This is a genomic window from Xanthomonas sp. WHRI 8932A, assembly GCF_035012785.1.
Taxonomy (GTDB): Bacteria; Pseudomonadota; Gammaproteobacteria; order Xanthomonadales; family Xanthomonadaceae; genus Xanthomonas.
In genome coordinates, this window is sequence record NZ_JAYGQQ010000014.1 from 114,258 (window position 1) to 170,457 (window position 56,200).

Genomic DNA, 56,200 nt, shown 5'->3' on the forward strand with positions numbered 1-56,200 from the left:
ACCGCAGCGCGCAAAAGTGGCCGTCATCACCGGCGCCAGCGTGGGCGGGCTGGGCTATGAGACCGCGCTGGCGTTGGCCGGTGCCGGCGCCAGCGTGGTGCTGACTGCGCGCAACGCCGACAAGGGCGAAGCCGCACGGCAGGCGCTGCTCGCCGTGCATCCGCACGCCACGGTGCGCGTGGAAACGCTGGACCTTGCACACTTGGCATCGGTGCGCGCGTTCGCCGAGCGACTTGGCGCGCGCCAGCAATGGGTGGACCTGCTGATCAACAACGCCGGCGTGATGGCGCCGCCGCAGCGCCAGACCACCGCCGACGGAATGGAGCTGCAGTTCGGCAGCAATTATCTGGGACATTTCGCGCTGACCGCGCAGCTGCTGCCGTTGCTGCGCGCGGCAGCGGCCCCGCGTGTGGTCAACCTGTCGAGTCTGGCGCATCGCAGTGCCCGCATCGATTTCGATGATCTGCAGACCGCACACCCGTACCGGCCGTGGAAGGCGTATGGCCAGTCCAAACTGGCGATGTTGATTTTCAGCATGGAACTGCAGCGGCGCAGCGACGCGCAGGGCTGGGGCCTGCGCGCCATCGCCGCGCATCCCGGTCTGGCGCGTACCGCCCTGATCGCCAACGGACCGGCGGCCGGTGGTCGCCGCACCGCGATCGGTGCAGCGACCGCGCTGCTGGGGCCTTACATCAGCCACTCCGCGGCCGCTGGCGCGCTCCCCACGTTGTATGCCGCCACCGACCCGCAGGCACAGGGCGGCGGATATTACGGCCCGGATGGCCTGTTCGAACTGAAGGGTGCCCCCGGCCCGGCCACCATCGCCCGCCAGGTCCACGACCGGCACGTGGCAACGCGCTTGTGGGAGACCTCGTGCACGCTGGCGGATGTGGCGTTCTGATCATGATCCGCTGCAGGCGGTTGCGCAGCGGCTGCGCGTGTTCGCCCGCAGGCCCGCACGCGCTGTGCAGGCACTGCCGCGCCAGTGCCTACAGCCGGTTCCACTCCAGGCCTTCGCCGCGCCGGTAATACACCGCCACCGCCTTGCCGTACACCGCCGAGGCATCGACAAAACCGAAATAGCGCCCATCCAGACTATCGCCGCGGTGGTCGCCCACCGCCAATACCTTGCCGGCCGGCACGCGGACATCGTGCAGATCCGGCCCACCGCCGGCATCCAGATTCAGGTGCGCAATGCGCGCACCGAAGCGCTCGCGCTCACCATCGTCATCGATCTGCAGCGGTTGGCCGTTGATGGATAAATGCCCATTGCGCAGATCCACACGGTCGCCTGCCATGGCCACCACGCGCTTGATCAACCGCGTGCCATCGCGCGGCGAATCGAACACTGCCACATCCCCACGCTGCGGTCGGTCGCCATCGATGACGATACGGTTGCTCAGCGGCAATCGCCAGCCGTAGGCGTGCATATCCACTACCACGCGATCGCCCGGCTGCAAGGTCGGCTGCATCGAGCCGCTGGGGACCTGGTAGTGATTGGCAAACGAGGAGCGCGCAGCGGTTAGCAAGACCAGCATGACCAGTAGCGGCAACAGTTCCTTGCGCGACCACTGTGCGGCGCGCTGAAGGCGGGAGGTGGGATGCGATGGGTGCATGGGAGATCTCTCGGGTGGTCGGCAGCCGGCTTGGCGCTTCGACGATGCGCCTGGGCGTCGGGACGTGGAAGTGACGAAAGACATGGCAAGGCCGTTGCTGCGTGTGGTGACGTGCGCGAGTAAGCAAGCGTGTGTCACCAGCCGGTGGCCAATCGAGCAACAACGAAACACGTCCTTAGCCCGTCGCGCTGCGACAGGTTCGCAATCCGCGGGATACATTTTTATCAGGGACGTGCGTGTTGCTTACAAAAAAACCTCGCGCATCCATGCACGCCGCCCTGCGGGTTGTCGCGACCGGACTTGCCGCTGCGGCATGGGGATTGGGAAGCCAATGGCGAAAACAACAGCGACAACAACCGTAGATTTACCGCACCTTCCCGATTGCGCCAACGCAAACGGGATGGCACAAGGGCCATCCCGTTTCGTCTACTGCAAGCGCTCGCCGGTGCAAACAAAGCCACCCAAACGCATCGCTTATTCCGTCAAACCACGATTTTCCAGAAATGCCTTGACGCTGGGATCCTTGCCGCGGAAATCGCGGTACAGCGTGGCCGAATCGACAGTGTTGCCGCGTGAGAGGATCTTGGCGCGGAAAATATCGCCGTTCTTGCGGTTCAAGCCACCATTTTCCTCGAACCATTCGAAGGCATCGTCGTCGAGCACTTCCGACCAGAGGTAGGCGTAATAGCTGGCGGCATAACCCATCTCCCAGATATGGTTGAAATAGCTGCTGTGATAGCGCGGCGGCACCTCAGCCATGTCCAGCTTGAAGCGCTTGAGCGCATCGGTCTCGAACCGGCCCACGTCCTGCAAGGGTGCATCGGCCGGCAGGGTGTGCCAGGCCAGATCGAGCAGCGATGCCGACAGGGTCTCGGTGATCGTGTAGCCGCTATTGAAGCTCTTGGCCTTCTTGATCTTTTCCACCAGCTCGGCCGGCATCACTGCGCCGGTTTGATAATGCTTGGCGTAGTTGGCGAAGACCTTCGGATCGGAGGCCCAGTGCTCGTTGAACTGCGAGGGAAATTCCTTGAAGTCGCGCGGCGTTTTGGTTCCGGAAATCCCCGCGTAGGTCACCTTGGAGAACATACCGTGTAGCGCGTGGCCGAACTCATGGAACATCGTGGTGACGTCGTCGAAACTCAGCAACGCCGGCTGGCCAGCAGCGGGCTTGGTGAAGTTGCAGACGTTGTAGACCACCGGCTTGGTGCCGGTCAGGCCGTCCTGTTCGACGAACACGTCCATCCACGCGCCACCGGACTTGCTGTCGCGTTTGAAATAGTCGATGTAGAACAGCGCCATCGAGGTGCCGTCTGCATCAAACACCTCGTATACCTTCACGTCCGGATGGTAGGTGGGAATGTCGGTGCGCTGCTTGAAGGTGATGCCGTAGAGCTGGTTGGCCGCATAGAAAACCCCGTTCTGCAGCACGTTATCCAGTTCGAAGTACGGCTTGATCTGCGACTCATCCAGATCGTACTTGGCCTTGCGTACCTGCTCGGCATAGAAGTCCCAGTCGGAAGCGGCCAACTTGAAACCGCCCTTCTGGGCATCGATGACTTTCTGAATCTCGGCTGCTTCGCGGCGCGTCTTGGCCGTGGCCGCCGGCACGGTGTCGGTCAGCAGCTTTAGCGCCGCAGCCGGGGTCTTGGCCATCTGGTCGTTCAGTACGTAAGCGGCATAGCTGTCGTAGCCCAACAACTTGGCGCGTTGAGCGCGCAACTGCGCCAGTCGCTGAACCACCTTGCGCGTGTCGTTGTCATCGCCCTGTTCGGTGCGCTTCTGCGAAGCCTGCATGATCTGCGCACGCAACGCACGATCCTTCAACGAGGCGAGAATGGGCTGCTGGGTGGTGTTCTGCAAGGTCAACAGATACTTGCCGTCGAGCTTGCGCTGCTTGGCGGCATCGGCGGCGGCGGCGATATCGCCCTCGCTCAAGCCAGCCAGCCGGGCCTTGTCGTCCACAACCACCGCAGCGGCGGCCGTGGCAGCCACCAGCTTCGCGTGGAATTGCGTGGACAGCGTGGTTTCCTCCACATTGAGCTTGCCCACGGTGATCTTGTCGGCATCGGACAACAGCGCGCCGGATGCGACGAACCCTTTGTATGTGATCTCGACGAGGCGCTTTTGCTCCGGATTGAGCTTCATCGCATCGGACTGGTCATGCACCGCCTTGATGCGCGCAAACAGCTTGGGATCCAGAAGAACTTCATTACTATGCGCCGCCAGCTTGGGCCCAATCTCCTCCTGGATTTTCTCGCGTGCCGAATTGGTATCGGCAGAGATCACCCCGAAGAAGATATCCGACACGCGCGCCAATACCTCGCCGCCGCGACCGAATGCTTCGATGGTGTTTTCGAAGGTCGCCGGTTCGGGGTTGGTGGTGATCTTGCGCACATCCGCAAGTTCCAGACGCATGCCTTCCTCGAAGGCAGGCAGATAATCGCTGTCCTGGATTTTATCGAATGGCGGCGCCTTGAACGGCAGCGTGCTGGCGGTCAACAACGGATTGGACCTGGCCACAGAAGACTGGCTGGTGGCGGTATTGCTGGTCGTGGTCGCGGGCTGCGTATCCGGCGCTTCTTTTCCGGAACAGGCAGCGAGCGCCAGGGTAATGGCAGCTGCCAGAATGAGGGTGCGCGACATGGAGTGTGGAATTCCTGAGTGATCACAGCAGCCGGCAACGTTAATAGGTTTTCCGGCATCGAGCATGTGCTGCCGAACTGATCGGCATGGCGGGGTTAAGGACAGCGCTTGCTGTTGCAGAAGATGCGATGACCTCATTGAAGGCGACAGGGCAGGGATAGTGCCCATGCGCAATGGCCGATGACTTGGCGAGAGCGAATGACTGGCGATAAAAACGAAACCGGATGGCACCGCTATCCCGTTTCGTTCACAGATTAAAGATTGCCGATCACTCCGCCAACCCGCGGTTTTCTAGCAGTGCCTTGACGCTTGGATCCTTGCCACGAAAATCGCGATACAGCTGACTCACATCCACCGAATTACCAGGCGCGAGAATCTTGGCGCGGAAGAGATCACCATTTTTCCGCGTCAAACCGCCGTTCTCGCTGATCCACTCGAACGCGTCATCGTCGATGACCTCCGACCAGAAGTACGCGTAGTAACTAGCCGCATAACCACGGCTCCAGATATGGTCGAAATAACTGGCGCCATAGCGTGGCGGAACCTCGGGCAGGTCAACCTTGTAACGCTTCAGCGTGTCGGCCTGCATGGCACTCACATCCTGCATCTCTGCGGTCGCTGGTTGGCCATGCAAGGCCAGGTCCACGATCTGCGCCGAGAGTGACTCGGTCATCAGATAGCCGCTGTTGAAGGTCTTTGCATTCTTCAGCTTCTTCACCAGCGCCTCCGGCATCGCCTCTCCGGTCTTGTAGTGCTTTGCGTAGTGCGCGAAAACAGATGGGTCGGTCGCCCAGTGCTCATTGAACTGCGAGGGGAATTCAGAAAAATCTCGCGGCGTAGCGGCGCTATCCAACGAGGAATACTTCACTGTCGACAACATGTAGTGCAGCGCATGGCCGAACTCGTGAAACATCGTGGTGACTTCTTCCATGCTTAGCAACGCAGCCTGCCCATCGGCCGGCTTGCTGAAGTTGCACACGTTATAGATCACCGACTTGGCGCCAGTGAGTCCGTTGCGCTGGACCAAGGAGCCTGCCCACGAACCACCGGACTTGCTCTCCCGCTGGAAATAGTCCGTGTAAAACAGCGCCAACGAGGTGCCGTCTACATCGAAGACTTCGTAGACCTTTACGTCTGGGTGATAGGTCGGGATGTCGGTGCGCTGCTTGAAGGTGATCCCGTACAGCTGTGTGGCCGCATAGAAGACGCCATCATTGAGCACGGTATCCAAGGCGAAATACGGCTTGATCTGCGATACGTCCAGATCGTACTTGGCCTTGCGCACCTGCTCGGCATAAAAATCCCAATCCGACGCAGCCAACGTAAAGCCGCCATGCTGCGCATCGATCAACGCCTGGATCTGTGCCGCTTCCCGGCGTGCCTTGGCCGTGGCGGCAGGCACCGTGTCGGTCAGCAATTTCAGTGCCACCTGCGGCGTTCTGGCCATCTGGTTGCGCAGGCTGTAGGCCGCATAGCTGTCGTACCCAAGCAGGCTGGCGCGCTGCGCACGCACCTGCAACAAGCGCTTGATAGTGTCACGCGTATCGTTGGCATCGCCCTGCTCGGCGCGTTTTTCCGAGGCCTGCAGTATCTGCGCACGCAATGCGCGATCCTTCAGCGAGGCCAGCACCGGTTGCTGCGTGGTGTTTTGCAGACTCAGAAGATATTTTCCCTCAAGTTTGCGCGCCTTGGCAGCAGCAGCAGCGGCGGCGATATCGCCCTCGCTCATGCCGTCGAGCTTTGTCTTGTCATCCACCACCACCGCAGCGGCCAAAGCTGCGGCCGTCAATTTATTGTGGTACTGGGTGGTGAGGTTGGTCTCTTCCAAGTTGAGCTTGCGCAAGGTGGCTTTGTCTGCATCGGAAAGCTGCGCTCCGGCCTTGATGAAGCTGTCATAGCCGTGCTCGAGCAGGCGCAGCTGTTCCGGCGTCAGTGCGAGCGTATCGCGCCGATCGTAAAGGGTCTTGAAGCGTGCAAACAGCTTCGCATCCAGTGCGATCTCATCGCCGAGGGTGGCCAGCTTGGGGCCGATGTCTTCATCGATTTTCTGCCGCGCAGCGTTGGTATCGGCAGTTGAAATGCCTAAGAAGATGTTGGAGACATAGGCGAGTGTTGCGCCGCTGCGTTCCAGCGCCTCTACCGTGTTCTCAAAGGTGGGTGGCTCCGGGTTTTCGGTAATGCCGTGCAACTCGTGCCGGACCTGGCGAATACCTTCTTCAAAGGCCGGCAGATAATCGCTGTCGCGAATCTTGTCGAATGGCGGCGCCTGAAATGGCAGCGTGCTGGGCACAAGCAGCGGATTGGATGCCAGATCCGCAGATGTGGTGGCCGGTGTCGCGGCACCTGCGGCGGCAGGTGTGGTGCGCGGGGAATTCTTTTCCGAACATGCGGCCAGCGCAAAGGTGACCGCAGCAGCCAGAATAAGTGAACGTCGCATGGTGTAGTGATCCTGCAGAACGTGTAACCGGACACAGGACGGATGCCTCGACGTCCGGCATCGGCCCTGAATGAGCAGAGCGCCACAGCTGCGCTACTGCGCGTTGGCGGTCGCCAAGTATCTGGGCGATGCCTGCATGACATCCGGCAGGAACGGAATCGGCGGCCTTGAAAACGAAACGGGATGGCACCGCCATCCCGTTTCGTTCACCGATTAAGGGTTGCCGGTCACTCGGTCAAACCGCGATTCTCCAACAGCGCCTTGACGCTGGGATCCTTGCCGCGGAAGTCGCGGTACAGCGTAGCAAGATCCACGGTGTTACCACGCGAGAGAATCTTGGCGCGGAAAATATCGCCGTTCTTGCGGTTCAACCCGCCGTTTTCCTTGAACCATTCGAAAGCGTCGTCGTCGAGCACTTCCGACCAGAAATACGCGTAATAGCCGGCCGAATAACCGCCGCCCCAGATGTGGTCGAAATAGCTGCTGCGGTAGCGCGGCGGCACTTCGGCCAGGTCCACCTTAAAGCGCTTGAGCGCATCGGCTTCGAACTTGCTCACGTCCTGCAGCGGCGCATCCGCCGGCTGGGTGTGCCAGGCCAGATCCAGTAGCGCTGCCGACAGATATTCGGTGGTGGCGTAGCCGCTATTGAAAGTCTTGGCCTTCTTGATCTTTTCCACCAGTTCGGCCGGCATCACTGCGCCGGTTTGATAATGCTTGGCGTAGTTGGCGAAGACCTTCGGATCGGACGCCCAGTGCTCGTTGAACTGCGAGGGGAATTCCACAAAATCGCGCGAGGTGCTGGTGCCGGCGATCGAGGGATACTTCACCTTGGAGAACATGCCGTGCAGTGCGTGGCCGAACTCATGGAACAGCGTGGTGACGTCATCGAAGCTCAGCAACGCCGGCTGGCCGGCAGCGGGCTTGGTGAAGTTGCAGACGTTGTAGACCACCGGCTTGGTGCCGGTCAGGCCGTCCTGTTCGACGAACACGTCCATCCACGCGCCACCGGACTTGCTGTCGCGCTTGAAGTAGTCGGTGTAGAACAACGCCATCGAGGTGCCGTCGGCATCGAAGACTTCGTACACCTTCATGTCGGGGTGGTAGGTCGGAATGTCGGTGCGCTGCTTGAAGGTGATGCCGTAGAGCTGGGTGGCCGCATAGAAAACGCCGTTCTGCAGCACGTTATCCAGCTCGAAATACGGCTTGATCTGCGACTCGTCCAGATCGTACTTGGCCTTGCGCACCTGCTCGGCGTAAAAGTCCCAATCGGAGGCGGCAAGCTTGAAATCGCCGGTCTTCGCATCGGCACGCTGCGCGTCGATGACCTTCTGCATCTCGCCCACTTCACGGCGCGCCTTGGCGGTGGCCGCCGGCACGGTGTCGGTCAGCAGCTTCAGCGCCGCCTCCGGAGTCTTTGCCATCTGGTTGCCCAGGCTATAAGCGGCGTAATTGTCGAAGCCGAGCAACTTGGCTTTTTGCGCACGCAGCTGCGCCAGACGCTGGATGGTCTGGCGGGTGTCGTTGGCATCGCCCTTTTCTGCACGGGTTTCGGAAGCCTTCAACACCTCGGCGCGCAGCGCGCGATCTTTCAACGACGCCAGTACCGGCTGCTGGGTGGTGTTCTGCAAGGTCAGAAGATACTTGCCATCGAGCTTGCGTGCCTTGGCGGCATCGGCGGCGGCGGCAATGTCGCCATCGCTCAGGCCGTCGAGTTTGGCCTTGTCATCGACCACCACTGCACCGGCAGCGGAGGCTGCAACCAGACGCGTATGGAACTGGGTGGACAGCGTGGTTTCTTCCACGTTGAGCTTGCGCAGGCTGTCCTTGTCGGCATCGGAGAGCTGCGCACCGGCGCGCACCAGGTCTTCATAATCGTGCTCGACCAGACGCTTTTGTTCCGGCTCCAGGTTCAGCGTGTCGCGCTGGTCGTACAGGGTTTTGACGCGTGCGAACAGTTTCGGGTCGAGGTTGATCTCGTCCTTGTGCGCGGCCAGCTTGGGCGCGATCTCTTCCTGGATTTTCTGGCGTGCGTCGCTGGTATCGGCCTGCACCAGCCCGAAGAAGATGCGCGACACGCGCGTCAGCGTTTCGCCGCTGCGCTCCATCGCTTCGATGGTGTTGTCGAAGGTGGGCGCTTCGGTGTTGTCGGCGATCTTGCGCACGTCGGCCAGATGCAGCCGCATGCCTTCTTCAAACGCGGGCAGGTAATCGCTGTCCTTGATCTTGTCGAACGGCGGCGCCTGGAACGGCAGGGTGCTGGCGCTCAACAACGGGTTCGCCGCAGCGTCGGCGGCCGGGGTGGTGGTCTTTTCGGGCACGGTGGTGGACTCCTTACCGGATGGCTCTTTTCCAGAACATGCGGCCAATGCCAGGGTGATGGCGGCGGCCAGAACGACGGTACGCGACATGGCGTGTGATTCCTGAGTGGGTACGGCAGCCGGTCACGCTAGCGGGTTTGCGTGATGCTGGCATGTGCCGTTGGATTGGATGGATGCAGCGGTTTGGGGATGGTGCAGGCAAGCACGCAGCCGCTGGCTCGGCACGCCTGGCCGGTGTGAGCGACATGGTGCAGCAGGGGGTTTTGCGGCTTTCCTGGGTTCGATCGCGAGACAACACTCAGTCGAAACGGTTAGCGGGTCCGGGACCCGGCCGACCCCGTCCGTCAGAGCGTCTCGTCCTTGAAGATCGCCACATGCGGGCTGCCGTCGGCGCCGATCCAGCCGCGGTACATGCCTTCGGTATTGAACGGGAAGGCGATGTTGCCTTGCGCATCCAGCGCGATGGCACCGCCATCGCCGCCGGCCTTGGGGATCTGCTGATCGATGACCGCGTCGGCCGCCTGTTGTAGCGACTGCCCGGCGTACTTCATGCGCGCACAGATGTCGTAGGCCGCCACCGCACGGATATAGAACTCGCCCCAGCCAGTGCCGGACACCGCGCACTGCGCATTGGCATAGGTGCCGGCGCCGATGATGGGCGCGTCGCCGACGCGGCCGTAACGCTTGTTGGTCATGCCGCCGGTGGACGTGCCGGCAGCCAGATGGCCGTCGCGATCCAACGCGAGCGCACCGACGGTGCCGAAGTGCTTGGCGGTTTCCAGGTCGAGCGCGGCCTGGGCCTGACGGTCGCCGCTTTCGGCCTTGAGCGCTTTTTGCAGCTGTTGCCAACGCTTGTCGGTACGGAAATAGCTGGGCTCGACCAAGGTGACACCCTGCTCGCGCGCAAACTGCTCGGCACCGTCGCCGACCAGCATCACGTGCTTGGAGCGGTCCATGACGCTGCGCGCCAGCAGGATCGGGTTCTTGACCGTGTGCACGCCGGCAATCGCGCCGGCCTTGCCGCTGGCGCCATCCATGATCGCCGCATCCAGCTCGTTCTTGCCGTCGTGAGTGAACACCGCACCGCGCCCGGCGTTGAACTGCGGCGCGTCCTCCAGCACGGTGATGGTGGCGGCCACCGCATCCACCGCGCTGCCGCCGCGCGTCAACACCGCATGGCCGGCACGCAGCGCGCGTTGCATCGCCTCACGTGCCTGCGCTTGTTCATCGGGCGAAAGACTGGATTTTTCCACGCCCGCACCCCCATGGATCACCAGCATCGGCGTAGCGGCCAGCGCCGGGCCGGTACAGAGCAGTAGCGAGAGACATAACGCGCGGGCGGACGAAGCGATCATGGTGTTTTCTCACTGCAAGTTGATTGAGTGACCCGGTGTTGCCGGGCAGGGGCGAACACGGCAGGTTCGCCGCAGGCAATGCACGAAGTCGGCTTCGTCCGCCACCATGCCGGGCACTGATCTACTGCTGCCCGCATCAGCCAAGCGTCGACAATATCCGGCGTGATGGTGTCAGGCATCATCGCGCGTTGCTTCGGCAAGACGACGCTGGAAGTCTGTTCCGAGCATCTGATCCACCACCCCAAGTCTGACGACAACGCTGTCAGGATCGAATACGCCGCCGCGCAGCACTGTCTCGGCCTCGTTGTGCATCGCGTACGCCAGGTGCGCAGCGGCACGGATGGAAAGAGACGACTCGTTCTGGCTTCCGAGGTGCCCCGCCAGCAGGCACCGAATCTCGTAGAGCGCGAAGGCGAACAGCTGCTCCTGCGTCGCGGTCATTCGGGCACTCCTCCCATGACGCCTAAGTCGAATCCACCGATGCGAGCCGCGGCATGCCTAAACAGCGCGGCACATCGTTAGGCTCACATGCGTGTTCAAGGCACGCGGTCGCAACCTACAACGTATCGCGATGCTTACCGCGCCACGGCCGGTACCAGGTACGGATGGCGGCGATGTCGGCGGCCATGTCGGTGCCGGTCCAGAACGGTTCGCCGATGCCCACGGTCTTGCTGGGGTAGTCGAAATACACCGGCAGGATCGGCACCTTGGCATCGGACGCGATCTTCCAGAAACCGGCCTTCCACTGCTCCACACGCTTGCGCGTGCCTTCGGGGGTGATCACGTACCACATCTGTTCGGAGTTGCGGATCAACCGCACCGCCTGGCCGATGGTGCCCTGCGGCGAGCTGCGATCCAGCGGGATGGCGCCCAGCTTGCGCAGCAGCGGCCCCAGCGGCCACCAGAACAGCTGCGCCTTGCCCAGCACGCGCACATCGAAGCCGAGCGCGAACTTGGCGGCAAAGCCCACAAAGCCATCCCAGTTGGACGAGTGCGGCGCCACGATCATCACCAACTTGGGCTCGTCGGGCAGCCGCCCAAGCAGCCGCCAGCCGGTCAGGCGCAGAGCGGTACGGCCCAGCCAGCGGCCGAAGCGACCGTGCGCACGCGGCATTCTGGGCGGGGTTGACTGCAGCAGGATGTTGGCCTGTGCGACCGGCGGCAACGACGGGTCGGTGTGACTCACGCTTACTCCCAGTGGGACGCAGAGCGTCCACGCTTGATATGGCTGCGCTCACGCTTGGCATCCAGCCGCCGCAGCTTGGCACCGTGACTCGGTTTGGTGGCGACCCGGCGCTTGGGCACCGACAGGCATGCACTGATGATCTCGGCCAGCCGCTCGCGCGCATCGTCGCGGTTACGGTCCTGGGTGCGAAAACGCTGCGCGTCGATCACCAGCACGCCCTCGGCGGTCATGCGGCGGTCGCGACGCGACAACAGCCGCTCGCGCAGCGGCTCGGGCAGCGAGGGCGACCCTGCCACGTCGAAACGCAGTTCCACCGCGGTAGACACCTTGTTGACGTTCTGCCCGCCCGCGCCGCTGGCGCGCACGAAGCGTTCGACGAGTTCGCTGGGCGGAATCGTCAGGCTGGGGGTGATCTGGATCGGGTCGCTGGCCATTAGCCTGCGATTGTATCGGCAGCGGCGTGGACGCGCGCGCGAACGCCTGCTTCCCGTATCCTGCGGCCGGTTCCCCGATCGCAGGATGCTCCGATGACACCTCATTCGTTCGCCGCCGCAGGCGCGCTTGCCCGCCGCCTGCTGCTGCTCGCCCTGCTGGCGGTGGCCGCCCCGGCCGCGCTGGCGCAGGCACCCACCGATGCCGACGTCAACCGTCTGCTGGCCGCCTCGCGCGCGCAGACCATGCTCGACACCATGCTGCCGCAGATCGAAGCGATGCAGCAGCAGCAATTCGCCCAGCTCACCGCGCAGCGCCAGTTCGACGCCGATCAGCAGGCGCAGCTGCAACGCATCCAGGAACGCACCCGCCAGACCGTGCGCAAGGCGCTGTCGTGGTCGGAGCTGCGCCCGATGTACGTGGACATCTACAAGCGCTCGTTCTCGCGCGAGGACGTGCTGGCGATGGCCGAGTTCTACGAGAGCTCGGCCGGCCAGAGCCTGCTGGACAAGACCCCGGCGCTGACCCAGAACCTGATGGGCGCCATCCAGCAGAAGATGCTGCCGCTGTTTGCCGATCTGCAGAAGGATTTGGAGAAAATCGTCAACGAGCCTGCGGCGGCCAAGAAGCCCTGAAGGACGGCAGCCGGGAATGAGGAGTGGGAATTCGTCGGTGCGCGATTCCTGCAACGGTTGCCGATGCGGGTTGCGTGCGTTGCCGGTGACGGGTGCGTCACCTTTTCAGCTGGCGGAAGACGACTGTCTTGCCGCTTCTGCCGCCGGAAGAGCTGCTGCCTTGAGCCCGCAGTGGCGAGCTTGCCCCCATCCGCCCTTCGGGCACATTCCCCCGCAAGCGAGGGAAGGAAGCAACTCGGAAGGCGACCAGCGAGGGCGGCAACGCGGGAAGGCGAACATTGCGCGTCGCGCTTGAGCCCCTCTGCCGCCTGCGGGAGAGGGGTTGGGGTGAGGGGATGCTTGCGCGGATGTCTAGCAGGCTGAGTGGACGTCTCGATCTCTGAACCAGGCACGCCACATCACGCTGTCTGCGCTACTCCCAAGTCCGCAATCTCCCACCCAAACAACGCACACGCCTTGGCAAATTCCACATCCAGCGGCGCGGTGATGCTGATGCGCCTGCCATCGGCCGGGTGCGGAAACTCCAGGCGTTCGGCGTGTAGCAGCATGCGGTGGATACCGAGCATGCGGAAACTGCGGTTGTGGCGTCCATCGCCATGGCTGGTGTCGCCGATCATGTGATGCGACAGATGCTTCATGTGCCGGCGAATCTGCCGAAAGCGCCCGGTCTGCGGTTGGCAGCGCAGCAGCGCATACCGCGACGTGGCAAAGCCGGTGGACGGGATTTCCAGTTCGCCGGTCGCCAGCCGCTGGAAGTGCGTCACCGCCGGCTTCTTGACCGGTTTGCCGGGGCCGCCATCCAGGTCGTGATCGACGATGAACCGATCTTCGGCCGGCCAGCCGCGGCACACGGTCAGATAATTTTTATCCACCTCGCCGGCCATCAAGGCCTTGCCCAGCGCGCTGGCGCTGTCGCGGTCGAACGCCAGCAGCAGGCAGCCGCTGGTCGCGCGGTCGAGCCGATGCACCAGGAAGATCGGTTTGCCCAGCTGCTCGCGCAGGCGGTCGGCGAGAAAGTCGTCCTCGCCGCGCGCCAGCTTGCTGTCGTGGACCATCAGGCCCGCGGGTTTGTCGACGACGGCCAGGACGTCGTCCTGGTAGAGAATCTGCAGATGCTTGGGGGATATGCTCACCGGCGGATTATCCGCATCGCTGACACCGCATGCCACTGCGGTGCGCTATCCACGCGCCCGTTGACCGCATCAGGCCGCTGGCACAGCATGCCGATTCCCCCTCACGGAGCGTCCCCCATGCGCGCCTTGCTCCTGCTTTGCCTGCTGGCGGTCGCTCCGCTGGCGCAGTCTTCGACCCTGCCGTACGACGACCATGCCGACGCCGGCACCCAGCTGCGCGATGCGCTGGCCGCCGGCAAGAAAACCCACAAACCCACGCTGGTGATTTTCGGCGCCAACTGGTGCCACGACTGTCGTGCGCTGGATACCTCGCTGCACAGCGCAAAGAACGCGCCGCTGATCGACCGCTCGTTTGTTGTGGTCAAAGTGGACGTGGGTAATTTCGACCACAACCTGGACATCAGCCAGCGCTACGGCGACCCGATCCAGAACGGCATCCCGGCTGCGGTGGTGGTATCGCCGGCCGGCACGCTGCTCTACACCACGCGTGCCGGCGAGCTGGCCAACGCACGCCAGATGAGCGACGACGGCATCTATCAGTTCTTCGACCAAGTGGCGCACGCCCACCGCGCGCCCTGATGCACGTGCGTGCAGGATTGGCGGTGCGGGCTCACACCAGGGCGCGAACCGCCAGCCGGTCGCGCGTGCCGGGCAACATCGCGCTGCATGTCACCGCAGCGGTGTGCAGCGATGCGCTGCACGCGGGCAGTGCAGCAGCGTGCACGCGCGGATCGTCACGCAGCCAGTTGCCTAGCGACGCAGCCACGCCACCAGCAACGCGACCGACCCGGCGCCGCCGCTGATCCAGCTCCACACCGGCACCGTGCCCAGGTACCAGCCATCCGGATGCAAGCCGTACAACACGGCCGCCACCACCAACAGCCCGCTACCGGTGATGGCCGTGACCACGCGGGTCTGCAGCTTGCGCAGGCTGATGTCCAGCGCGCGCAATTCGCTCGAACGGATGTCCAGCTGATGCCGGCCTTCCACCTGCTGCTTCAACCAGCTGTGCACCAGGCGCGGCATGTCCGGTGCGTGAGTCATGATTTCCGGTAGCCGCTTGCTCAACTCGCCCAGCATGCGACGCGGGCTGTAGCGCTCGCGCAGGATGCGCTCCAGCACCGGTCGCGCCACCGCCCAGATATCCAGCTTGGGATCGAGCTGACGGCCGACGCCTTCGATGTTGAGCAGCGTCTTCTGCAGCAGAATCAACTGCGGCTGCAGCGTCAACTCGTAGCGCTGCGCCACGCGGAACAACTTGATCAGCACCTGCGCCAGCGAAATTTCCGACAGCGGCCGGGTGAAGTACGGCTCGCACACCGAGCGCGCGGCCGCTTCCAACTCGTCGATGCGCACGTTGGACGGCATCCAGCCCGCCTCCACGTGCAGCTCGGCCATGCGGCGATAATCCTTGTGGAAGATCGCCATGAAGTTCTCGGCCAGGTAGTACTGATCTTCCTGCGAGAGCTGCCCCATGATGCCGAAATCCAGCGCGATGAAACGCGGATTGAGGCGGCGCTCCGGGTCCGAGTCGACCCAGATGTTGCCGGCGTGCGCGTCGGCATGAAAGAAGTTGTCGCGGAACACCTGCGTGTAGAACACGCGCACGCCCTTGGCCGCCAACGCCTTGCGGTCGATGCCGGCAGCATCGAGCTTGGCGATGTCGTCGGACGGAATGCCGTACACGCGCTCCAGCGTGAGCGCGCGCTCGGCGGTGTGCGACCAGATCACTTCCGGCACGTACAGATCGTCCGAGCCTTCCCAGAACCGGCGCAGCACGCTGGCGTTGGCGCCTTCGCGCTGTAGATCGAGTTCGGCCGACAAGGTGCCTTCGATCTCGGCCACCACTTCGCGCGGACGGATCTTGTCGGCGCGCGGATGGGTGCGTTCGACCAGCGTGGCCAGCGAATGCAGCAGCGCGATATCGGCGTCGATCTGACGCTCGATGTCCGGGCGCAACACCTTGACCACCACTTCGCGACGCACGCCGTTGGCATCGGGCGGCAAGGTGGCCGCATGCACCTGCGCGATCGAAGCCGATGCCAGCGGCACGGTGTCGAAGGAGGCGAATGCCACGCTGACCGGCAGGCCGAGCGCACCTTCCACGATCAGGCGCGCGGCCTGCCCATCGAACGGCTTGACCCGGTCCTGCAGCAAGGTGAGTTCTTCGGCCACATCGGCGGGGATCAGGTCGCGGCGGGTCGACAGGATCTGCCCGAACTTGACGAAGATCGGGCCCAGTTCCTGCAACGCCAACCGCAGCCGTGCACCGCGCGATTGCGCGGCGATTTCGGCGCTGGCACGCGGCACGAACGGCTTGGCTAACCGCAGCCAGCGTTCGGCGGCGGTGCCTTGCAGCAGGTCGTCCAGGCGGTAGCGCAAGATCACTCGGCCAATGCGGCTGGCCCGCAAAATCGCCTTCATGCCGCGCCTCCGGCGGCACGCAGGCGGGTCACGCGCGCGGCCATCCGCTCCACGTCGTCGCGCAGCTCGTCCACATCATCGTGGAAGGCATCGAGCTCGGCACGCGGCACTACATCGCGCGATTCTTCGGTGACGAATTCGGCCGCGCTATGCGCCAGATCCGAGGCGCTGCGACGCGCCTGCTGCAATGCTGCACGCACCGCGCCGGCGATCTGCACGCCCAGGATCTCGCCGAATACCGCCACAAACGGCAACTGCCAATCCGGGTCGAAGCGGCCGGCCAGTTGCTGCAGCTGGCGCGCCAGCTCCGCATCGCCGGAGACCTTGAGCCGCCCCGCCGGTGCACCGCTGCGGCGCGCGTTGGCCAGAAACGGCAGCTGCCCCAGCAAACCGGCCAGGCTGCTGCGCACCGCCAGATCTGGCTCGTGTGTCTGATCGACCGGGCCGACCAGCAACCGGCGCTCGTGCACGCGGATCTGCAGCGCCAATGCGGGCGCGTCCAGGGTCAGCGCGATGCGCTGGCCTTCCAGCGGCAACAGGGCATCGCGGGTATCCGGGTCCAGCGCCAGTGCGCGATTGAGCGCGGCCTGCAGGGCCTGGCCGGCGAGCGGCTTGAGGGAATTGAAGAATGATCCGGGCATGGACGCATTCTACCGCCCCCGCATGTCGCAGCTGACTGACGGTGATGAGGCGTTGCGCGCCGGAGGCTGTTGCGGTGGCCATGGCGGGCGCTTGTCTGGCAGTAGAGCGATCAATGCGGGGGTCGCTGCCTGGATTGCCTGGATTGCCTGGCAGGCCGGCGCTGCACCGCGGCTCGCCGGGATGCTGCGCTTTGGAGGCCGCACGTCATCGGCCATCGCGCCCTGCGGCGATGAGCGCGGCGTCCGTGCACAGCTGCCGGCCGCGCAGGATCTGCCGACTTCCTTCGGCCGGCCGGTCACGGGCATGCTGGCGCCCTTCTCGAACAGTTGGCAGGAGCAGGCGATGGGCAAGATCCGGGTCGGTCTCATCTTTGGCGGCAAATCCGCCGAGCACGAGGTTTCGCTGCAATCGGCGCGCAACCTCCTGGACGCGCTCGACCCGCAGCGCTTCGAGCCGGTGCTGATCGGCATCGACAAGCAGGGCCAGTGGCATCTGAGCGCGCCGGACAGCTTTCTGCACGATGCCGACGACCCGGGCCGGATCGCCTTGCACCGCAGCGGCCGCTCGGTGGCGATGCTACCCGGCGCCGAGCACGCGCAGCTGCGGCCGGTGGATACCGATCAGGCACTGGCGCAGATCGATGTGGTGTTTCCGATCGTGCACGGCACCCTGGGCGAGGACGGATCGCTGCAGGGCTTGTTGCGCATGGCCAACCTGCCCTTCGTCGGCTCCGGCGTGCTTGGTTCGGCGGTGGCGATGGACAAGGACATGGCCAAGCGCGTGCTGCGCGATGCCGGCCTGGCGGTGGCGCCGTTTGTCTGCTTCAACCGCCACACCGCCGCGCAGGCCGATGTGGATGCGCTGATCGCGCAGTTGGGCTTGCCGCTGTTCGTCAAGCCGGCCAACCAGGGCTCTTCGGTCGGCGTCAGCCAGGTGCGCAGCGCGGACGCCTTTGCCGCCGCGCTCGCATTGGCGTTGTCCTATGACCACAAGGTGCTGGTGGAAGCGGCCATTGTCGGTCGCGAGATCGAATGCGCGGTGCTGGGCAATGCCACGCCACAGGCCAGCGTGTGCGGCGAGGTGGTGGTACACGATGCGTTTTATTCGTACGACACCAAATACATCAGCGCAGATGGCGCCGACATCGTGATCCCCGCCGATCTCGATGCGCAGACGCAGCAGCGCATCCAGCAACTTGCGGTGCAGGCGTATCAAGCACTGGACTGTGCCGGCATGGCACGCGTGGATGTGTTCCTGTGTGCGGACGGGCGCATCGTGATCAACGAGGTCAATACGCTGCCTGGGTCAAGAGTGGCTAACAAACGTAGCGAGCAGTCGTCAGGTGGGCGCGGACGGCGCGCAGGAACCGGAATGTACAAGCAGTACATGAGGATTCCGAGCACCGGCTGCGCCCGCATGACGGCGGCGCAGTAGTTTGATAGCCGCTCGTTCACGGATCAGCATGTATCCAAAATCATGGCAGGCAAGCGGGCTGGACTATCGTAGTTTGATCACGCAGTTGATCGAGCTGGCCTTGCAACGGCATGCGGACGATCAACTGCTGCGCAGCGCGGTGGACGCGCGCGCATGAGTGCGGCGCAGTTACGCGCAGTGCAAGCGCACGACCATGCCGCGCTGCTCGCACTCAACAATACGCACGCCACCGCACTGTCGTTGCTCGATGCCGATGGGCTCACCGCTTTATTGCAGATGGCCTGGCACGCCCGCCTCGTCCCACCGGCCGACGGCCTGCTGATCGCACTGGATCAGAGCGCTGCCTATGCCAATGCGAACTTTGCATGGCTGGCGGCGCGCTTCGCACGCTTTGTGTACGTGGACCGGATCGTGATCGCCGCCCATGCGCAGCGACGCGGCCTTGCGGTGCAGCTGTACGACGACCTCATCCGCAGCGCGCGTGCAGCAGCGCAACCGCGCGTGGTGTGCGAAGTCAATCTGAGCCCGCCCAATCCGGCCTCCCTCGCACTGCATCGACACCTGGGATTCGTGCCGATCGGCGATGCGCTGCTGGCTAATGGCAAGCAAGTGCAATACCTGGAAAAGCTGCTGTGAGATGCAAAAACCCCGCTGAAAACCGCCATAACGCACATGGCCCGCCTCCTTGCGGAAGCGGGCCATGTGAGCGCCGACCGGCAGCGCCGCTGCCGTGACGTATCGCGGTGAGGCGTTAGACCTTGCCGCGACGGAACATCGAGATCACTGCCAGGATCAGGAACACCACGAACAGGATCCAGGCGATGTTGGTCGCCGCACCGGCGATACCGCTGAAGCCCAGCACAGCGGCGATGATGGCGATGACGAAAAAGATGATGGCGTAATGCAGCATGGCAAGGGTTCCAGAAGTTGTCGTGCCGAATCGGCGCAGACGTATCCTGATCAGATGGCGGTCTTTATCGAGTGATGGCGATGTCGTTGGAAGATGAGGATCGCAGCCGATTCAGGCCTTCTTCGATGCTGATACGCGGCACATAGCCGAAGTCGCGGCGCGCTGGTTCCATGCTGTACCAATGCGGCGTACACAACTGTTCGACCAAGAACCGCGTCAACGGCACTTCGCCTGGCAGACGCAACAGTGGCCATAAGGTTTCGCACACCGCACCGATGCGATACGCCGTCTTGAACGACAACGAGCGCGTCACTGCCGGCGCGTCCACGGCCGCGAGCAAGCGATTGAGCAACTCGCGCATCGGCAACGGTTCGCCGTTGGAAATGAAGTACGCCTTGCCCGCGCAGGCAGCGCCTTGCGCAAGATGGTCGAACGCATCGAAATGCGCTTGCGCGGCGTTGTCGATGTACGTGCTGTCCACCAGGTTGCTGCCATCGCCCACCATGCGCAGGCGACCGGCGCGTGCGCGTGCGGCCAGCCGCGGCAACAGATGATTGTCGCCTGGCCCCCAGATCAACCGCGGACGCAATGCCACCGTGGCCAGCTGCGCATCGTTGGCCGCCAGGACCGCACGCTCGGCGATCGCCTTGGTCGCTGCATACGCGGCGCGCAGGTCTTCGCCATACGGCACTTCGTCGGCGCCCAGGCCCTCCACCGGATGGGTGGCGCGATGGGTGACGCTGGGCGTGGAGGTGTAGATCAGCCGCGGCACGCCATTGGCGCGGCACGCGTCGAGCACGTTCTGCGTACCCACCACATTGGCCTGGTGATAGCTCTCGTAGCTGCCCCAGGCGCCGGCCTTGGCGGCGTTGTGAAACACCGCATCGATCCCGCTGAAGGCATGCCGCACGGCCTGCGGGTCGGCCAGGTCGCCACGGATCTGGCCCACGCCCAGGGTCTGCAGCACCGGGTAATCGCCGCGCTGGAAACTCACCACCTCGTGCCCGCGCGCACGCAAGCCGCGGCACAACGCCTGGCCAAGAAATCCACCACCGCCGGTCACCAGCACTTTCATCACGCCACACCCATCGCTCCTGCAGGGCGCACACAATAGCCGGACAGGACCGTCAGGGCGACGCGGCGTGCGTTTTTTCTCGCGAGCGGCGCGGCTAACCCTTTGATCGCAAAGACCTTCATAAATCTTCATTGCAGCATCAGGCAGTTCATTCGCGGCGCAGGCGTCATGGCCGGACCCTCGATCGCTGGAGTTGCCATGACCCGCCTGTCACTGCTGTTGCTGCCCCTGCTTTACGTCTCCACGCTGCACGCCGCGGCGCCAGTTGCCGCCTCGACAGCAGCAGCGCCCGCGCCGCCAGCCGCCACACCGCCAGCCCTGGACGACGGCTGGCCGGTCGCCAACGCTGCCGCCAAGGGCTGGAACCTTCCGGTGCTGGCGCAGATGGAGCAGGCGCTCGCCGCCGATCTGGCCCCCTCCACCACCAGCCTGGTGATCGCACGCGACGGCGTATTGGTCTACGAGCGCTACCTGGGCGATGCCGATCGACAGACCCTGCACGACACCCGCTCGTTGACCAAGAGCGTGACCGGGCTGCTGATCGGGGCGGCCATCGCGCGCAAGCTGATCCCCGACGTGCAGGCCAAGGTCTACGACGCTTTTGGCGAGCGGCACTGGCAGCATCCCGATCCGCGCAAGCGTGCGATCACCGTCGAAGATCTGCTGACGATGAGCTCGCAGCTGGAATGCAACGACGACAATACATTTTCGGCCGGCAACGAAGAACGCATGTACGTGAGTGCGGACTGGACGCAGTTCGCGCTGGATCTGCCGATCCGCGGCTATGCGCCGTGGAAGCCGCGGCCCGCACAGAGCCCGCACGGCCGCGCGTTTTCGTATTGCACCGCCGGCTCCTTCCTGCTGGGTGCGATGCTGGAAAAAGTCGCCGGCAAGCCGCTGCAGGCCTTTTCGGCGCAGGTGCTGGAAACACCGCTGGGCATCGAGCGGGCGCAGTGGAACCTGTCGTCCGAAGGCGTGGGCATGGGCGGTGGCGGCACTCGCTACCGCAGCCGCGACCTGGCAAAGCTCGGCCAACTGCTGCTGGCACACGGCCGCTGGCAAGGCCGCCAGGTAATTCCCGCCGACTGGGTGCAGGCGATGACCAGCGTGCACGCGCAGGCACGCGAGGATGCTGATTACGGCTATCTGATCTGGCACTTCCGGTTTCCGGTGCGCGGTGTGCAACGCGATACCTGGGCGATGTCCGGCAATGGCGGCAACTACGTGTTCGTGGTGCCTGACGAGCGCCTGGTGGTGGTGCTCACACGCAGCGCGTACAACACGCGGCAGATGCACCAACAGTCGCAGCGCTTGCTGACCGACTATGTGCTCAAGGCGCTGCCTGAGCACTGAGAGCGGGTAACACAACGTCGCAAGCAGTCGTCAGCTGGGTGTGGACGGCGCGCTCTGACTCGGCATGTCCGCGTGGCACTGCCAGACCGAGCACCGGTCGCACCTGCCTGGCGGTGAACGCAGCTGTCAGTTAGCCACTCCAAACACGGGTTGGCGTGCATGGCGTGTTCGCCACCCAGACCTGGCAACCGATGCGACACCACACCGACGCGCCGCAGCGCGCGGCCGGTGCCTGATGAGGCGCAGATCTCAATGGCTCGTTTTGGATCTGGCCTCACCGTCTGAGCATGCAGTCGGCCCGCCCGGAGCACGCTCACCCAAGTGTCAGTCGTCGTTGGATGTTGCCTGCGCACGCAGCACATCGGCACGCCGCACCTGCCCACGCTGGGCAGCAAGATCGGCATCGATACGTGCCAGCAACGCGGCAAACTCCGGCGACCCGCGCAATGGCTGCAGCAGCGGCGAATGACGCAAATAGCCAGCGTTGCGGTAGCCGGCGGCCTCGGCGCGTTGCAAGGCGCGCATTGCCGCGTCGGGCGCGCCCGCACTCAGCAACAGCACGGCGGCATCGACTGCATCGAACGGGTCGCCGCCACGCGCGACGCTGCCGAGCAACTCCTGCGCATGCGCGTGCAGCGTGGCGGCTGGCGGAGGCGGCTCGGCGTGCAGCGCCCACACCACCGTCTGCGCAAAGCTGCCCTGTGGACGCAGCTGCAAGGCCCGCCGCGCCGCACTGCGTGCAAGCGTGGTGTCGCCACGCGACCACGCCAGCTGCGCCTGCAACAAGGACAGCCCGGCATAGTCGGTGCCGCGGCCCAACGCGTCGTTCAATGCCGTCTGCGCCTCTGCCGCGCGGCCATGCTCGAACAGAAACGTGGGCCAGGCCAGATTGGAAAACGCATCGTCCGGATACAGCTGAAAGTTCTGCCGATAGCGTGCTTCGGCGGCACTCGCATAGCCGAGCAGGCTCAGGTTGCTGGCAATCTGGATCGGCAGAAAGCGCACGCGTTTTGGCTCGCGCACGGCCAGGTTGGCCGACAGCGCCTGCACCAGTTTGCCCTGTCGCTCGTACAGGTAGGCGGCCGAGCCGCGCACGGCATCGGCCGCCGGATCCAGCTGCAACGCCTGCTCGTAGGCGGCCAGTGCAGCGCCATTGCGGCCCTGACAATCCAGCGCGTAACCGCGCGCGGCGTAGGCCGCCGCAAGACGCGGTTGCGCCTTGATCACCGCATCGGCCAGTTGCTGGGCCTGCTGTGCAAATCCGCCGTCGCCATCGTATTGGCACACGCGTGCGGCGTAGGCACGACTGAGCCCGAGCTGGGCCTGCCGATCGTCCGGCGCTTGCTGCAGACGTTGGCGATACAGACCGATTGCGCGGTCGTTGTCATCGCGCTGGCCGATGCCGGCGTAGTAGTCGGCACGTTGCAGCAACGCCGCCTTCGCGGGTGGTGCGTCGCCGCGCTGCACCCACCAGGCCGCGCCGCCGCCTACCACGACCAGCATCGCCACGGCAGCGGCGATCCAGACGCCATGCCGCCGTGGCGCGGGCACAGGCGGCGCCTGTTCCTGCTGCACCGGCACGCACAGTTGATACCCCTGCCCCCGCACCGAGCGCAGATAGCGCGGCTGCCGCGAGTCGTCGCCCAAGGCCTGCCGTAGCAACCGCACGCGTTGGGTGACGGTTTCTTCGTTGACCAGCGCCGGTGCCCACACGTTCTGGATCAACGCGTCGAAATCCACCACGCGTTGACCCTGCTGCAGCATGTAGTGCAACAGGCGAAAACTCAGGCCGCCTACCTCAAGCGCCACGCCGTCGCGCTCCACGCGCTGCCGCGCCACATCGATGCGCAGATCATCCAGACGATAATGCGCGGACATCGTGGACGTCAGGAGCGCTGCTGCGCCGCCCAGACCGCTAGTTTTTCGCGGCCGATCTTGGCGTTGTGGCGAATATCGACCGGAAAGCCGGAATGCCGCAGAAAACGCGCAATACCGGCGGTATGCGGATGCGCCGCGCCCAGCGCACGCAATGCATTTTGTACGTCCGCAAAAGCCGATGCCGACACGCCCGGCTGCAACTCCACGCACAGCACCGGTTGCTGCTGCCCGGGTGCGCCCACACCGACCAGGGCGGTGCGCCGCACCTGTGGATGCACGTTGAACACCGGCTCCACCTGTTCGGTGTACAGCGGGCCGGTGGCCGTTTCCACGCGATGGGTCTTGCGTCCGCAAAACCACAAGCGTCCTTCCGCATCGAAATAGCCGACATCGCCCATGCGGTGCACGATGCGCTCGCTGCCATCGTCGCTACGCTCACGGATCTTGGCGATCCGTGTGGCCGCATCGCGATTGAAGTAGGTATCGGTGGTGGTGGGGCCGGCGACGGTGATCTCGCCGACGTCGCCCACGGCCAGCACACGCGCGCCGCTCCAATCGGCAATGGCCGCATCGTCGATGGCGATGATGCGCACCTCATTGGGCGCGACCACCTGCCCCACGCAGGTGCCGGCACCGGCTTCGGTGGCGGCACGGGTCGCGTCAAGAGTGCGACCTTCGATCGCCGCTACCGGCAGACATTCGGTGGCGCCGTACGGGGTCCAGAATTGCGCATCGGCCGGCAGCAGCGCGCGGATGGTGGCCACCACATCGGGCGGCACCGGTGCGCCTGCCGACGTTGCCAGGCGCACGTTGGGCAGCGGCTGCCCATAGTCGGCCAGCACGCGCATCAGCGCCGGCGAGCCGAACAACTGCGTCACTCCGAAGCGGTTGAGCGCATCGTGCAGCTTGCGCGGGTCGGCGGTTGCCGGACGGGTCGGGTCCATATCCGGGATCACCGAGGTCAGCCCCAAGGCGGGATCGAACAAGGCAAACGGTGGAAACGTCGGCAGATCCACGCCACCGGGCTGCATGCCGAACGCGTTGCGCAGCAACTCGATCTGCCCGACAAAATGCCGGTGCCGGTACACCACGCCCTTGGGAACGCCGGTGGAGCCGCTGGTGAACAGGATCGCCGCCACATCGTCCGGCGCGGTATCGGCCAGTTGGCTGCCAGCGCCGGAGCCATCGCGCTCTACGCGCGCCAGCGTCACCCCGCCCCAGCCGTAGCGTCCACCGACAGTGACGATCTGCTTGGCAGAGCGCGCCCAACGCAGCAACCGGCGCGCCAGCTGCGCGAGCGGAATGCCGATAAACGCCTGTGGCTGCGCTTCGTCCAGACACTGTTTGAGCGCGCGTTTGTCGATGCCCGGGTCGACCAGCACCGGCACCGCACCGGCCTTGAACAACGCAAACATCAGCAGGAAGAACTCCGGTGACGGCCGCACCATCACCACTGCACGTGCGCCACGGCCGATGCCGTGCAGTGCCAGGCCGGCCGCAATCGCATCGCTGCGTGCATCCAGTTCGGCATAGCTCAAGGTCACGTCGTAGGCCGCAAACCCGTTGGCGGCGCGGCGGCCGGGGCAGCGGATGGCGATCTGATCGGGGCGCTCGCGCGCCAGCTGCGGCAAGGTGGCAGCGATATTGCAGAGAGTGGTCATCGCCGTATTATCACTCATGCACTCACGGTGCCGGCCGCTTGCATCTATTTCCAGGATCAGGCGCGCACTAGGCCTTGCAGGGATGGCGCGCCGCACGCCGCGATCGCACTGATCCAACGGAAGCCGATGTACGGATGCGGCGCCTGTTTGGCGCTGTGCGGCCTAACCACCACGCAATGCATGCACGCTCTTTGTCGGTCTTGGCAGGTCCAGGCAGATGAATCGCTGACCTACGCGCCAACACGCCCCTTGTATCGCAGCACGGTTCGGTCAAAATGCCGCGCTCCCCACGCGATTTCGCCGCGCCAGGCCCGGCATTCCATGGCACACCCCTGCCTTACCTGCGGCGCTTGCTGCGCCTATTTCCGCGTCAGTTTCCACTGGAGCGAAGCCGATCCCGCATTGGGCGGCAGGGTGCCGATCGAACTGACCGACTCCTTGCGCACGCACGAGCGCGTGATGCGCGGCACCTCGCAATCGCAACCGCGCTGCATCGCCCTGGATGCGGACATCGGCCGCTACAGCCGCTGCAGCATCCACGACCGCCGCCCGTCCTCCTGCGCCGCCGTGCCGGCCTCGCTGGAATTCGGCGAGCGCAGTGCGCAATGCGACAAGTCGCGCCTGGCGCATGGGCTGCATGCGCTGACGCAGGACGATTGGATCGGCGTGGACGACGCACAGCGCAATCCGCTGCCAACCTCGTGAACATGCCTCGCTGCTGACCTGCGCACCAGCGCATGCGTCAGCAGCGGCGTGCATCGCTTACAGCGGATGCGTGTCCAGAAATTTGCGGATCGCCGGCACCAACACGTCGTGTTTGTCTTCGAGCACGTAGTGATTGGCATCCTCGAATGCAGTCACGTCCGCATTCGGCAACGCGCGACGAAAACCGGCCAGAAAGTGCTTGTCGAAGCAGATATCGCGCAGGCCCCAGGCGATAAACGCAGGGCGGTCGGCAAACGACGGTAAGGCCTGTGCGGAACGCTCCAGCAACGACCAGCCCTTGTCTGCCGGCGACAGCGGAATGTCCTGCATGAAACGGATCGTGGAGATGCGGTTGCGCCAAGTGTTGTAGGGCGCCACATAGGCGCGCCGCACGGCCGAGGGCATGCGCTTTGATACGCCGAACCATGAAGCGCCGGACGAAAACGCATTGAAGGTGCGGATAAACCACTCGCCCGGCCGCCAATGGCGTCCCATCGCGATCTGCCATGGCATCGGCTTTTCCGGCGGCAGCGGGAATGCGGCGGTATTGGTGATCACCAATCGTTTGACCTGCGCGTGATGCGACAACGCCCAGCCGAACCCGATCATGCCGCCCCAGTCATGCACCGCCAGCGTGACCGGCCCGGTGATGCCCAAATGCCGCAGCAACGTATCCAGATCGTCTACGCGCGACTGCAAGGTGTAGTCATAGCGCGGTTGTGCATCGGGCGCATCGTCCGGCTTGTCGGACAAGCCCATGCCGATATGGTCGGGCACGATGCAGCGGTAGCGATCGGACAGCCCGCTGACCAGATGCCGCCACAGATAGCTCCACGACGGATTGCCGTGCAGCATCACGACCACCTCGCCATCGCGCGGACCCTCGTCCAAATACGACATCGCAACGCCGGGCCGCACATCGAGGCGCTTGGGGGTGAAGGGGTAGCCTGGGTAGTTCATGCCAAAGGGATCCGGTTTGTTTCAAGAAGAGCTACATCGCGCTGGCGTTGGCCCGAGCGATGCAGATAAAAATCCTGCAGCGATCGCATGCTGCGCCCCATCAGACGGCAGCACTGGATGCATAAAGTGGCAGCAGTTTTAGAGATCATGGGGTTTCTTGCGGAATTTCTCGGTAAGGCGGCAGTTGATGACCGTCAGCGGAAAGTAGTTGCAGGAAGGCCGGATGCAGGAACAACTTCTCCTTGCCGAGACGCTGCTCCTTGAGCACTCCGATATCCACCAGTTCCTTGAGATGACGCGCTGCGGTCTGGCGAGTCACGCCGAGCGCATCCACCACGTTTTGAATGCGGCAGTACGGCTGGTTGAAAATCACATCGACAAACTCCCGGCTATACGCCTTGGGTGCAAGGCGGCGAACGTGATCACGCGCCTGCGTCTCCAGGCCGCGGATCGCCTGAATTTTCGCGGTTGTCCAGGCAGCGGTCTCCGCAACCGCAGCGAGCATGTAATGAATCCACTCAGCCCAGTGCCCATGCCGCGTCACGTCCAGCAGCAGGCGGTAGTAATCGCTGCGATGGCGAATGATGTAGCGCGACAGATACAGCACCGGCACATCCAGCAAACCCTGTTCGATCAGCATCAACAGATTCAGCACCCGCCCGGTGCGACCGTTGCCGTCGGTAAACGGGTGGATCGCTTCGAATTGGTAGTGCGCCACCGCCATCCGGATCAGTGGATCGATGTCGGTATGCTCATGGATGAAGCGCTCCCAGTTCGCGAGCTTGTCGCGCAGCAGCGTTTCGCCAACCGGCGGGGTGTAGATGATCTGCTGCATCTGGTCGTTGGCCAGCGCAGTGCCCGGCACGCGACGAATCTGCATCTGCACCGCTTTGATGCGGCTACACACCACAACAGCGGTGTCGGTACACAGCGGCCGCTGCTGGAGCGATTGAAATCCCTCATACAGCGCACTGCGGTAACGCAGCGCTTCTTTGGTCGCGGGATGTTGCGCGCGCTCCTGATCGTCTGCGTAACGAAACAACTCGTCCGTGGTGGTGACGATGTTTTCGATCTCCGAACTGGCCTGCGCCTCCAGGATCGGAATCGTATTGATCAGCACGGCCGGCTTGGGCAGCAGCGCGGTGGCCTGCTTCAGCTCGGCCAACGCGGTGCGGGCAACGATGCAGGCCTTGAGCAGGCTGCGGGTTTCGATATCTCCCGCCGGCGGTAGCGGCGGGAGAGCGTTATGGGGCTTGGTCGGATCGAAATTGGTCGGATCGAAAACGGAGGTGTCGTCCATGTCACCTACTCATGTTGCGAGAACGAACATGATGCAGCGACGCGTTCTAAAAATCCATTTTTTTTAACATGTTCTTGTGGCATTCGACCTGACAGCCACTTACCAAACCACTTCCGCCATTGAGCAGTTCAGCCCCGAGCCGATGCCCATCAGTGCGATGCGGTCGCCCTTCTTCAAGCGGCCGAGCTCCTTGAGCTTGCTCAGCACGATCGGCACCGAGGCTGGGCCGATGTTGCCGTGTTCGCCGAAGATGGTCATGACCTTGGCTGGGTCGATGCCGAACGACTTCACGAACGAAGCGGTGTGCGGGCGGCTGACCTGATGGATGACGAACTGGTCCAGCTCGTCCACCGCCCAGCCCATCGCCTGCTTGGCGGCCAGGAAGGTCTTCTGTGCCAGCTTGATGCCTTCGATCAGCAGCAAGCGGGTGTCGGTGACCATGCGGTCCAGGTTGCCGCGGCACAGCTTGTTCCACTCGGTGGCCGAACGGGTCACGCCACCCTTGTAGCGCGGCGCGTCGGGCACCAGCTCGGTGCGCGCCATCACCATCGCGGCAGCGCCGCAGCCCAGGGTCAGCGCGGCGAGTTCGTTGCGGAACTCCTCCTCGGTGACGTCCGGAGAAGTCATGCGCTCCAGGGTCTTTTCATAGACCAGGTTGGCGGTTTCGCCATCGACGACCAACGCGTAGTCGATCTCGCCGCGTTCGAGCATGCGCGCAGCGATGTCCATGCCGTTGATGAAGGCAAGGCAGGCGTTGGCCACGTCGAAGGTCACGCAATGGTCGCTGACCCCTAGGTTGCCGGACACGATGGACGCCGTGGACGGCTCCAGGTAGTCGCGGCTCACCGAGGTGTTGACCAGCAGGCCGATCTTCTCGATGCCGATACCGGCATCGATCAGCGCCTTGCGCGCGGCCTGGGTGGCGGCGTCGGATGCCTGGACATCCTGGTCCCACAAGCGCCGTGCATGGATACCGGCAACGTCGCCCAACACGTCGGTCTTGATCCCGAGGCGGTCGTAGGTCGGTTGCAGGCGCTCGTTGATTTCCTTGGAAGTCAGCGTGTGCGGCGCATCAATATGCGCCAGTCCCGCGATGGAGACATTCTGGAAGAGCATCGAAGTAGCGCCATGGCGTCAGGCGAGGGGGCGTCAGTCTAGCCGCTGGCTGGTTTTACCGCATCTTTACATTTGAATCGCCCCCGCCCCAGCCCAACGGTTCAGCGCGGTGGGCAGCGGAAGGCGTTGAAACGCTGGCTTCCATCGGCCGGCTGGCCTTGCGCCTGGACGGTATTGGCATTGGCGCCCGGGGCCTCGTTGCGCGCCAGGGTCTCCAGTTCTTCCTGCACGCGCAGCGGGTTGCGGTTGTAGAAGCCGACCTTGCTCTTGACCGTCACCACCACCTCGCCCTGCTGCTGACAGCCAGCCGGCACAGGGCCTGCGGGCAATACCTGCACGCTCTTGCCGCTTTGTTCGATCGGCACCCAGGTGCACGCCGCGGTGGTGGTGGCAACCAGAACAGACAGCATCAGCACGCGCATAAGTCATCCACACCGAAGGGCAAAGCCGGATTGTGCCGCAGTTGTCCGGCGGTCAAACGCGTGCCCGGCATGCGCCATACGCCTCATTCAGCACACCGGCACCTGCCCTTATCCGCCGCATGGAACTGATGGCGTCGCTGTCCACTGCCCGCAAACGCGTCCGGGTGTCCGGACGCGGACACCCGCAAACATCAAATACATCTTTAAAAACAATGCCTTGAATATGGCACGCAGTTTGCTCTATTCAACCGGCACCGGAAGCACGTAACAGAAAGCTGACTTTTTGCTGAACAAATAAACGACACCTTCGAAAGTTCTTGCACATACCGAAACGGTGTACTACCTTACTACCACACCACTGATCACCCACACCAAGAGACCTCGCCATGAAGACCCAGACCCTGCGCATCGCCCTCTCCGCCGCCCTCCTGGCTGGCACCACCTTCGCCGGTTTTGCCCAAGCCGCCAGCCTGACCACGCTGGACACCGTCCAGGTTCGCCCGGCAGCCGACCAGATCGCCCAGCAGACGCTGGAACGCAGCAGCGACATCCGTACCCTGACTGCTGTGCAGGTGCGCCCGTCCGCCGAGCAGCTGGCTGCCTTCGCTGCCGAACAGGCCGGCCCGCGCGTTGTCACCCTTGCCGCGGTGCAGGTCCGTCCGTCGGCCGAACAGCGCGCCGAGCTGGTGGTTCGCAGCAGCGCCGCCACTGCCCAGAGCGCCTCCGGCCAGACCGCCGCCGCGATCGGTGCGTTGATGGGTCAGGTCATGGTCAATCTGCCGGTGCCGCAGCTGCAGCCGTCGCCGGCCGAACTGGAAGCCCTGGTCAGCGCCGCCATCAGCCTTTAAGCACGCGCGCAGCTACACTTGCGCGCATGTCAGCACCCGTCCTCGATGTCATCCTGTTTCAACCGGAAATTCCGCCCAACACGGGCAATGTGATTCGCTTGTGCGCCAACACCGGCGCGCGCCTGCACCTGATCGAGCCGCTCGGCTTCGACCTCAGCGACAAGCAGCTCAAGCGCGCGGGCCTGGACTATCACGAATACGCGACCCTGCAAGTGCACGCCGACCTGGCAACTGCATTGGCTGCCATCGCGCCCACGCGTGTGTTTGCCCTGAGTACGCGCAGCACGGTGCGTTACGACACACCGCAGTTCGCCGACGGCGATGCGTTTTTGTTCGGCCCGGAAACCCGCGGCCTGCCGGCCGAGGTGCTGGAGTCGATCCCGCCGCAGCACCGGCTGCGTCTGCCGATGCGTCCGGACAATCGCAGCCTCAATCTGTCCAACACCGTTGCGGTGATGGTGTTCGAAGCCTGGCGGCAGTGGAACTTCGCTGGCGGTCAGTAGCCTCGACGTAGCACCAACAGCAAGCACTGCGCGCCCGCTATCGGCAATCGGCATGGACCACTGCACGCTCGGTTCCTGAGCGAGATGCCCAGGCGTCTACCGATCACTTGCCGCAGGTGTTCCACAGACCTGGTCGACCACCAGACACCCGGCACTGCCCACGCCTTACAGCGCGATGGTCATTACCGTGTTGTGTGCATGCGCGCTGCAGGTCTTCAGTCTTTACATCCAGGCTTGCGATCCTCGACAACACCGCGCAATGCATCACGCACCGCTGGCGATGGACGTCAATACACACGCGCTTTCTCGCACGCACCTGCGCAGCCACTAAGACGCGGTCTGCACGCCGGTCGTTGCCTGCACCAGGCCGCGGCAGCCAGCCCATAACGCCACTGCCAGCAAGGCGATTGCGCCCAGGCTCAAAAACGCGATGCGGTAGCCGAAGGCGTGCGCGAGCCAGCCGCCGAACGCCGGGCTGAGTGCCGCGCCAATCCCCTGCACCGTCATCACCGCGCCCTGGCCGACGTTGACCCGGCCGGTGCCGTGCAGCAAGCGCGCCACCAATGCCGGCACCACCACGCTTTGCAGACCGGCGCCGAGCCCATCGAGGATCTGCACCGGAAATACGCCCCAGCCGTGAATCACCGAGGCCGCCACCAGCGCGCGCAGCGGCAAGGCCATGAAGGCCAGCAGCAGCACCCACCAATGCCCGTGCACGCGGATCCAGCGCATCGCCAGCAACGCAACCACCACCATCGTGGCTTGGGCGACCACAATCGTGGTGGCGGTCAGCGCGCTCGGGTCGCCGGCATGCGCGGCCACGATCGCCATGCCGTACAACGGCAGCATCGCCGCGTTGCCCAGATGAAACAGCCCCAGCGTGACCGCCAGCAATGCAAGCGGCCGGCAGGTCAGCAACACCCGCCAGGCGCTCAGTGCGTCTGCGCCATCGGCATGCCCAAGGCCGCGCGCAGCGCGATGGTCGATGGCGGTTGCCGGAATCGACAGCACGGCCGTCAGCGCCAACACGCCGAACACCGCCGTGAGCGCGAAGATCGCGCCAAACCCGTAGCGCCATCCCAACCAGCCGGCCAGCACCGCCGCCAGCATGTTGCCGGCATGATTGGCGACCTGGTTGCGCGCCAGTTGATGATCGAACCCGCGCGCACGCACCAGGCCCAACGTGATGCCGGTCAGCGCCGGGCCGATGCCGGCTGCCGCCAGCGCCGATGCGATCTGTGCAGCGACCACGCCGGAGGCGGTCGGGCGCAGCCAGATCAACGCGGTGGCGAGCAGGATCGCCAGACAGCCGACCACCACCACGGCGCGCTTGCGCCGGGTGGCATCGACCAATGCGCCAGCCGGCGTGGTGGCGAGCATGCCGGCAATGCCGCCCACGCTCATCACCGTGCCGATCGCGCCCACCGACCAGCCCTTGGACTGCAAAAACACGCTCAAAAACGGCCCCAGCCCGTCCTGGACATCGGCCACGCTGAAATGCAGCGCTTCCAGCGCGCGCGTGCCACGCGGTCGGGTCGACGTGCTCATGCGCATCGCCCTGCTGCGTGTTGCCCTGCACGGCCTGCCTGCAGGGCAACGCCGATGACGCCTGTTTCATTGCAGCGCAGCGGGCACATTGCGGCGCCTAGTGCTTGGGCTTGGGCTTGTGTGCGCCCGGTCCATGCGGCGGATGGTCGATCTGCTTCAACGCAGCGGCCTTGCTGCCCAGCGCATGCGCGTGGATCAACACGCCATGCGGTGTGGCCTTGGTGTCGCCTTCGACTACCAACGGCTTGCCGACCACCAGTTGCTTGGCGAAGTCGGCGCCGGCATGCGGCGGAAACCGCACCGTCACTTCGTCGTCCAACAGCACGCCATGCACCTGCCCGTGTGGGCCATGCAGCAGCCGCGCGATGGTGCCGGCGTGCTGGGTGAGCTGCGGCTTGGGCGGCTTGCCGGCCGGCGGTTTGGGCTTGGGCTTGGCATGCGGCCCATGCGGGCCTTCGTCGAGGATGCGCTTGCCGCCGTCCGGGTCGATCGCCAGGGCCACCAGCATGTCCACATCGCGTGGCTTGAGGCCGCGCACGGTCAATGCGCTGCCAGGCTTGAGCGCCTTGAGCAAGGCCGCCGACAGGTGCGGCGGCGTGTGTACTTCGGTGCCATCGGTCAACAGCAGGCCATCGATATCGGCCTTGGGATTGAGCAGAAAACGCGCCAGCGTGCCGCGGGTTTCAGGCAGGAAATCAGGATCGACCCATTGCATTGTGAACTCCAAACTAGAGAGGACCGGCCAACGCCGGCAAGCCGCGCCCGACGCCACGCGGGTGGCATGACGGAGGCGCGTAAACGAACGTCTGGGTGGGCGCCGCCGTCGCGTTCGCAGCGGCGGCTTGCTTCAGCGCGGTGTCGGTGGGGCCGCTGGCGGCACGGGCGGCCCAGGTGGTGCGGGCGGCAGTGGCGGCGGCAGCGGGCCATCCGGGCGCGGAGGAACGAACAACGCACGCTGCGACGCGCGGTCGCGACCCACTGCGCTGGCTTCGATCGCGCGCCCGGCCGCGGTGGCGACACCGAACCCGCGCACGCTCAGCGGTGCACCGGTGCGCAGCAGGTCGCTCAACTGCAATGCCAGATGCGGCGGCATCCGCACCACCGTGCCGTCGCTCAGCAACGCGCCGTTGGTTTCGCCGCCCGGGCCGTAGACCAGGCGCTCGATGCGTCCATCCGCTGTTAACGGCGTCAGTGCGGCAGGCGCGGGCGGCGGCGGCATGTCGCCGGCCAACGGCGGGCGGTCCACCACCTCGCGCTTGCTGCGCGTGGAGCGGATGCTGCTGGCACGCAGTACCGGCAAGTCGCCCAGGCGATAGCCCTGCACGCTCACCGCATCGCCGCGGCGCACGGCCGCCTGCAGCTCATCGGACAGATGCGGTGCAAACGCCACCTGGGTGCCGTCGCGCAACCACAGCCCGTCCACGTCGCCATTGGGATTGAGCATGAAACGCTCGACGGTGCCGCTGACCTGCACCGGCGTGGCAGCCACCGGTGCGGGCGGCGCAGGCGGCATCGGCGGCGGTGGGGGCGGCGTGCCCACCGGCGGACGCGGTGCGACCGGCGCGGCAGGCGGCGGCGGAACCTGCGCCGCCGCGGTAGCCACGCTGCAGGCCAATGCAACAGCAAGTGCGGTCTGACGAAGCATGTGATGTCTCCAATGCGGCAGGAGTGCCGCTCGCTATGGGTACAACGCAGACATCGTGCCAACTCTGAAAGCCTTGTTTTTCAAGGCGGATGGCCTGGAACAGGGCACCTAAGATGTCTGTATCTCATACAGCGTTGTCCGTTTTGCAGACACGTGCGCTGCGGTGTCTCTTGTTCGGGCAGCATCGAAGGCCGGCGTTCGCGATTGCAGTCTGCGGCTGTGGCTGGCTGTGGCTGTCTGGCTGTCTGTCTGGCTGTCTGTCTGGCTGTCTGGCTGCACAGCTGCACAGCTGCACAGCTGCACAGCTGCAAATGCTAGCGCTGGCCCATGGCCGCCTGTCGATGCCCTGGCGATGGGATGCATCTGTTTGCAACGTCCTGCCGGCAATGGAGCCGGGCGGGCGAACCACTCAATCAGCACCGGTTCGTCGCCCATCCGCACAGCCTTGCAGGCGCCAGCCCGCGCGCCTACTGCAAGCCGTAGTCGTCGAGCTTGCGGTACAGCAGCTGCCGATGAATGCCGAGCCGACGGGCGGCCTCGGCACGATTGCCGCCGCTGTGCGCTAGCGCATCCTGGATCATCTGTTTCTCCAGCCGCGCCACCGCTTCGGGGAGCTGCATTTCCGGAGCCGCCGGCGTCGCCTGCGGCGGCGCGAGGTCGCCGAGCGCCTCGTCCAGATCGTCCGCCTCGATGCTGTGCCCGCGCACCAGCACCTGGCTACGCTGCATGACATTGCGCAGCTCGCGCACATTGCCCGGCCACGGGTAGGCCAGCACGCGCGCCTGCGCGGCCGGCGACAGCGTGCGTGCACTGCCCTGTCCTGTGCGCAAAAAATAGTCGGCCAGCAGCACGATGTCCTGCCCACGCTCGCGCAGCGGCGGCAGCTCGATCGGCACCACGTTCAAGCGGTAGCGCAGGTCGCTGCGGAACTGCCCGGCGGCCACCCACGCGGCCAGATCGCGATGGGTGGCCGCCAGCACGCGCACGTCCACCTTCTGGGCACCGCGGCCGCCCAGCGGCGTCACTTCGCCTTCCTGCAAGAAGCGCAGCAGCTTGGCCTGCATCGGCAACGGCATGTCGCCGATTTCATCCAAAAACAAGGTGCCGCCATCGGCCTCGCGGATCAGGCCGATGCGGTCGCTGGTCGCACCGGAAAACGCGCCCTTGCGATGACCGAACAACTCGCTCTCCATCAACTCCAATGGAATGGCCGCGCAATTGACCGCGACAAACGCCGCATTCGCACGCGCACTGGCGCGATGCAATGCACGCGCGGCCAACTCCTTGCCGGTACCGGTCTCGCCGGTGATCAACACCGGCAAGTCCGATGCGGCCGCCAGCCCGATGCGCTTGTGCACGGTGCGCATCGCCGGGCTGTGACCGACCAGCGCATCGTCTTCTTCGGGCAAAGGCAGTGGCACTGCGTCGGCCGCAGCCTCCGTGCGGCTCAGCAACGCACGTTCCACCACATCGACGATATCGGCACGCCCCACCGGTTTGACCAGATGATCGAACGCACCCAGCGTCATCGCCTCGATGGTGTTGCCGCTGGACACATGGGCGGTGAGCATCACCAGCGGCACCTGGGCCGCCTGCGCATCGCCCGCCCGCGCGCGCAACACTTCGATCCCGTCCATGCCAGGCATGCGGAAATCCACAAACGCCAGATCGATACCACCTTCGCGCAACTGCGCCAGCCCCTGCGCGCCGTCGCTTGCGGCAATCACGCTGTGCCCGAGCGAGCGCAGCGTCGCCTGCAAGGTGGCGAGAAATGCTGCGTCGTCGTCGATGATCAGGATGCGCGCCATGGCAGCTCCACATTGAAATGCGTCATGCCGTCGGCATGCGTGTAGTGCGCCTGTCCGCCGTGCGCGCGCGCAATCTCTCGCACCAGTGCCAGCCCCAACCCGTTGCCGTCGCTGCGGCCGCTGACGAACGGTTCGAACAGCTGCGCCGCAATCGGCTCGGGCACGGGCGCACCGCGATTGCTCACTTGCAAATGCAACATGCCTTCGCGCTGCTCCGCACACATCACAATCTGCGTGCCTGGTTCGGCGTGCTGCAACGCATTGCGCAGCAGATTGTGCAATGCGCGCCCAAGTTGCTGCGGATCCAGTGACCACTGCAGCGGTGCATCCGGCACCTGCAGCTGCAATTGATGCGCCGCGTGCGGCAACAGTGAGGGATCCAGCAGCTCCTTCAACCAGTGCTGCACCACCACTGTCTCCAGCTGCAGGCGGATCGGCTGCACCATGCCGAGCAGGCTTTCGACCACGCCATCCAGGCGCCGGATCTGCGCCAGCATCAACGCGCCATGCGCGGCGTCGTCAGGAGTGACATCGCGTCGTGCGATCTCGTTTTCCACCGCAAGCCGCATGGTGGCGATGGGGTTGCGGATTTCATGCGCCACCGTTGCAGTCATGCGCCCGAGCGCGGCAAGCCGCTCGTGCCGCGATAGCTCGTCGGCCAGCTTGCGTGTCTGCGCCAGCGCCTGCGCAGTGCGCTGCGCGTAGCCGGTGACCGCAGCGCCAAGCCGATCAAGTTCGGGCGCACCCGTGTGCGGAATCTGCGGCATCTCGGTATCGGCCGCCAATGCGTGTTGAATCTTCTGCAGACGCTGACTCCAGCGCCGCACCACCACGCCCAGCGCAATCGCCGACACCGCGACCATCGCAAAGATCAACACCATGCCGACCACCAGCGGCCGCCACGCATCCGAACTGCTCGCCGGCACCCGCGACATGGTCCACGCGGCGGTGCCGGCCGCCAACGGGCAGGCGCTGATCAGCAGCACCTCGCGACTGCCATCGCGGCGGAACTGCACAGATTTGCGTCCCTGCGCGCTTTGCCGCGCAGTGCCCACGATGGTTGTCCACTCGGCTGCCGGGATATCGGTCTTGTGATCGCTGCCGTCATAGGTGGGGTAGGCATAGGCGATGAAACCCTTGTCCACATTCCACACGCCGCCTTCCACGCCGGGAGCATCGGCCAGCACCAATTGCACCACCACCGCAGCCAAGCCGGCGCCGTTGTCGCCACTGCGCGCGGCCTCGCTTGCGCCGGCATAGCGCTGCACGATGCGCATGCACTGGCCGCTCAACTGTTGCCGCGCGTCTTCCAGCCGCACACCTTCGGTCTGGCGATACAGGCCATACAACATCGTGGCCACGCCCAGGCAGGCGGCCACGATCACCATCCAGATCAGCAACAATTGCCGCAGTAGCGAACGTGGCATGCAAGCAATCCGGGCAAGGTCGGCCGATGATAGAACTGGCCGCGTTAGCGCAAGTTGGTCTTGACCAGCTCAATCACCTCATCGCCCCGCCCGCTCATCACCGCCTTGAGCAGGTACAGGCCCATGCCCTTGGCTTGTTCGAGCTTGATCGCCGGCGGCACCGCCAGTTCCTGCGTGGCGATACGCACATCCACCAGCGCCGGACCGGAGTGCGCAAAGGCCTGCCGCAACGCACGCTCCAGCTGCGACGATTCGTCCACGCGAATGCCCAGAATGCCCATCGCATTGCTCATCGCGGCGAAATCCGGGTTGCGCAACTCGGTGCCGGTATCCAGATAACCGGCAGCCTTCATTTCCATCGCCACAAAGCCCAGCGAGGCATTGTTGAACACCACAATCTTCACTGGCAGGTTCAACTGCGCCAACGAGATGAAATCGCCCATCAACATCGCAAAGCCGCCATCGCCGGATAGCGAAATCACCTGCCGCCCGGGGAACGCCGCCTGCGCACCCAGTGCCTGCGGCATCGCATTGGCCATCGAGCCATGGTTGAACGACCCCAGCAAACGGCGCTTGCCGTTCATGCGCAGATAACGCGCCGCCCACACCGTGGGCGTGCCGACATCGCAAGTGAACACCGCATCCTGATCGGCAATCTGGCTGATCAGCCGGGTCACGAACTGCGGATGCAACGGCTCACCAGGATCGGCCGGCACTGCCAGGTCATCCAGCCCTTCGCGCGCCTTGCGATAGTGCTCCAACGATTTTTCCAGGAAGCGGCGGTCTTCGCGACGCTGCAACTGCGGTAGCAAGGCCGCGATGGTTTCGCCCACATCCGCCGCAATGCCCAGCTGCAGCGGCGTGCGCCGTCCCAATGCACCCGGGTCGCGGTCCACCTGCACGATGGTGGCGTCCTTCGGATAGAACTGCCGATACGGGAAATCCGTACCCAACATGATCAAGGTGTCGCAATTGAGCATTGCGTGGTAGCCGGAACTGAAGCCGATCAAGCCGGTCATACCGACATCGAACGGGTTCTCCCATTCCACGTATTCCTTGCCACGTAGCGCGTGCACGATCGGCGCGCCCAGCCTCTCTGCCAGCGCCACCACCGCATCGTGTGCACCTGCGCACCCGCTGCCGCACAACAAGGTGACCGCCTTGCTCTGCTGCAACAGCTCGGCCAGCTGCTGCACATCGTCGGCCGCAGGCAGCACGCGCGGCGCGCGCAGGGCAGGCCATGCACTCGACAGATGCTTGTCCACCTCCAGCAACGCGATATCGCCGGGAATCACCACCACCGCCACGCCTTGCTGCAGGATGGCCGTGCGCATCGCACGATGCAGCACTTCCGGCAGCTGTGCCGGATTGGTCACCAGCTCCACAAAGTGGCTGCACTCGCGGAACAGCTCCTGCGGGTGGGTTTCCTGAAAATAACTCAGGCCGATCTCGGACGATGGAATATGCGCGGCGATCGCCAGCACCGGCTGTCGGCTGCGATGGCAGTCGAACAAGCCGTTGATCAAATGCAGATTGCCCGGCCCGCAACTCCCGGCGCACACCGCCAGCGTGCCGGTCACCGCGGCCTCGGCGCCTGCGGCAAACGCGGCGACTTCTTCGTGGCGCACATGCATCCACTCGATGGTCTGCATCTCGCGCAATGCATCGGTCAAGCCATTGAGGCTGTCGCCGGTCACGCCCCAGATCCGCTCCACACCCGCGCTCTGCAGCGTCTCGGCCAGAAACCGCGCCACCGTCTTCTTCTTCGCCACGATGCAGCTCCGCTACTGTATTGAGCAACCAGCTTGGCAGGAGCGATGTGTGCCTGATGTCGAGTTCGGGGCGAAGAGAACGCCAAACCGAGAACCTGACCTCGAAGATAACCATGAATGCCAACCAATCCATATGACAGACAACGCGATCTTTACAAGCAGTGTATGTGACCGGATCACCGGGACGGTCCCGTGTCACCAGAAAAGGGCTGGCAGACGCTACAAAAAATCGCCTAACTGAAACAAATTTTGTCGGAGATTTGAGCGCAGGATCTCAAGTCCCTGGGAGTGAAGCTGGGACACCCTGCCCTTGGTCACGCCAAGCTCGTTTGCGATCTGTACAAAGGGCTTATGCAAGTAGTAATAGGACATGAAGATGTCACGCGTGCGTGGAGCTAACTGCAACATCGCATGAGCCAAAACGCTTCGAGACTGCTCCTCTGCGATGGCCTGACCGGGCCAGGCATCGGTTGCCTGCTCCACCAAATGCTGGGTCGCGATCTGCACAATCGCACCGATGAAGCCATCGAGGCTGCCGATGTCATCGGCTAAGGTATCGATAGGGTCTTCAATCCGGCGAGAGAATTTATGCTGGCGTACGCCGTTGAATACTGCTCCCCGCACGCGTCGTTTTGCATACAGCGTAAAAGGAATCGACCGAGCCGGGTCGTACCTGCTCATCGCTTCCAGCATTCCGATGTGTGCATTTTGCACATGATCCGCCCAGTCCAGATCGCGACGGCCGACACGGCGATACACGTCGGCGGCAACTATCCGCGCCCACGGCGAATACTCCGTCACCAGGAAGTCTCTCGCCTGCAGATCGTGTTCTGTCTTGAATCGCCTCCAAAGCTCGGCAACAAGGGCCTCCTTGTCCATGGCGTGTCAGGACCAAATACTGCCCAACACCGTGCGGGAAACGAGCACCCATCCATCGATCAAAATAAATAGCAGAAGCTTGAGGGGAAGGCTGACGGTTGCAGGGGGTAGCATGATAATGCCGAGCGCCATCAATATTGCGGAAACCACCAGATCGATCATCAGGAACGGGAGAAAAATAACAAACCCCATCTGAAATGCGGTCTTCAGCTCACTCAGAATGAACGCTGCGGCAAGATGCGTAAAACGGATCTCTTCAACGGTCTTTGGCGGCGCGACACGGGCCATTTCGCTAACTGCAAGTAGATCCGACTCGCGCGTCTGACGCACCATGAAGTCGCGCAACGATGGCGTGGCACGCGACACCGCTTCGGTTGCAGTGATCTGATCTGCAAGATAAGGCGTCAGCGCATCCCGCTGAACCTTGTCCAGCACCGGCCCCATCGAGAACAACGTTAATAACATCGCCAACGTAATCAGTACGCTGTTAGGTGGTGTTTGTGGAATGCCTAGCGCATGTCGCAACAAGGCCAGTACAACGATGATGCGTGTAAAGCATGTCATGCCGATCAGGATGACCGGAATGAACGAGAGCATCGTCATCAGCACAAAAACGCGCAGCGTAGAAGAGAATTCCTGTTTGCCTGCGGCGCTCAGTGCATCGCTCAACGGATCTGCGCAAACCGCTGAGGCGACAAGCGCCAGGCTTAAACCGACAACTCCAGTCAGCAGCTGGCGATACACGTGCCGCCGGGTCACTTTGATACCTCTGTGGCCGCACCAAGACGTTGGATCCCGACCTGATGCCTGGACTCAGTGACCAGCACGCTCTCGCCTTCGATCTCAAGCAGGTACACAACCGTAGAGCGGCTGACCCGATACTCTGCACGTTTTACGATGCTGCCAACTGCCGTGGAGATCCTAGCGCCGCCCTGCCAACGCGCGAGCATTCCTTTCTTCTTCAGTAATAACAAAGCAGCGACGAACACCGTCAGTAAAACGGTGGTCCAGATAAGCGCTGGGCTAAGCGTCGCGGCGCTGAGAACCGTATCGCCGCGGTAGGGAATGGCAGTCGGCATGTCTTAGCTCAGAGCAATTCTTGAATCCGGACGCCGAGCTTGTCGCCGACAGCCATTAGCTCGCCTCTGGCAATTGCCTTGCCATTGAGCATGAGTGTGACCAGTGCGTCGCATGCTTCCTCCAGCGTCACCACGTCGCTCTGCTTAAGTGCCATGATCTCATCGACGCTCATTTCTACGTGCCCGACATGCGCTACCAGCTTTGCCTTGACGTGGCCGAAGATCGAGAGATCGCGCGCTACGGTATTAGTTTCCATCTTCATTCGTCGTGTCCTTGATCAGATCTGTTATTCAATGCAATTCAAGTGCGCGCTGGCCTTGCACAATGACCAAGCGCGCAGCGGCAAGGACCTGGTTTCCATTCATTAGATGAAGCGGTGCGTGCGCGTCGCTGTCGACAATCAGAACTTCGCCGATACGCAGCGTCGACACCTCGCCCAGCTCTACCTCACCCACGATCAGCTGGGCGTCCAGACCAACAGATTGATTGAGTAGCGCGGCATGACGTGACGTCAGCTCAGAACGAACAGTTCGATCGATACTGTCACTCTCCGACGCGCACCAGACCGCGTCAGCGATCACTTCGACCTCAAACGCGTCCCAGTGCGCGGTAGCACGAAAAGCGCCATGGCGAGGTCCGAAGCGATCGTTATCGATCTGCTGGCTGCGTCCCACGCTGTCGGAAATCTGGTTGCCTAAAAGTGCGTCTAGCAACGCTTGCAGCGCATCCTCACCCACACTCCCACATAACTGCGTGTCAGCGGCGCTGGGTAAGCCCATCAACTCCGCACCAAGTGCCGAGCACGACGCGCTACGTAGCCGAATACCAAACAGGCCTCCGACATTGGTGGTAGCGATCCGCCAGTGCACTGTATCCAGAGAATCTTCAACGGTTTGCATGACGGCAACACCCGGGCGCTGGTCAACCTGATCTTGTGAGACCGACCATTCTTTGAGCCAGGCGACCAAGCGTAACTCCAGGGTCTCGCATAAGCTCTGCGCAGTGGCAGGACGTATCCAACCAAGACGTTTCATTGATCAACCACCCCGTGTGCTGTTATAGAGCTGTTCGATCATTTCATTGCTGACCGTCATCACTCGCGAACTGGCTTGATAGCCGCGCTGAATGATCAACATGTCGGCGAATTCCTGCGTCAGGTCGATATTCGACATCTCCAGGCTGCCACCCTGGATGCTCCCGAAGACGCTGGAGCCGGCACGACCAAGCTCACTGCGCTGACTTTCCACGTCCGACAGCATGCGTCCACTGGAGAGCTCCAACGTGCTCTCGCTTTGAAATGCCGCCAGTGCAAGCTGAGCGCCCCGGCGTTTTTCGGTCGAGCTGTAAGTAACCTGAAGGATGCCCTTGTTGTCGAATGCCAGTGCATTGATGCCCAGCACGGGACTGCCGTCCTCCACGGTGGCGGTCAGACTGTCGGTCAGACCGGACAGACTGGTCGTTCCGGTGAATGTGCCTGGCGTGCCGAAGCCAAGCGAGACCTTCTGACTGCCTGAGCCTGCCGAAAGCGTGACCTCGAGCGTTCCGGAGCCCGTCTCGAGCATACCGCTAGTGCTGAAACGCAGATCACCGCTGCCCACTTGTGCGCCGGATTCGTCGGTCACGGTGACGCGATAAGTACGACCCGCTCCGACCGATGCAACCGGCGCAGCAGTATTGATCTTGAGCGTATGGACGGTACCGGCAGCGTCATAGACTTTGATGTCGCTGACCGAACTGCCTGTGGATGTTGGGGATAGATTGCCGCTTAGCCGCACGCTGGTCGTGGCCTTGGCATCCAAGGTACGTAAGCCATCCAGGTTCAGTTGCGACAATTGCCCCGTACTATTGATGGACATCACGTCGTAGCGGCTGACGCTGTCCACCAGGACGCCACGATCGTCGAAGATAAACTGACCCGCGCGTGTGTAATGCAGTCCACCGCTGGCATCGCGCAAAACGAAATAGCCTGCGCCGTCAACCGCAACGTCGGTCGCGTTACCGGTCTGTCGTAGATCACCGGCAGTGGTACGCAACCCGGCGCCCACAATGCGTGTGCCATGTTCGCCACCCAAATTCTCAAAAAATGAGTCGCTGCCGCGAAACCCCGGCGTGTTCATGTTCGCAACATTGTTACTTACCGTGTCCAGACTTTTGGAAAAACTGAAAAGTCCGGACAACGAGTTGTAGAGGGCTTGAAACATGCGATGACTCCTACTGCTGGACCAGCGTAATTTGGGGTAGGCGAATGCCTGTGAGAACGCCGGCGCTGGTTTCTACAGTCAACAGTGGGCCAGATGCACTGAACTCGATTGCCTTGACCAAACCGGTGGCAGTACTGCCACTTGCCTGGGTGACCTCGATACGACGGTTCAATAGGCTCAGGCTCTGGCTGGTAGCGTTCATGCTCAACATCCCTTCGGAGTTGAGGCTGAGTTGACGCGATTGCTCAAGATTGCTGAATTGCGCGAGCTGCGCCAGGAACTCGCGGTTATCCACCGGCTCCAGCGGATCTTGAAACTGCAGCTGCGACAGGAACAATTTGATGAAGCCGTCCTGGTCGATCGTGTTGTTCGACTGTGCACTTGCGCTACCGTTGTTTACGATCGCACCGATTGAATCAATCGCCACTGCTGACTCCTTGAGTATTTGAGGCACGCTGCCAAATGAGAGCGCCATTGAGCATGATTCGGTCCGGCCTGCCTTGACCGGACTGCAGCAGTGCATCGAGTAGCGCCGGTAGTTGCGCGTCGGAAATTTGGTAATCGCGAATCCACACGGTCGAGCGCCCCTCGGCATCCGAGATCTGCTTTATCGACCGCGACATCCATTCCGCCCATGCGCCAAGGCTGGCCGTGGGCGACGCGCGCAACGGCTGAGTGCCATCGGTGTCGGCATGTGATTTCGAGATCACCGGCAGGTCGGTAGCGGACGCGTATAACCCGGACACACCCAACGAGCTGCTGATTGTAGATTGCAAGTCGATTGCACCTGCACTCGATACAGCTCGCGGTTGCGCAAGCGCATTGCCATCGATTGCAGCCGAATCATGCACTGGGATATCAAGGCCAGATCTGCGGTGATCCACATACGACATCAGATAGGTCGCAGTTGCCGTCCACTCGAACACAATGGAATCCAACGCAAGTGCTTGATCAACGTCACGCGCAGCTTGGGCGGCCGACAGCGTGCCGGCTTGCACGGCCTGTTCGGTAGTTGCGACAGTCGCTGTACCAGGCGAGCGCTCAGGCGACAGCCAGCGCTCGAAGGTCGCCGCATCCTTGGCTGGGAGCTCTTCACGCGGTTCGGCCCTGGGCTTGACCGGACTCGAGGCAGGCGGGGGCATCCACGTTTCAATGGCCATCACAGACCCTCCTGGCAAGCCAGAGCTCTGCGCTGACGTCGGACTCCGTGCGCTCTTCCCCATGCCGGATGTGTTCGGACAGGCGACGATACCGTTCATCGACGGAGCGTTCTTCCGCCGATGTGTCACGATGCATTGTGCGCGCGGCATCAAGGCGCCCGTAGCAAGCATCTGCATGCAGCTGCGCGTGCGTTTGCTCTGCGTACACGACCCCTTCAGCGTCCAGTGCGAGCTGGTAGGTATGCAACTGTAGGCGACCATGCTCAGCGCGTTGCTTCCAGGAAGCGACAGCATCAACGCGTTGTTCGCATGCCTGCACACCTGCATGCGCATGGCGGCTTTCCAGCAGGCTAGCTCGCAGCGCTAGCGATGCCTTGCGCGTCTCCAGGTCGCGGACGCGCGCCAGCACCGCAAGCCGCTGCAGTTGTCGACGCGCTCGATCGTCAGACATGCGCGACTTCCTTCGATAGCGCGCGCTGCAATGCGTGCATTGTTTCCAGCCGTGTCATTGGTGCGCCTTGCGCTTGCTTGAGCACTAATTCCACCTGGGGCCAGGCCTCCAGTGCCTGATCCAGTGCCGAATTGGCTCCGGGCTGATACGCCCCCAGCTCAACCAGATCGCGTGAATCTTCCAGAATGGCCAGCACGTGGCGAACGCGGCTTGCCAGCTCAACCTCCTCTCGCGTCGCCAGCTGGGTCAGCAGGCGACTTACGCTGGCCAACACATTGATCGCCGGATAATGCCCTTTTGCCGCCAATGTGCGATCCAGCACGATGTGTCCGTCCAGGATGGCGCGCATGTGATCGGTAATGGGTTCGTTGAGGTCGTCGCCTTCTACGAGCACGCTGTAGATTGCAGTGATCGCACCATTGGCAAAGTTTCCGCAACGCTCGGCGATCCGCGGCAGCCATGAAAAGACCGAAGGGGTATAGCCACGAAAGGTTGGCGGCTCACCGCTGGCCAGGCCGATCTCACGATGCGCCATGGCGAACCGGGTCATCGAATCTACGACCAACAGGACTGACTTACCCTGATCCCTGAAGAACTCTGCCACGGCATGCGCGGCATGTACTGCATGCGTTCGCACCAGGGCGGGCTGATCTGCAGTGGCAGCGACGACCACACAGCGCGCCATCGCCTCGGGCCCAAGCGTATGGCGTACAAAATCGCCGACCTCACGTCCGCGCTCGCCGATCAATGCCAGCACGATCACGTCTGCTTTCACGTGGCGAACGAACATGCCAAGGAGTGTGCTCTTGCCGACCCCGCTGCCGGCAAAAATGCCGATGCGCTGCCCCATGCCCAGAGTCAACAGACTATCTACCGCATGGACGCCGGTTTCCAGAATCTGCGTGATATCACGCCGTACCAATGGATTGGGTGGCGCTGCGTGCAACGGATACCGCTGTTCCAGAATGCACGGCCCCAACGTGTCCAAAGGACGGCTGAAAGCGTCGACCACACGACCCAGCAAAGCAGCCCCCACCGGCACGCGCAATGACCTTGCAGTGGCTTCCACTCTTGCCCCCGTCGCGAGTCCGGCAAGGTCTCCATACGGCATGAGCAGCAACCTGCCATCCCGTAGGCCCACCACCTGTGCATCCACGCGCCGACCGTCCGCCGATGCAACCACCTCACAGAGATCACCAACGCGTGCTTCGGGTCCATCGGCCTCGACCACCAGTCCGTTGAATGCACACACACGGCCATAACGGCGTGTGTAAGACGCCGACTGGATTGCCGTAGTCAAATGTTGGCTAAGACCCATCATCTGGCCACATATTGGTAAGTGGATAGACCATCCAGCAGCGCCGCCTGTAGTGCAGAAAGCCGCACGTCTAAACCGAATTCGGTTCGCCCCGCGCGTGTTTCCAGAATGCACTGGCCAGGACGCAATGAGAGATCGCATTGAATCGCCAGCCCTGCAACCTTGGGGCAGAGCGCAAGATCCTTTTCACAGACGTGCAACGCCACCGCCTGATGCCCTGCATCGCGCATTGCGCGGTGGCACAAGTCCGTCAACAGCGATGTGTTGGCATAAGCGCCACCAATGACCTGAGTTACCGCATGGAATGCCACTTCGACGGCAACTTCATGGCTTCGACGCGCCTGCTCATCGACAGCCAGTGCCAGCCCCGCAACCAGATCCTGCATCTGCGTATGCAAGCGCTCGGTCATTTCCCGTGCCGAGCGTGCCTCCGCCTGCAAGGTATCGGTCAATTGTGCCAACTCGTGCTGTGCAAGCGCTGCGGCTTCCTCATGTGCACGCGCTAGGCCCTCCTGATAGCCCATCGCACGTGCGTGTTCCAGCACGGACTGCTCTTCTGAAATGTCGGGCGCGGCGTTGACAACGATATGCTGCGTAGGCGCATACCAGGGTCGACAATCGGCCGATGCAGGCAGACGCTTCATGTCAATGCTCGCATTGCAGGAACCGCGGCTGCATGCGTCTGGGCCGCGTTGCGCACAGCAGCGGCCAATGCGGGCGGCAAAGGCCTCATCGTCGTTAGTTCAGCGCAAACCGCCTTGGCTATTTGAGGGTCGAGCGCGGCAAGCACGAAGGATGCCTCTCCCGCTGTCGTCGCCATTACCACGCGGCTCAATGTCGCGGTGCTCAAGATATGCGACAACCGCACGATTTCTTCCAGACCGAGGTCGGCATCGGTCTGTGTCACGGTAAGTTCCTGCCCGTGCAACAGTGGTTCCACAAGCGAGAGTTCATCCCATCCGTGACGACGCACGAGCGCTATCTGCGTGCGCAGCTGCTCGGCCATGGCTATCGGCAACGACGCCAGCAGACGCCGCCGCTGGCCTGACCGCATCACGCTGGCAAGCAACGCAGACTTGCGCATGGCCTCAGACACGCTCATGTGCAGGCCCTAGCAACCACGCCCGAATGTGTTGTGCGGCCTGTTCGCTTTGCTCGCGACTCAAACGCTTACCGCGCGATCGTGCGATTGCCCTGCCGATCAACAGACCGACGGTCAGGCTGATGAAGATGGCGGCCAGCAACCAGGTCAGCAAACCCGATTGCCACACCGACACAGCGTCGGAAGTCGTAATGACCGAGCGATCGGTATCACGGACGGCCGATGTCGGCCGATTTGCAGGTTGACCGGCAAGCGAAGGAGCGCCGACACCGATTTCGACAACGTCACCACGCGCAGCATCTCCGCCGATGGCTGCCATGACCAAGCGCTGCAGGCGCTGTTGCTCGATGTCGGTCAGAGGCTGTCGCACTGAAATCGCGACGCTGACGCGCTCCACGCGACCGGTGGCACGCGTGACCTCCTGCTTCTCCGTGCCGTGGGCATACTCGACCTGTTCGTTCAATACGGCGCCGCTGCCACCGTCGGCGGTGCGGTCGGAACTAGTGCTACGTCGCACCACGGTGCCATGGTCCTGACCAGGGGCGACCAACGTACGTTCGCTAGTGGTCCGCACCTTGTCGAAATTCAGCGCCACATTCACAGAAATGGATGCGCCTGCCGTGGACGACTGTGCTTCCAGGATCTTGCGGATGTCACGCTCATAGTCCGCACCCAGCTGACGTGCCAGATCACCCTGCGTCCCACTTGCAGCGTCGTTTGCGCCTCCTCCAAGTTGCAAGCCGGTCGGCCCGACCACCACCACGGCGTCGGGCGCAAGACCGTCCACGGCCGAGGCAACCAGGTCGCGGATGCCACTGACCTGCTTGGCAGTCAGGGTCGCGCCTGGGACAAGCGACACGGCAACCGAGGCTTTGGACTGGCTGTCTTCGGCCAGAAACACGCCCGGCCGCCGAATCGACAGGTGCACACGCACCGCCTCCACGCCCGGAATCGTGGCGATGGTGCGCTCGATCTCGCCCTGCAATGCCCGCTGATAGTTGATGCGCTGGGCAAATTCGGTGACGCCGAATTCATTTGTGTCGAAAAGCTCGAACCCGACATGCCCCCCCTTCGGGACGCCGGCCGAGACAAGACGCATCCGCAAAGGATGCACCTGCCCTTGTTCGACGAGTATCCCGCTGCCGTCCGGCGTATAGCTATGCGGAACCTTCCATTCGTCCAGCGCCGCTGACACCTCGGCAGCGTCTGCCTGCTTCAGTTGGCCGAACAACACTGCCTGTCGCGGAGCCAATGCCCACCAGATTGCTGCAGCCGTGAGCAATAGCAAGATACCCACGGCAACGAACAATCCCACCCTGCGGGTGGGGGGCATTGCCGAATACGTCGTTTTGAAAGAGGAAAGCACGTCAATGTCCTTACAGTTGCATCCGCGAGAGTTCCTGATACCCCTCGACCAGCTTGTTACGCACCTCGGCCAGCAACGTGAGATGCATGCGCGCCTCTTCCAGCGAGATCATCAGATCGTGTGGTGCAATCTCCTGGCCAGCGGCCATCGCACGGAGCTGCTGATCCGCGGTCTGGACAGCGCCATCGGCATTGGAGAGACCACGCGCAACCACATCACCAAAGTTCACGCCTTCGGTCGCGGCCACCGGTGCTCCGAGTGTTTCCAGCGGTGCTGGACCGATGGCGCCAATTGCCTCGATCGCCATCACTTGGCTCCAATTTCGAATGCGCGCAGCACCATGCTGCGTAGGACATTGAACGAGCGAACGTTTGCTTCGTAGCCGCGGCTGGCCGTCATTAGACTTGTCATCTCGCTGACCATGTCTACAGCTGGGTAATGCACCTGTCCTTGTGCATCGGCCATAGGGTTTTTCGGATCCAGCACCGTGCGCGTGCCAAGGCTGCGGACGGCATCCATCCCATCTCCAAGGCCCACCGTTTCGGCGAAGGAGCCATTGGACGACGCAGCAAGCTGGCGTGGATCGATCGGTTGATTGGCAACTGCGATATACCGCCCGGCCTGGTCCATGCGCAGTCGCTCGTTCTGCATGCCTGCGCGGCTTGCGTCCAAAATTGCATCGATGCTCATGCGCCGCTCCGTCCAGTAACCGCCAAACGCATCAAGCCGAAGTGCCGGCTCAGCGACTCGGTCAATGCTTGATAGTTAAGTCCTGCCGATACTGCGTCGGCGACCAGGTCGTCCAGGCTTGCTCGCGTGCCGTCGCTACGTTGATCCACGATCGCCAATGTCGGCGAATCTGGGTTATGTAGCAGCGCGGCAACCTCACCGGGGTTTGCGCTGGCTGCCGCATTCAAGACACGGTCCGTCCGGCTTTGGTCGATAACGAAAACCGGCGCATCCGGGCTCGATGCATTGGCGATGTTCCAACTGGTGACTTCGGCCTTGAGCTTGTTGAGGCTCAAGGCCATGCGCACGGCGTCGACGGTAAGATCTTGGGACATGAGTGGCCTACTGAATGATCAGGTCGCCATCCAGGGCGCCTGCGGATTTGACGGATTGCAAGACCGCGATGACATCGCGCGTGGTCAGCTTGGCGGCCCGCAACGCGGAGATCAGATCGGCCACGGTTGCGCCTTCTGCTACCGACACCAGGGGCGCGATCGGTTCTTCGGTGGTGATAGTGCTTTCTGGTACCAATACGCTGCGCACACCGGCACCTGGGCGCACCAGCAGTCCATCGGGCTGGGAAACGCTGTAGCGCGTAGAAATCTCAACACGCAGATCGCCATGAGAAATACTGACCTGACCCAAGCGGATATTGCTTCCCGCAACGACGGTGCCGGTGCGTTCATTGATGATCACGCGCGCGGGACGTTCGCGCGTCACACGGATGTTTTCGATCTGAGAGATGCGCGCCACGCGGCTGGGGTTGTCTCGATAGTGCACAACGACCTTGCCAGCGTGCTCGGCCTCTGCCGTCACGCCTGGCAAGCTGGCTGTCACTGCTTGAGCGATGCGGTTAGCGGTGGTGAAGTCCGCTTCGTCCAGCAGAATACTCAAGGTTCCCGGCTCGCCAGCAACATTCAGTGCAGCCGCGCGCTCGACCGTGCCGCCAGACGGAATCCAGCCTACGGTGGGATGATTCTTTTGCACAGACGCGGTAATCGCCTCGAACTGATAACCACCCACAGAGATCGCGCCCTGCGCGATGGCGTAGACCTTGCCGTCAGGGCCGCTCAAAGGCGCAATCATCAACGTACCGCCGGTCAGGCTGCGGGCATCGCCTGCCGAGGCGACCTGCACATCGAGTGGCTGCCCGGGTTCTGCGAAGGGCGGGAGTTTTGCAGTAACCAGCACTGCTGCCACATTGCGGCTGGACAGGTCGCCCAGTTCGACGCTGACGCCGAAGTTGCGCAACGTATTGCCAACCGATTGCACCGTCGCCCGATTACGTGCCGAGTCGCCCGTGCCTGAAAGGCCGAATACCAGGCCGTACCCAGTCAACGGATTTTCGCGTACACCGGCAATGCGGGCGATGTCCTTGATCCTGACATCGGAGACGGCAGCCGCTTGCGCGGTGCCAGAGGATAGTGCGAGCAAGAGCACCAGCAGACGCAGATTCATAGCACCCTCAGCCACTTAAGCAACCGATAGGCAACGCTTTGACGCTGCGACTCGGCAACGACACCTTTGCCGTTGAACTCCACACGAGCGTTAGCAAGTCGATGAGACCACACGGTGTTGTCGGCCAAGATGTCGTCCGGTCGCACGATGCCGCTCAGGGTAATGCGCTGATCTTCCTTATTGATCAATAACGACTGTTCACCTTCAACCACCAGCGAGCCGTCGCTCAGAACATCCTTGACTTGCACCGACAATTGCGTGCGCAGCTCACCAACGCGCGAGGTCTCCGCACTGCCCTTGGTAGCGCCAGACAAGCTGGCATCGAAGCCGCCGCGATAAGCGTTATTGCCAGCCGTGCCACTCAGCCGGACATCCGAGCCGGCGTCGGTTGCCGCCCCGGAGCGGGCTCTGGCGGCTTCCAAGACGTTTACCGTCAACACATCGCCTACTCGATACGCACGTCGATCCGCAGCAATACCGCGATAGGTATTCGGGTTGATCAGACTTTCTTGCGCGCTCACACATTGGCTTGCCGTTGCCAGCAAGACCGCGGCGCTCAAGACCAGGCATCTACTGTTCAATGGACACCTCTCCATTGGCGACCACGCGTGCCAGCACGGGAGTACGCGCACCCTTTGGCAAGACGGCAATTGCCTCACCTAGCTGCCCGTCCGCTGTCGCTAGCGCCGGCAACCGTAGCTCCACTGCACCACTACGAACGCGCAGGGTTACCGGGTCGCGTCGAGCAATTGTCGGCGCCGCCGCAAAGTCGTCTGGCTTTACCAGATGACCAGCGCGCACGGCATGCTTCAATCGGCCCGCCGCAGGTAAGGTGGCCTGCTCCGATGCCTCACCGATCGCCAAAGTACCAGCCACGTCGACCCGCTTGTTCACTATGACGAGCTGCGCGCTCGGCGTGCCGTCGGCAAACGCGCGGGCGTAGGTGGGCCGTTCCAACCACCATTGCACCGTGAACCAAACCATCCTGGTCTGGGTGGGAACGCCATCGACCAGCACACGCACGGGAACACCGATGCGCTTGCGTGGCCAGCTGCCGTCGATCGGCGTTGCCTGCAATGTCACACGTGAAGCATCCGCCTCCACATCCAGTTGAGAGCCTGGCAGCGCAGCGGCAGTGATCGTCAGCTCGCCAGGAAGCGCGCTGGACAGGGCATCCAGCGACGCACGCGCAGTTGCGACCAACCGGTCGGGTGCAATCGTGGTCGCCTGCGCGCTCGCACAGGACACCATCAGCAGCAGGGCAAACGTCCTGATCATCAGCGGCGCAAATTGTTGATGGTTTCGAGAATCTGATCCGACGCCTGCAATACCCGCGCATTGAGCTGGTACGCCCGTTGCGCCAGCACCAAACCGGTCATCTCATCGATCATGTCGACGTTGGCTGCCTCCAGATAGCCTTGCTGCAACTTCCCTGCACCGTTGCTGCCTGCAGCCAGTGGAATTGCTTCGCCAGAACGGCCAGCGGCCTGGAAGACGTTTTCGCCGCGCGACTCCAGGCCTTCGGTGGACACGAAGCTGACCAGATCGATACTGCCCAATACTGAGCGCTCTTCACCGCCCTCGAGCTTGGCACTCACTTCGCCTGCCGCAGAGATCAATACGTCTGCAGCGCCTTGCGGCATCTGGATTCCTGCCGACAGGCGCATGCCATTGGAGATGGCAAGATAGCCCTCGCTGTCCACATGGAAGCGGCCCGAGCGAGTGTAGAAGCGCTCACCGTTTGCGTTCTCGATCTCAAAGAAGCCATCGCCATCGATCGCCAGATCCAGTGGATTGCGCGTGGGTTGCAAGGCGCCGGCACCAAATTCCACCGACGTGGAACTCACGCGAATACCGCCGCCATGCACGTTGGTGGCCTGATCGATCCCCTGGCCGGGCAACGGCGCATTTGCAATTTCGGCAAAATTGACACGTCCGCGCTTGAAGCCGGGCGTCTGCATGTTGGCGACGTTATTGGAGATCACGTCGATCTGCTGCTGCTGGCCACGCAGGCCGGTAGATGAGATGTAAAGAGCGTCGATCATTGATGCAGTCCTGTCAGTTGTCGCCAATACGGTTGATGCCCGTATCCATCGCTCGGTCGTAGAGGGAAATGACGCGTTGCACCGATTCGGCATGTCGCGAAAGTTCGATCAGTTGCATGGTTTCGCCAGCGGCGTCGACATTGGATTGTTCGACGCTGCCTTGCTGCACGGTTCCTTTCCATTGCGTGGTCGCTCCGTCGTAGCGGTAGCCGCCCTCGCTGGGAATCAGCCGAGCCGGCTCGGCCACATCCACGATGCTCAGACGTGCCAATAACGCCTCGCCGTCCCATATCCCGCCTTGCTCGTCGACGCGAATGTCCGACTGCGGCAGCGTCAAGACCCCGGCATCGGTCAATACGGCAGCACCCTCGCGCGTTTGCAGACTGCCGTCGGCGCCGCGCACGAAGCTGCCCATGCGCAGTAACCGCTGCTGGCCATCCTGCTGCGTCACGAAGAAGCCGTTCCCGCGTAATGCCAGATCAAGTCCGCGCCCGGTTTCGCGCAGGGCGCCATCGCCACGCTGTACCGCCATTGCCTGGGCGCCACTGGCTGCAGCGAAGTCGCTGCGCGCACGCACGCTCTGGTAGCCGGGTGTGTTGAGGTTGGCTACGTTCTGGCTGACCGCGGTCAGTGCCTGGATGTCGGCATTCAGACTGCGGCTGATGGCCTGGATGGTGTCACTCATGCTGCAACCTGCAATGGCGCGCCCACTGCCGCAAATGAGCGGACCAGGGCGGTGGAAGGAACCTCATTGAGTGCCAGCACGGCCACATGAGGCAACGAACGTTGGATCAAACCGCGCAATGGACGACGCAACGGCGCAGGGCACAACAGCACCGGCAAGCGGTTTTGTCCCATCATCGCTTCGGCCTGTTTGGCCAGTTGACGAATGAAACCATCCAGTTGCGCCATGTCGGTAAACAGGGCGCTGCGGCTTTCGCCGTTGCGCTGCTGACCCATCAGGGTCCGTTCGATACCCGGCTCGAGCGTCAGCACATGCAGCTCACTGCGCGCATCTTGAAAGCGTTGGCAGATGGTGGCGCCTAGCCGCTCTCGCACGCGTTCGGCCAACTCCTCCGGCTGCTTCTGATTGCGCCCGGCATCCAGCAGAACCTCGACGATGGCCTCAAGGTTGCGGATGCTCACCTGCTCGCGCAGCAGCAATTGCAGTGTCTTCTGCACATCGGAATAGCTCAGCACATTGGGAACCAGCTCGGCGACCAGCGGTGCGCGGTGTTCGTCAAGACGTGACAACAGGCGCTCGGTCTCGCTGCGGCTAAGCAGGTCCGGCCCGTGACGCTTGACCAGCTCGTTGAGATGGGTGACCAGCACCGTATCGGGCTCCACCAGGGTGTAGCCGCCTGCGCGGGCTGCCTGACGCGCCTCCGGTGCGATCCATTGCGCAGGTAACCCATAAGCAGGATCGCGTGTTTCCAGTCCTTCCAGCTTGACGCGCGTACCGCCTGGATTGATCGCCAGCAGTCGGTCAGGATGAATCTCACCCTGACCAACGCGATTGCCTTCGACCAGCAGTTCGTACTGATTGCGTTCCAGCTCCGCGCGCAAGCTACTTTGCACTTTGGGAATGACGAAGCCGAGTTCGCCCGCAACCTGTTTGCGCAGATTGACGATGCGCAACGCGAAGTCGCCGCTCGGCCCCAGGAGCAACTCATGCAATGCACTGCCCATACGTATTTCGATGGGTTCCACCCGCATGGCTTGCTGCAACTCTTCCTGCGCAGTCGGCCCCTGCGAGGCGTCAACGTCGGGCGCGCCATCGCTTGGTGGCCGCTTGACCAGGCTATAGCGGATCAGCACCGCAACACCGATCAGTGCGGCGATCACCGGTAACTTGGGGAATCCCGGTAACGTCAACATCAATAACAACGCTGCGGCAACCACCGCCAATGCACGCGGATCGGACAGAATCTGGCGCGGAATCTCGGCACCCAACCGCGCGTCGGCCGCTGCGCGCGTGATGATGATGCCGGTTGCCACCGCGATCACCAACGACGGGATCTGCGTGACGATGCCGTCGCCGACGGTGAGCAACGTGAATCGCTGCACGGCCTCGGTCCAGGGCATGCCCATCTGCGCGATACCGATCGCCAGACCACCGATGATGTTGATCAGCACGATCACGATGCCAGCGATGGCATCGCCCTTGACGAACTTGGTGGCACCGTCCATCGCACCGTAGAAATTGGCTTCCTTTTCGATCTGCTTGCGACGACGGCGCGCCTCATGCTCATCGATCAGCCCCATGTTCATGTCGGCATCGATACTCATCTGCTTGCCGGGCATGCTGTCCAACGTAAAGCGTGCCGCCACCTCGGCCACGCGTTGCGCGCCAGTGGTCACCACCACGTACTGCACGACCACCAGGATCAAGAACACGACAATGCCGACCACGTAATTGCCGCGGATCACGAAGGTACCGATAGCACCGATCACCCGGCCCGCGTCCGCACCATCCAGAATCAGACGGGTGGCAGACACATTCAGCGCCAACCGGAACATGGTGGCGATCAGCAACAGGGTTGGAAAAGTCGAGAAGTTCAGCGGCGACTCGGTGAAGAACGTCACCAGCAAGATCAGCAGTGCAAGGCTGATATTGATGATCAGCAACAGATCCAGCAACGGCGACGGTACCGGGACAAACAGCACCATCAAGATGCCGACCACCAGCCCCACCAGTGCCAGGTCGCGTTTGTCCTTCAAAAATGCGGCGAGAATCCCCTTCATGCAGCAGCACCGGCGCGGCGATTGGCGTAGAGCCTACGGTAGACAGGTGCCAGCGCATCGAACAGATCTTCCGGAACTGGAGCATCGATTGCACAGTCACGATACAGCGCCCGCGCCAATGCTGGCATACGGATCACCGGTACGCCGGCACGCTGAGCTGCGCGACGTACGCGAGCGGCCAATAGCCCACGCCCTTTGCTCAATACGATCGGCGCCCGCATGCTGCGCGGACGATACTGCACAGCAACTGCGTAATGGGTGGGGTTGGTCAAGATGACGTCAGCATCGGCCACACGCGGCAGCGAACGCACCGTCTTGAGCAGGTCACGGATCTGCCTGCGTTGCTTGGATTTCACCTCCGGATCGCCATCGCGCCGTTTGGCGTCGTCACGCACCTCGCGCCGACTCATGCGCATCTTCTTGCCATGGTCCTTGCGCATGAAAGCCAGGTCGGCAACTGCGACAATCAGCAACACCAGC

57 protein-coding genes, 2 other RNA genes and 2 pseudogenes (2 of these 61 only partly in view) are annotated in these 56,200 nt (G+C 63.1%); 10 read left to right on the forward strand and 51 right to left on the reverse strand.

Annotated features, from left to right (window positions below):
- A protein-coding gene (locus VC212_RS21155) for an oxidoreductase (protein WP_323526858.1) crosses the window boundary here: on the forward strand, positions 1–901 show its 3' portion. The gene continues 29 nt to the left of window position 1, outside the view; only the last 901 of its 930 coding nucleotides appear in the window; its start codon lies beyond the left edge, outside the window; its stop codon occupies positions 899–901.
- 88 nt (positions 902–989) lie between these two features.
- Here VC212_RS21155 and lepB read toward each other — a convergent pair whose 3' ends face one another.
- The 8 genes from lepB to arfB form a co-directional block, all read right to left on the reverse strand.
- On the reverse strand, positions 990–1,616 hold the full coding sequence (lepB, locus tag VC212_RS21160; RefSeq protein ID WP_323526859.1) for a signal peptidase I: 627 nt from the start codon (positions 1,614–1,616) through the stop codon (positions 990–992).
- A 474-nt stretch (positions 1,617–2,090) separates the two neighbouring features.
- Positions 2,091–4,259: a peptidyl-dipeptidase Dcp gene (gene dcp / locus VC212_RS21165; protein WP_323526860.1), complete on the reverse strand. Its 2,169-nt coding sequence runs from the start codon at positions 4,257–4,259 to the stop codon at positions 2,091–2,093.
- Positions 4,260–4,527: 268 nt separating this feature from the next.
- Positions 4,528–6,696, reverse strand: a complete 2,169-nt coding sequence (locus tag VC212_RS21170; protein ID WP_323526861.1) for a M3 family metallopeptidase — start codon at positions 6,694–6,696, stop codon at positions 4,528–4,530.
- 227 nt (positions 6,697–6,923) lie between these two features.
- Positions 6,924–9,104 (reverse strand): peptidyl-dipeptidase Dcp, encoded by a 2,181-nt coding sequence (gene dcp, locus VC212_RS21175; RefSeq protein WP_323526862.1) that lies wholly within the window; start codon positions 9,102–9,104, stop codon positions 6,924–6,926.
- Between the two features lie 254 nt (positions 9,105–9,358).
- A complete protein-coding gene (locus tag VC212_RS21180; RefSeq protein WP_323526863.1) occupies positions 9,359–10,369 on the reverse strand; it encodes an isoaspartyl peptidase/L-asparaginase in 1,011 nt (336 codons plus the stop codon).
- A gap of 171 nt (positions 10,370–10,540) precedes the next feature.
- Positions 10,541–10,810 (reverse strand): hypothetical protein, encoded by a 270-nt coding sequence (locus VC212_RS21185; protein ID WP_323526864.1) that lies wholly within the window; start codon positions 10,808–10,810, stop codon positions 10,541–10,543.
- A gap of 115 nt (positions 10,811–10,925) precedes the next feature.
- The gene (locus VC212_RS21190; protein ID WP_311239459.1) at positions 10,926–11,555 is read right to left on the reverse strand and encodes a lysophosphatidylcholine acyltransferase; all 630 of its coding nucleotides are present in this window, start codon (positions 11,553–11,555) and stop codon (positions 10,926–10,928) included.
- A 2-nt stretch (positions 11,556–11,557) separates the two neighbouring features.
- On the reverse strand, positions 11,558–11,989 hold the full coding sequence (arfB, locus tag VC212_RS21195) for an alternative ribosome rescue aminoacyl-tRNA hydrolase ArfB (protein ID WP_019301089.1): 432 nt from the start codon (positions 11,987–11,989) through the stop codon (positions 11,558–11,560).
- Between the two features lie 57 nt (positions 11,990–12,046).
- On the opposite strand from arfB, the gene VC212_RS21200 reads away from it, so the two are divergent.
- Positions 12,047–12,622, forward strand: coding sequence for a DUF2059 domain-containing protein (locus tag VC212_RS21200; protein ID WP_193552417.1), 576 nt, complete (start codon positions 12,047–12,049; stop codon positions 12,620–12,622).
- A 398-nt stretch (positions 12,623–13,020) separates the two neighbouring features.
- Here VC212_RS21200 and VC212_RS21205 read toward each other — a convergent pair whose 3' ends face one another.
- Positions 13,021–13,791: a pseudouridine synthase gene (locus tag VC212_RS21205; RefSeq protein ID WP_323526865.1), complete on the reverse strand. Its 771-nt coding sequence runs from the start codon at positions 13,789–13,791 to the stop codon at positions 13,021–13,023.
- Between the two features lie 81 nt (positions 13,792–13,872).
- On the opposite strand from VC212_RS21205, the gene VC212_RS21210 reads away from it, so the two are divergent.
- The gene (locus VC212_RS21210) at positions 13,873–14,334 is read left to right on the forward strand and encodes a thioredoxin family protein (protein WP_115552621.1); all 462 of its coding nucleotides are present in this window, start codon (positions 13,873–13,875) and stop codon (positions 14,332–14,334) included.
- Between the two features lie 171 nt (positions 14,335–14,505).
- Here VC212_RS21210 and ubiB read toward each other — a convergent pair whose 3' ends face one another.
- The 3 genes from ubiB to VC212_RS21225 all read right to left on the reverse strand — a co-directional run bounded on the left by ubiB (position 14,506) and on the right by VC212_RS21225 (position 17,313).
- A complete protein-coding gene (ubiB, locus tag VC212_RS21215) occupies positions 14,506–16,179 on the reverse strand; it encodes a ubiquinone biosynthesis regulatory protein kinase UbiB (protein WP_115514994.1) in 1,674 nt (557 codons plus the stop codon).
- Positions 16,176–16,820: an SCP2 sterol-binding domain-containing protein gene (locus VC212_RS21220; protein WP_323526866.1), complete on the reverse strand. Its 645-nt coding sequence runs from the start codon at positions 16,818–16,820 to the stop codon at positions 16,176–16,178. The genes ubiB and VC212_RS21220 overlap by 4 nt, the downstream gene beginning before the upstream one ends.
- Positions 16,821–17,025: 205 nt before the next feature.
- The gene (locus VC212_RS21225; protein ID WP_323526867.1) at positions 17,026–17,313 is read right to left on the reverse strand and encodes a hypothetical protein; all 288 of its coding nucleotides are present in this window, start codon (positions 17,311–17,313) and stop codon (positions 17,026–17,028) included.
- On the opposite strand from VC212_RS21225, the pseudogene ddlA reads away from it, so the two are divergent.
- Positions 17,224–18,126, forward strand: a pseudogene (gene ddlA, locus VC212_RS21230) (D-alanine--D-alanine ligase); the annotation flags it as partial. The gene VC212_RS21225 and the pseudogene ddlA sit on opposite strands and share 90 nt — an antisense overlap.
- An 8-nt stretch (positions 18,127–18,134) precedes the next feature.
- Here the strand turns inward: ddlA and VC212_RS21235 are convergent.
- A non-coding RNA gene (locus VC212_RS21235) (sX9 sRNA) lies at positions 18,135–18,209 on the reverse strand.
- Between the two features lie 62 nt (positions 18,210–18,271).
- Here VC212_RS21235 and VC212_RS21240 point away from each other — a divergent pair.
- Both VC212_RS21240 and VC212_RS21245 read left to right on the forward strand, forming a co-directional pair.
- Positions 18,272–18,412 (forward strand): annotated as a pseudogene (locus tag VC212_RS21240) (D-alanine--D-alanine ligase A); the annotation flags it as partial.
- On the forward strand, positions 18,409–18,891 hold the full coding sequence (locus VC212_RS21245) for a GNAT family N-acetyltransferase (RefSeq protein WP_323526868.1): 483 nt from the start codon (positions 18,409–18,411) through the stop codon (positions 18,889–18,891). The pseudogene VC212_RS21240 and the gene VC212_RS21245, both read left to right, overlap by 4 nt.
- A 115-nt stretch (positions 18,892–19,006) precedes the next feature.
- Here VC212_RS21245 and VC212_RS21250 read toward each other — a convergent pair whose 3' ends face one another.
- Positions 19,007–19,165, reverse strand: a complete 159-nt coding sequence (locus VC212_RS21250; protein ID WP_003468167.1) for a DUF1328 domain-containing protein — start codon at positions 19,163–19,165, stop codon at positions 19,007–19,009.
- Positions 19,166–19,229: 64 nt separating this feature from the next.
- Entirely contained in the window at positions 19,230–20,240 is a 1,011-nt protein-coding gene (gene oleD / locus VC212_RS21255; protein ID WP_161962980.1) for a 2-alkyl-3-oxoalkanoate reductase, read from the reverse strand.
- Positions 20,241–20,438: 198 nt separating this feature from the next.
- Between oleD and VC212_RS21260 the strand changes: the two genes are divergently transcribed.
- Positions 20,439–21,593 (forward strand): serine hydrolase, encoded by a 1,155-nt coding sequence (locus VC212_RS21260; protein WP_323526869.1) that lies wholly within the window; start codon positions 20,439–20,441, stop codon positions 21,591–21,593.
- 4 nt (positions 21,594–21,597) lie between these two features.
- On the opposite strand, the gene VC212_RS21265 is transcribed toward VC212_RS21260, so the two are convergent.
- The 3 genes from VC212_RS21265 to oleC all read right to left on the reverse strand — a co-directional run bounded on the left by VC212_RS21265 (position 21,598) and on the right by oleC (position 25,132).
- Positions 21,598–21,673: non-coding RNA, sX9 sRNA (locus tag VC212_RS21265), on the reverse strand.
- Between the two features lie 244 nt (positions 21,674–21,917).
- Positions 21,918–23,471 carry a winged helix-turn-helix domain-containing protein gene (locus VC212_RS21270; RefSeq protein WP_323526870.1) on the reverse strand — a complete coding sequence of 518 codons (1,554 nt, stop codon included), beginning with the start codon at positions 23,469–23,471 and terminating at the stop codon, positions 21,918–21,920.
- Between the two features lie 8 nt (positions 23,472–23,479).
- Positions 23,480–25,132: an olefin beta-lactone synthetase gene (gene oleC, locus VC212_RS21275; RefSeq protein WP_323526871.1), complete on the reverse strand. Its 1,653-nt coding sequence runs from the start codon at positions 25,130–25,132 to the stop codon at positions 23,480–23,482.
- A 321-nt stretch (positions 25,133–25,453) separates the two neighbouring features.
- On the opposite strand from oleC, the gene VC212_RS21280 reads away from it, so the two are divergent.
- Entirely contained in the window at positions 25,454–25,837 is a 384-nt protein-coding gene (locus tag VC212_RS21280; RefSeq protein WP_055853696.1) for a YkgJ family cysteine cluster protein, read from the forward strand.
- Between the two features lie 57 nt (positions 25,838–25,894).
- On the opposite strand, the gene VC212_RS21285 is transcribed toward VC212_RS21280, so the two are convergent.
- The 4 genes from VC212_RS21285 to VC212_RS21300 all read right to left on the reverse strand — a co-directional run bounded on the left by VC212_RS21285 (position 25,895) and on the right by VC212_RS21300 (position 29,635).
- Positions 25,895–26,797, reverse strand: coding sequence for an alpha/beta fold hydrolase (locus tag VC212_RS21285; protein ID WP_115552616.1), 903 nt, complete (start codon positions 26,795–26,797; stop codon positions 25,895–25,897).
- A 145-nt stretch (positions 26,798–26,942) separates the two neighbouring features.
- Entirely contained in the window at positions 26,943–28,097 is a 1,155-nt protein-coding gene (locus VC212_RS21290) for a Fic family protein (RefSeq protein ID WP_323526872.1), read from the reverse strand.
- A 99-nt stretch (positions 28,098–28,196) separates the two neighbouring features.
- A complete protein-coding gene (locus VC212_RS21295) occupies positions 28,197–29,213 on the reverse strand; it encodes a 3-oxoacyl-ACP synthase III (protein ID WP_055853700.1) in 1,017 nt (338 codons plus the stop codon).
- Between the two features lie 101 nt (positions 29,214–29,314).
- Complete coding sequence (locus VC212_RS21300; protein ID WP_055853702.1) at positions 29,315–29,635, reverse strand: DUF4156 domain-containing protein; 321 nt, start codon at positions 29,633–29,635, stop codon at positions 29,315–29,317.
- 386 nt (positions 29,636–30,021) lie between these two features.
- On the opposite strand from VC212_RS21300, the gene VC212_RS21305 reads away from it, so the two are divergent.
- Positions 30,022–30,483, forward strand: a complete 462-nt coding sequence (locus VC212_RS21305; protein WP_055853704.1) for a hypothetical protein — start codon at positions 30,022–30,024, stop codon at positions 30,481–30,483.
- 26 nt (positions 30,484–30,509) lie between these two features.
- Positions 30,510–30,986: a tRNA (cytidine(34)-2'-O)-methyltransferase gene (locus tag VC212_RS21310; RefSeq protein WP_311240630.1), complete on the forward strand. Its 477-nt coding sequence runs from the start codon at positions 30,510–30,512 to the stop codon at positions 30,984–30,986.
- A gap of 327 nt (positions 30,987–31,313) precedes the next feature.
- Here VC212_RS21310 and VC212_RS21315 read toward each other — a convergent pair whose 3' ends face one another.
- From VC212_RS21315 to VC212_RS21455, 29 genes are all read right to left on the reverse strand, one after another.
- Entirely contained in the window at positions 31,314–32,540 is a 1,227-nt protein-coding gene (locus tag VC212_RS21315; protein WP_323526873.1) for an MFS transporter, read from the reverse strand.
- A 91-nt stretch (positions 32,541–32,631) separates the two neighbouring features.
- Positions 32,632–33,249, reverse strand: a complete 618-nt coding sequence (locus VC212_RS21320; RefSeq protein ID WP_323526874.1) for a hypothetical protein — start codon at positions 33,247–33,249, stop codon at positions 32,632–32,634.
- Between the two features lie 132 nt (positions 33,250–33,381).
- Positions 33,382–34,179 carry a hypothetical protein gene (locus VC212_RS21325; RefSeq protein ID WP_323526875.1) on the reverse strand — a complete coding sequence of 266 codons (798 nt, stop codon included), beginning with the start codon at positions 34,177–34,179 and terminating at the stop codon, positions 33,382–33,384.
- Between the two features lie 467 nt (positions 34,180–34,646).
- Entirely contained in the window at positions 34,647–35,987 is a 1,341-nt protein-coding gene (locus tag VC212_RS21330; protein ID WP_115560936.1) for a sigma-54 dependent transcriptional regulator, read from the reverse strand.
- Positions 35,972–37,414 carry an ATP-binding protein gene (locus VC212_RS21335; RefSeq protein WP_323526876.1) on the reverse strand — a complete coding sequence of 481 codons (1,443 nt, stop codon included), beginning with the start codon at positions 37,412–37,414 and terminating at the stop codon, positions 35,972–35,974. Before VC212_RS21335 ends, VC212_RS21330 begins: the two co-directional genes overlap by 16 nt.
- A gap of 44 nt (positions 37,415–37,458) precedes the next feature.
- On the reverse strand, positions 37,459–39,168 hold the full coding sequence (gene poxB / locus VC212_RS21340; RefSeq protein WP_193552576.1) for a ubiquinone-dependent pyruvate dehydrogenase: 1,710 nt from the start codon (positions 39,166–39,168) through the stop codon (positions 37,459–37,461).
- Positions 39,169–39,405: 237 nt separating this feature from the next.
- Positions 39,406–40,065, reverse strand: coding sequence for a sigma-70 family RNA polymerase sigma factor (locus tag VC212_RS21345; RefSeq protein ID WP_323526877.1), 660 nt, complete (start codon positions 40,063–40,065; stop codon positions 39,406–39,408).
- A 6-nt stretch (positions 40,066–40,071) separates the two neighbouring features.
- On the reverse strand, positions 40,072–40,809 hold the full coding sequence (gene fliP / locus VC212_RS21350; protein ID WP_323526878.1) for a flagellar type III secretion system pore protein FliP: 738 nt from the start codon (positions 40,807–40,809) through the stop codon (positions 40,072–40,074).
- An 11-nt stretch (positions 40,810–40,820) separates the two neighbouring features.
- Positions 40,821–41,144, reverse strand: coding sequence for a hypothetical protein (locus VC212_RS21355; RefSeq protein WP_323526879.1), 324 nt, complete (start codon positions 41,142–41,144; stop codon positions 40,821–40,823).
- Between the two features lie 8 nt (positions 41,145–41,152).
- Entirely contained in the window at positions 41,153–41,407 is a 255-nt protein-coding gene (locus tag VC212_RS21360) for a FliM/FliN family flagellar motor switch protein (protein ID WP_104617237.1), read from the reverse strand.
- Between the two features lie 28 nt (positions 41,408–41,435).
- On the reverse strand, positions 41,436–42,113 hold the full coding sequence (locus VC212_RS21365; protein WP_323526880.1) for a FliM/FliN family flagellar motor switch protein: 678 nt from the start codon (positions 42,111–42,113) through the stop codon (positions 41,436–41,438).
- A 69-nt stretch (positions 42,114–42,182) separates the two neighbouring features.
- Positions 42,183–43,346 (reverse strand): flagellar hook-basal body complex protein, encoded by a 1,164-nt coding sequence (locus VC212_RS21370; RefSeq protein WP_323526881.1) that lies wholly within the window; start codon positions 43,344–43,346, stop codon positions 42,183–42,185.
- A gap of 10 nt (positions 43,347–43,356) precedes the next feature.
- Positions 43,357–43,773, reverse strand: coding sequence for a flagellar hook capping FlgD N-terminal domain-containing protein (locus tag VC212_RS21375; protein WP_115552603.1), 417 nt, complete (start codon positions 43,771–43,773; stop codon positions 43,357–43,359).
- Complete coding sequence (locus tag VC212_RS21380) at positions 43,763–44,506, reverse strand: hypothetical protein (RefSeq protein WP_323526882.1); 744 nt, start codon at positions 44,504–44,506, stop codon at positions 43,763–43,765. Before VC212_RS21380 ends, VC212_RS21375 begins: the two co-directional genes overlap by 11 nt.
- Positions 44,496–44,957: a hypothetical protein gene (locus VC212_RS21385; RefSeq protein ID WP_323526883.1), complete on the reverse strand. Its 462-nt coding sequence runs from the start codon at positions 44,955–44,957 to the stop codon at positions 44,496–44,498. Before VC212_RS21385 ends, VC212_RS21380 begins: the two co-directional genes overlap by 11 nt.
- Positions 44,950–46,278: a FliI/YscN family ATPase gene (locus VC212_RS21390; RefSeq protein ID WP_323526884.1), complete on the reverse strand. Its 1,329-nt coding sequence runs from the start codon at positions 46,276–46,278 to the stop codon at positions 44,950–44,952. Before VC212_RS21390 ends, VC212_RS21385 begins: the two co-directional genes overlap by 8 nt.
- Positions 46,275–46,919, reverse strand: a complete 645-nt coding sequence (locus VC212_RS21395; RefSeq protein WP_323526885.1) for a FliH/SctL family protein — start codon at positions 46,917–46,919, stop codon at positions 46,275–46,277. The genes VC212_RS21390 and VC212_RS21395 overlap by 4 nt, the downstream gene beginning before the upstream one ends.
- A complete protein-coding gene (locus VC212_RS21400; RefSeq protein WP_323526886.1) occupies positions 46,916–47,377 on the reverse strand; it encodes a hypothetical protein in 462 nt (153 codons plus the stop codon). The genes VC212_RS21395 and VC212_RS21400 overlap by 4 nt, the downstream gene beginning before the upstream one ends.
- On the reverse strand, positions 47,364–48,743 hold the full coding sequence (gene fliF, locus VC212_RS21405) for a flagellar basal-body MS-ring/collar protein FliF (protein WP_238691705.1): 1,380 nt from the start codon (positions 48,741–48,743) through the stop codon (positions 47,364–47,366). The genes VC212_RS21400 and fliF overlap by 14 nt, the downstream gene beginning before the upstream one ends.
- A 10-nt stretch (positions 48,744–48,753) precedes the next feature.
- Positions 48,754–49,050 carry a flagellar hook-basal body complex protein FliE gene (fliE, locus tag VC212_RS21410; RefSeq protein WP_115552599.1) on the reverse strand — a complete coding sequence of 99 codons (297 nt, stop codon included), beginning with the start codon at positions 49,048–49,050 and terminating at the stop codon, positions 48,754–48,756.
- A complete protein-coding gene (locus VC212_RS21415; RefSeq protein ID WP_323526887.1) occupies positions 49,050–49,433 on the reverse strand; it encodes a flagellar basal body rod C-terminal domain-containing protein in 384 nt (127 codons plus the stop codon). The genes fliE and VC212_RS21415 overlap by 1 nt, the downstream gene beginning before the upstream one ends.
- Positions 49,430–49,807, reverse strand: coding sequence for a hypothetical protein (locus VC212_RS21420; RefSeq protein WP_323526888.1), 378 nt, complete (start codon positions 49,805–49,807; stop codon positions 49,430–49,432). Before VC212_RS21420 ends, VC212_RS21415 begins: the two co-directional genes overlap by 4 nt.
- Before the next feature lie 7 nt (positions 49,808–49,814).
- On the reverse strand, positions 49,815–50,930 hold the full coding sequence (locus VC212_RS21425; protein WP_115552596.1) for a flagellar basal body P-ring protein FlgI: 1,116 nt from the start codon (positions 50,928–50,930) through the stop codon (positions 49,815–49,817).
- The gene (locus tag VC212_RS21430) at positions 50,927–51,490 is read right to left on the reverse strand and encodes a flagellar basal body L-ring protein FlgH (RefSeq protein ID WP_115552595.1); all 564 of its coding nucleotides are present in this window, start codon (positions 51,488–51,490) and stop codon (positions 50,927–50,929) included. Before VC212_RS21430 ends, VC212_RS21425 begins: the two co-directional genes overlap by 4 nt.
- A gap of 10 nt (positions 51,491–51,500) precedes the next feature.
- A complete protein-coding gene (locus VC212_RS21435; protein ID WP_323526889.1) occupies positions 51,501–52,208 on the reverse strand; it encodes a flagella basal body P-ring formation protein FlgA in 708 nt (235 codons plus the stop codon).
- Positions 52,208–52,975 (reverse strand): flagellar hook-basal body protein, encoded by a 768-nt coding sequence (locus VC212_RS21440; protein WP_115552593.1) that lies wholly within the window; start codon positions 52,973–52,975, stop codon positions 52,208–52,210. Before VC212_RS21440 ends, VC212_RS21435 begins: the two co-directional genes overlap by 1 nt.
- 13 nt (positions 52,976–52,988) lie before the next feature.
- Entirely contained in the window at positions 52,989–53,660 is a 672-nt protein-coding gene (locus VC212_RS21445; protein ID WP_115552592.1) for a flagellar hook basal-body protein, read from the reverse strand.
- Entirely contained in the window at positions 53,657–55,720 is a 2,064-nt protein-coding gene (locus tag VC212_RS21450) for a flagellar biosynthesis protein FlhA (protein WP_323526890.1), read from the reverse strand. Before VC212_RS21450 ends, VC212_RS21445 begins: the two co-directional genes overlap by 4 nt.
- Positions 55,717–56,200, reverse strand: the final stretch of a protein-coding gene (locus tag VC212_RS21455; RefSeq protein WP_323526891.1) for an EscU/YscU/HrcU family type III secretion system export apparatus switch protein. Its footprint extends 590 nt past the window's final position; only the last 484 of its 1,074 coding nucleotides appear in the window; its start codon lies beyond the right edge, outside the window; the stop codon is at positions 55,717–55,719. Before VC212_RS21455 ends, VC212_RS21450 begins: the two co-directional genes overlap by 4 nt.

Coding starts and splice junctions, on each gene's coding strand:
- lepB (WP_323526859.1), bottom strand. CDS start 1,616: ATGCACCCATCGCATCCCACCTCCCGCCTTCAGCGCGCCGCACAGTGG.
- dcp (WP_323526860.1), bottom strand. CDS start 4,259: ATGTCGCGCACCCTCATTCTGGCAGCTGCCATTACCCTGGCGCTCGCT.
- VC212_RS21170 (WP_323526861.1), bottom strand. CDS start 6,696: ATGCGACGTTCACTTATTCTGGCTGCTGCGGTCACCTTTGCGCTGGCC.
- dcp (WP_323526862.1), bottom strand. CDS start 9,104: ATGTCGCGTACCGTCGTTCTGGCCGCCGCCATCACCCTGGCATTGGCC.
- VC212_RS21180 (WP_323526863.1), bottom strand. CDS start 10,369: ATGATCGCTTCGTCCGCCCGCGCGTTATGTCTCTCGCTACTGCTCTGT.
- VC212_RS21185 (WP_323526864.1), bottom strand. CDS start 10,810: ATGACCGCGACGCAGGAGCAGCTGTTCGCCTTCGCGCTCTACGAGATT.
- arfB (WP_019301089.1), bottom strand. CDS start 11,989: ATGGCCAGCGACCCGATCCAGATCACCCCCAGCCTGACGATTCCGCCC.
- VC212_RS21210 (WP_115552621.1), top strand. CDS start 13,873: ATGCGCGCCTTGCTCCTGCTTTGCCTGCTGGCGGTCGCTCCGCTGGCG.
- ubiB (WP_115514994.1), bottom strand. CDS start 16,179: ATGAAGGCGATTTTGCGGGCCAGCCGCATTGGCCGAGTGATCTTGCGC.
- VC212_RS21220 (WP_323526866.1), bottom strand. CDS start 16,820: ATGCCCGGATCATTCTTCAATTCCCTCAAGCCGCTCGCCGGCCAGGCC.
- VC212_RS21225 (WP_323526867.1), bottom strand. CDS start 17,313: ATGCCACTGGCCCTGCTTGTCGATGCCGATCAGCACCGGCTCGAAGCG.
- VC212_RS21245 (WP_323526868.1), top strand. CDS start 18,409: ATGAGTGCGGCGCAGTTACGCGCAGTGCAAGCGCACGACCATGCCGCG.
- VC212_RS21250 (WP_003468167.1), bottom strand. CDS start 19,165: ATGCTGCATTACGCCATCATCTTTTTCGTCATCGCCATCATCGCCGCT.
- oleD (WP_161962980.1), bottom strand. CDS start 20,240: ATGAAAGTGCTGGTGACCGGCGGTGGTGGATTTCTTGGCCAGGCGTTG.
- VC212_RS21260 (WP_323526869.1), top strand. CDS start 20,439: ATGACCCGCCTGTCACTGCTGTTGCTGCCCCTGCTTTACGTCTCCACG.
- VC212_RS21270 (WP_323526870.1), bottom strand. CDS start 23,471: ATGTCCGCGCATTATCGTCTGGATGATCTGCGCATCGATGTGGCGCGG.
- oleC (WP_323526871.1), bottom strand. CDS start 25,132: ATGACCACTCTCTGCAATATCGCTGCCACCTTGCCGCAGCTGGCGCGC.
- VC212_RS21280 (WP_055853696.1), top strand. CDS start 25,454: ATGGCACACCCCTGCCTTACCTGCGGCGCTTGCTGCGCCTATTTCCGC.
- VC212_RS21285 (WP_115552616.1), bottom strand. CDS start 26,797: ATGAACTACCCAGGCTACCCCTTCACCCCCAAGCGCCTCGATGTGCGG.
- VC212_RS21290 (WP_323526872.1), bottom strand. CDS start 28,097: ATGGACGACACCTCCGTTTTCGATCCGACCAATTTCGATCCGACCAAG.
- VC212_RS21295 (WP_055853700.1), bottom strand. CDS start 29,213: ATGCTCTTCCAGAATGTCTCCATCGCGGGACTGGCGCATATTGATGCG.
- VC212_RS21300 (WP_055853702.1), bottom strand. CDS start 29,635: ATGCGCGTGCTGATGCTGTCTGTTCTGGTTGCCACCACCACCGCGGCG.
- VC212_RS21305 (WP_055853704.1), top strand. CDS start 30,022: ATGAAGACCCAGACCCTGCGCATCGCCCTCTCCGCCGCCCTCCTGGCT.
- VC212_RS21310 (WP_311240630.1), top strand. CDS start 30,510: ATGTCAGCACCCGTCCTCGATGTCATCCTGTTTCAACCGGAAATTCCG.
- VC212_RS21315 (WP_323526873.1), bottom strand. CDS start 32,540: ATGCGCATGAGCACGTCGACCCGACCGCGTGGCACGCGCGCGCTGGAA.
- VC212_RS21320 (WP_323526874.1), bottom strand. CDS start 33,249: ATGCAATGGGTCGATCCTGATTTCCTGCCTGAAACCCGCGGCACGCTG.
- VC212_RS21325 (WP_323526875.1), bottom strand. CDS start 34,179: ATGCTTCGTCAGACCGCACTTGCTGTTGCATTGGCCTGCAGCGTGGCT.
- VC212_RS21330 (WP_115560936.1), bottom strand. CDS start 35,987: ATGGCGCGCATCCTGATCATCGACGACGACGCAGCATTTCTCGCCACC.
- VC212_RS21335 (WP_323526876.1), bottom strand. CDS start 37,414: ATGCCACGTTCGCTACTGCGGCAATTGTTGCTGATCTGGATGGTGATC.
- VC212_RS21345 (WP_323526877.1), bottom strand. CDS start 40,065: ATGGACAAGGAGGCCCTTGTTGCCGAGCTTTGGAGGCGATTCAAGACA.
- VC212_RS21355 (WP_323526879.1), bottom strand. CDS start 41,144: ATGCCGACTGCCATTCCCTACCGCGGCGATACGGTTCTCAGCGCCGCG.
- VC212_RS21360 (WP_104617237.1), bottom strand. CDS start 41,407: ATGAAGATGGAAACTAATACCGTAGCGCGCGATCTCTCGATCTTCGGC.
- VC212_RS21370 (WP_323526881.1), bottom strand. CDS start 43,346: ATGTTTCAAGCCCTCTACAACTCGTTGTCCGGACTTTTCAGTTTTTCC.
- VC212_RS21380 (WP_323526882.1), bottom strand. CDS start 44,506: ATGGCCATTGAAACGTGGATGCCCCCGCCTGCCTCGAGTCCGGTCAAG.
- VC212_RS21385 (WP_323526883.1), bottom strand. CDS start 44,957: ATGTCTGACGATCGAGCGCGTCGACAACTGCAGCGGCTTGCGGTGCTG.
- VC212_RS21390 (WP_323526884.1), bottom strand. CDS start 46,278: ATGATGGGTCTTAGCCAACATTTGACTACGGCAATCCAGTCGGCGTCT.
- VC212_RS21395 (WP_323526885.1), bottom strand. CDS start 46,919: ATGAAGCGTCTGCCTGCATCGGCCGATTGTCGACCCTGGTATGCGCCT.
- VC212_RS21400 (WP_323526886.1), bottom strand. CDS start 47,377: ATGAGCGTGTCTGAGGCCATGCGCAAGTCTGCGTTGCTTGCCAGCGTG.
- fliE (WP_115552599.1), bottom strand. CDS start 49,050: ATGGCGATCGAGGCAATTGGCGCCATCGGTCCAGCACCGCTGGAAACA.
- VC212_RS21415 (WP_323526887.1), bottom strand. CDS start 49,433: ATGAGCATCGATGCAATTTTGGACGCAAGCCGCGCAGGCATGCAGAAC.
- VC212_RS21420 (WP_323526888.1), bottom strand. CDS start 49,807: ATGTCCCAAGATCTTACCGTCGACGCCGTGCGCATGGCCTTGAGCCTC.
- VC212_RS21425 (WP_115552596.1), bottom strand. CDS start 50,930: ATGAATCTGCGTCTGCTGGTGCTCTTGCTCGCACTATCCTCTGGCACC.
- VC212_RS21435 (WP_323526889.1), bottom strand. CDS start 52,208: ATGATCAGGACGTTTGCCCTGCTGCTGATGGTGTCCTGTGCGAGCGCG.
- VC212_RS21440 (WP_115552593.1), bottom strand. CDS start 52,975: ATGATCGACGCTCTTTACATCTCATCTACCGGCCTGCGTGGCCAGCAG.
- VC212_RS21445 (WP_115552592.1), bottom strand. CDS start 53,660: ATGAGTGACACCATCCAGGCCATCAGCCGCAGTCTGAATGCCGACATC.
- VC212_RS21450 (WP_323526890.1), bottom strand. CDS start 55,720: ATGAAGGGGATTCTCGCCGCATTTTTGAAGGACAAACGCGACCTGGCA.